The 54,971-nt window shown below is 61.5% G+C and carries 60 protein-coding genes, 1 tRNA gene and 1 pseudogene (2 of these 62 only partly in view); 45 read left to right on the forward strand and 17 right to left on the reverse strand.

What is annotated here, in order from left to right; translation table 11 throughout:
* Positions 1–426, reverse strand: partial view of a LytTR family DNA-binding domain-containing protein gene (locus FHX10_RS02115; protein WP_063474551.1) — the 5' portion only. The gene continues 351 nt to the left of window position 1, outside the view; only the first 426 of its 777 coding nucleotides appear in the window; the start codon lies at positions 424–426; the stop codon falls past the left edge of the window.
* 47 nt (positions 427–473) lie between these two features.
* Between FHX10_RS02115 and FHX10_RS02120 the strand changes: the two genes are divergently transcribed.
* Entirely contained in the window at positions 474–1,004 is a 531-nt protein-coding gene (locus FHX10_RS02120) for a DUF2306 domain-containing protein (RefSeq protein ID WP_063474552.1), read from the forward strand.
* A gap of 78 nt (positions 1,005–1,082) precedes the next feature.
* On the forward strand, positions 1,083–2,003 hold the full coding sequence (locus FHX10_RS02125; RefSeq protein WP_028759077.1) for a neutral zinc metallopeptidase: 921 nt from the start codon (positions 1,083–1,085) through the stop codon (positions 2,001–2,003).
* A 58-nt stretch (positions 2,004–2,061) separates the two neighbouring features.
* On the opposite strand, the gene FHX10_RS02130 is transcribed toward FHX10_RS02125, so the two are convergent.
* Positions 2,062–3,057, reverse strand: a complete 996-nt coding sequence (locus tag FHX10_RS02130) for an aldo/keto reductase (protein ID WP_063474553.1) — start codon at positions 3,055–3,057, stop codon at positions 2,062–2,064.
* Positions 3,058–3,463: 406 nt separating this feature from the next.
* On the opposite strand from FHX10_RS02130, the gene FHX10_RS02135 reads away from it, so the two are divergent.
* Together FHX10_RS02135 and FHX10_RS02140 are read left to right on the forward strand one after the other, a co-directional pair.
* A complete protein-coding gene (locus FHX10_RS02135) occupies positions 3,464–4,708 on the forward strand; it encodes a TCR/Tet family MFS transporter (protein WP_063474554.1) in 1,245 nt (414 codons plus the stop codon).
* A 142-nt stretch (positions 4,709–4,850) separates the two neighbouring features.
* Positions 4,851–6,254: an MATE family efflux transporter gene (locus FHX10_RS02140; protein WP_047611097.1), complete on the forward strand. Its 1,404-nt coding sequence runs from the start codon at positions 4,851–4,853 to the stop codon at positions 6,252–6,254.
* 17 nt (positions 6,255–6,271) lie between these two features.
* Here the strand turns inward: FHX10_RS02140 and FHX10_RS02145 are convergent, their stop codons facing one another.
* Positions 6,272–6,592 carry an antibiotic biosynthesis monooxygenase family protein gene (locus FHX10_RS02145; protein ID WP_184389055.1) on the reverse strand — a complete coding sequence of 107 codons (321 nt, stop codon included), beginning with the start codon at positions 6,590–6,592 and terminating at the stop codon, positions 6,272–6,274.
* A gap of 129 nt (positions 6,593–6,721) precedes the next feature.
* The gene (gene carA, locus FHX10_RS02150; protein ID WP_063474696.1) at positions 6,722–7,927 is read right to left on the reverse strand and encodes a glutamine-hydrolyzing carbamoyl-phosphate synthase small subunit; all 1,206 of its coding nucleotides are present in this window, start codon (positions 7,925–7,927) and stop codon (positions 6,722–6,724) included.
* A gap of 269 nt (positions 7,928–8,196) precedes the next feature.
* On the opposite strand from carA, the gene FHX10_RS02155 reads away from it, so the two are divergent.
* On the forward strand, positions 8,197–8,652 hold the full coding sequence (locus FHX10_RS02155; RefSeq protein WP_028758328.1) for a GatB/YqeY domain-containing protein: 456 nt from the start codon (positions 8,197–8,199) through the stop codon (positions 8,650–8,652).
* A 3-nt stretch (positions 8,653–8,655) separates the two neighbouring features.
* Here FHX10_RS02155 and FHX10_RS02160 read toward each other — a convergent pair whose 3' ends face one another.
* Positions 8,656–9,543, reverse strand: coding sequence for a hypothetical protein (locus tag FHX10_RS02160; RefSeq protein ID WP_063474556.1), 888 nt, complete (start codon positions 9,541–9,543; stop codon positions 8,656–8,658).
* Between the two features lie 668 nt (positions 9,544–10,211).
* On the opposite strand from FHX10_RS02160, the gene dnaG reads away from it, so the two are divergent.
* From dnaG to FHX10_RS02240, 16 genes are all read left to right on the forward strand, one after another.
* On the forward strand, positions 10,212–12,221 hold the full coding sequence (dnaG, locus tag FHX10_RS02165; RefSeq protein ID WP_063474557.1) for a DNA primase: 2,010 nt from the start codon (positions 10,212–10,214) through the stop codon (positions 12,219–12,221).
* Positions 12,221–14,089: a DNA helicase RecQ gene (gene recQ, locus FHX10_RS02170; protein ID WP_047611089.1), complete on the forward strand. Its 1,869-nt coding sequence runs from the start codon at positions 12,221–12,223 to the stop codon at positions 14,087–14,089. The genes dnaG and recQ overlap by 1 nt, the downstream gene beginning before the upstream one ends.
* A 96-nt stretch (positions 14,090–14,185) precedes the next feature.
* Positions 14,186–15,373 carry a glycine C-acetyltransferase gene (locus FHX10_RS02175; RefSeq protein ID WP_028758332.1) on the forward strand — a complete coding sequence of 396 codons (1,188 nt, stop codon included), beginning with the start codon at positions 14,186–14,188 and terminating at the stop codon, positions 15,371–15,373.
* A 181-nt stretch (positions 15,374–15,554) separates the two neighbouring features.
* Positions 15,555–16,592 carry an L-threonine 3-dehydrogenase gene (tdh, locus tag FHX10_RS02180; RefSeq protein ID WP_028758333.1) on the forward strand — a complete coding sequence of 346 codons (1,038 nt, stop codon included), beginning with the start codon at positions 15,555–15,557 and terminating at the stop codon, positions 16,590–16,592.
* A 10-nt stretch (positions 16,593–16,602) separates the two neighbouring features.
* Positions 16,603–16,950 carry a GFA family protein gene (locus FHX10_RS02185; RefSeq protein ID WP_063474559.1) on the forward strand — a complete coding sequence of 116 codons (348 nt, stop codon included), beginning with the start codon at positions 16,603–16,605 and terminating at the stop codon, positions 16,948–16,950.
* A 464-nt stretch (positions 16,951–17,414) separates the two neighbouring features.
* Positions 17,415–19,472 (forward strand): RNA polymerase sigma factor RpoD, encoded by a 2,058-nt coding sequence (gene rpoD / locus FHX10_RS02190; RefSeq protein ID WP_047611085.1) that lies wholly within the window; start codon positions 17,415–17,417, stop codon positions 19,470–19,472.
* Between the two features lie 421 nt (positions 19,473–19,893).
* Positions 19,894–20,187: a GYD domain-containing protein gene (locus FHX10_RS02195; RefSeq protein WP_018242976.1), complete on the forward strand. Its 294-nt coding sequence runs from the start codon at positions 19,894–19,896 to the stop codon at positions 20,185–20,187.
* A 167-nt stretch (positions 20,188–20,354) separates the two neighbouring features.
* Positions 20,355–21,095, forward strand: a complete 741-nt coding sequence (locus FHX10_RS02200; RefSeq protein WP_047611083.1) for a DUF930 domain-containing protein — start codon at positions 20,355–20,357, stop codon at positions 21,093–21,095.
* Positions 21,096–21,180: 85 nt separating this feature from the next.
* On the forward strand, positions 21,181–22,287 hold the full coding sequence (locus FHX10_RS02205; protein WP_184389058.1) for a DUF930 domain-containing protein: 1,107 nt from the start codon (positions 21,181–21,183) through the stop codon (positions 22,285–22,287).
* 108 nt (positions 22,288–22,395) lie between these two features.
* Entirely contained in the window at positions 22,396–22,557 is a 162-nt protein-coding gene (locus FHX10_RS02210; protein WP_165932205.1) for a hypothetical protein, read from the forward strand.
* Positions 22,558–22,659: 102 nt separating this feature from the next.
* Complete coding sequence (locus FHX10_RS02215; RefSeq protein ID WP_127430200.1) at positions 22,660–23,457, forward strand: APH(3')-II family aminoglycoside O-phosphotransferase; 798 nt, start codon at positions 22,660–22,662, stop codon at positions 23,455–23,457.
* 60 nt (positions 23,458–23,517) lie between these two features.
* Positions 23,518–24,321 (forward strand): helix-turn-helix transcriptional regulator, encoded by an 804-nt coding sequence (locus tag FHX10_RS02220; RefSeq protein ID WP_132572662.1) that lies wholly within the window; start codon positions 23,518–23,520, stop codon positions 24,319–24,321.
* 83 nt (positions 24,322–24,404) lie between these two features.
* Entirely contained in the window at positions 24,405–25,304 is a 900-nt protein-coding gene (locus FHX10_RS02225) for a DMT family transporter (protein ID WP_028758341.1), read from the forward strand.
* A 3-nt stretch (positions 25,305–25,307) separates the two neighbouring features.
* Positions 25,308–26,000, forward strand: coding sequence for a B3/4 domain-containing protein (locus tag FHX10_RS02230; protein WP_097542117.1), 693 nt, complete (start codon positions 25,308–25,310; stop codon positions 25,998–26,000).
* Positions 26,001–26,098: 98 nt separating this feature from the next.
* A complete protein-coding gene (locus FHX10_RS02235; protein WP_063474565.1) occupies positions 26,099–26,497 on the forward strand; it encodes a DUF427 domain-containing protein in 399 nt (132 codons plus the stop codon).
* A gap of 75 nt (positions 26,498–26,572) precedes the next feature.
* Positions 26,573–26,830, forward strand: a complete 258-nt coding sequence (locus FHX10_RS02240; RefSeq protein ID WP_184389061.1) for a DUF6894 family protein — start codon at positions 26,573–26,575, stop codon at positions 26,828–26,830.
* A 145-nt stretch (positions 26,831–26,975) separates the two neighbouring features.
* On the opposite strand, the gene FHX10_RS02245 is transcribed toward FHX10_RS02240, so the two are convergent.
* Entirely contained in the window at positions 26,976–27,221 is a 246-nt protein-coding gene (locus FHX10_RS02245) for a DUF6894 family protein (protein ID WP_028756014.1), read from the reverse strand.
* A gap of 133 nt (positions 27,222–27,354) precedes the next feature.
* On the opposite strand from FHX10_RS02245, the pseudogene FHX10_RS02250 reads away from it, so the two are divergent.
* The 7 genes and pseudogenes from FHX10_RS02250 (at position 27,355) to FHX10_RS02280 (ending at position 32,111) form a co-directional block, all read left to right on the forward strand.
* Positions 27,355–28,073, forward strand: a pseudogene (locus tag FHX10_RS02250) (Crp/Fnr family transcriptional regulator).
* Between the two features lie 142 nt (positions 28,074–28,215).
* Positions 28,216–29,436, forward strand: coding sequence for an MFS transporter (locus FHX10_RS02255; protein WP_028756012.1), 1,221 nt, complete (start codon positions 28,216–28,218; stop codon positions 29,434–29,436).
* An 83-nt stretch (positions 29,437–29,519) separates the two neighbouring features.
* A complete protein-coding gene (locus tag FHX10_RS02260) occupies positions 29,520–30,119 on the forward strand; it encodes a DUF922 domain-containing Zn-dependent protease (protein ID WP_184389064.1) in 600 nt (199 codons plus the stop codon).
* 111 nt (positions 30,120–30,230) lie between these two features.
* The gene (locus FHX10_RS02265) at positions 30,231–30,584 is read left to right on the forward strand and encodes a DUF1428 domain-containing protein (protein ID WP_028756010.1); all 354 of its coding nucleotides are present in this window, start codon (positions 30,231–30,233) and stop codon (positions 30,582–30,584) included.
* Positions 30,585–30,681: 97 nt separating this feature from the next.
* On the forward strand, positions 30,682–31,104 hold the full coding sequence (locus FHX10_RS02270; protein WP_063474569.1) for a secondary thiamine-phosphate synthase enzyme YjbQ: 423 nt from the start codon (positions 30,682–30,684) through the stop codon (positions 31,102–31,104).
* Between the two features lie 166 nt (positions 31,105–31,270).
* Positions 31,271–31,576: a hypothetical protein gene (locus FHX10_RS02275; RefSeq protein WP_097542121.1), complete on the forward strand. Its 306-nt coding sequence runs from the start codon at positions 31,271–31,273 to the stop codon at positions 31,574–31,576.
* Between the two features lie 175 nt (positions 31,577–31,751).
* Positions 31,752–32,111: a hypothetical protein gene (locus FHX10_RS02280; RefSeq protein ID WP_018242957.1), complete on the forward strand. Its 360-nt coding sequence runs from the start codon at positions 31,752–31,754 to the stop codon at positions 32,109–32,111.
* Positions 32,112–32,440: 329 nt separating this feature from the next.
* Here the strand turns inward: FHX10_RS02280 and FHX10_RS02285 are convergent, their stop codons facing one another.
* Positions 32,441–33,181, reverse strand: coding sequence for an SIMPL domain-containing protein (locus FHX10_RS02285; RefSeq protein WP_028756007.1), 741 nt, complete (start codon positions 33,179–33,181; stop codon positions 32,441–32,443).
* Between the two features lie 328 nt (positions 33,182–33,509).
* On the opposite strand from FHX10_RS02285, the gene FHX10_RS02290 reads away from it, so the two are divergent.
* A complete protein-coding gene (locus FHX10_RS02290) occupies positions 33,510–34,082 on the forward strand; it encodes a hypothetical protein (RefSeq protein WP_184389067.1) in 573 nt (190 codons plus the stop codon).
* Between the two features lie 41 nt (positions 34,083–34,123).
* Here the strand turns inward: FHX10_RS02290 and FHX10_RS02295 are convergent, their stop codons facing one another.
* Positions 34,124–34,270, reverse strand: a complete 147-nt coding sequence (locus FHX10_RS02295) for a hypothetical protein (protein ID WP_164735911.1) — start codon at positions 34,268–34,270, stop codon at positions 34,124–34,126.
* 253 nt (positions 34,271–34,523) lie between these two features.
* On the opposite strand from FHX10_RS02295, the gene FHX10_RS02300 reads away from it, so the two are divergent.
* Positions 34,524–34,712, forward strand: coding sequence for a hypothetical protein (locus FHX10_RS02300; RefSeq protein ID WP_028756005.1), 189 nt, complete (start codon positions 34,524–34,526; stop codon positions 34,710–34,712).
* Between the two features lie 102 nt (positions 34,713–34,814).
* On the opposite strand, the gene FHX10_RS34900 is transcribed toward FHX10_RS02300, so the two are convergent.
* On the reverse strand, positions 34,815–35,009 hold the full coding sequence (locus FHX10_RS34900; protein WP_080759842.1) for a hypothetical protein: 195 nt from the start codon (positions 35,007–35,009) through the stop codon (positions 34,815–34,817).
* A gap of 337 nt (positions 35,010–35,346) precedes the next feature.
* Here FHX10_RS34900 and FHX10_RS02305 point away from each other — a divergent pair, with 337 nt between their 5' ends.
* Positions 35,347–36,051, forward strand: coding sequence for an FkbM family methyltransferase (locus tag FHX10_RS02305; RefSeq protein ID WP_028756004.1), 705 nt, complete (start codon positions 35,347–35,349; stop codon positions 36,049–36,051).
* A 329-nt stretch (positions 36,052–36,380) separates the two neighbouring features.
* Positions 36,381–36,692 carry a hypothetical protein gene (locus tag FHX10_RS02310; protein WP_082849686.1) on the forward strand — a complete coding sequence of 104 codons (312 nt, stop codon included), beginning with the start codon at positions 36,381–36,383 and terminating at the stop codon, positions 36,690–36,692.
* Positions 36,693–37,368: 676 nt separating this feature from the next.
* Here FHX10_RS02310 and FHX10_RS02315 read toward each other — a convergent pair.
* Positions 37,369–37,444, reverse strand: a tRNA-Ile gene (locus FHX10_RS02315).
* A gap of 201 nt (positions 37,445–37,645) precedes the next feature.
* On the opposite strand from FHX10_RS02315, the gene FHX10_RS02320 reads away from it, so the two are divergent.
* Entirely contained in the window at positions 37,646–38,014 is a 369-nt protein-coding gene (locus tag FHX10_RS02320) for a response regulator (RefSeq protein WP_028756002.1), read from the forward strand.
* Positions 38,015–38,115: 101 nt separating this feature from the next.
* Here the strand turns inward: FHX10_RS02320 and FHX10_RS02325 are convergent, their stop codons facing one another.
* From FHX10_RS02325 to FHX10_RS02335, 3 genes are all read right to left on the reverse strand, one after another.
* Entirely contained in the window at positions 38,116–38,307 is a 192-nt protein-coding gene (locus FHX10_RS02325; RefSeq protein WP_028756001.1) for a hypothetical protein, read from the reverse strand.
* Complete coding sequence (locus tag FHX10_RS02330) at positions 38,304–38,969, reverse strand: acyl-homoserine-lactone synthase (protein ID WP_063474578.1); 666 nt, start codon at positions 38,967–38,969, stop codon at positions 38,304–38,306. The genes FHX10_RS02325 and FHX10_RS02330 overlap by 4 nt, the downstream gene beginning before the upstream one ends.
* A gap of 506 nt (positions 38,970–39,475) precedes the next feature.
* Positions 39,476–40,201, reverse strand: coding sequence for a LuxR family transcriptional regulator (locus tag FHX10_RS02335; RefSeq protein WP_063474579.1), 726 nt, complete (start codon positions 40,199–40,201; stop codon positions 39,476–39,478).
* A gap of 123 nt (positions 40,202–40,324) precedes the next feature.
* Here FHX10_RS02335 and FHX10_RS02340 point away from each other — a divergent pair, with 123 nt between their 5' ends.
* Positions 40,325–40,519 carry a hypothetical protein gene (locus tag FHX10_RS02340; protein ID WP_018242928.1) on the forward strand — a complete coding sequence of 65 codons (195 nt, stop codon included), beginning with the start codon at positions 40,325–40,327 and terminating at the stop codon, positions 40,517–40,519.
* 711 nt (positions 40,520–41,230) lie between these two features.
* On the opposite strand, the gene FHX10_RS02345 is transcribed toward FHX10_RS02340, so the two are convergent.
* Positions 41,231–41,470, reverse strand: a complete 240-nt coding sequence (locus FHX10_RS02345) for a DUF2934 domain-containing protein (protein ID WP_028755998.1) — start codon at positions 41,468–41,470, stop codon at positions 41,231–41,233.
* Between the two features lie 24 nt (positions 41,471–41,494).
* Entirely contained in the window at positions 41,495–41,701 is a 207-nt protein-coding gene (locus FHX10_RS02350) for a hypothetical protein (protein ID WP_028756342.1), read from the reverse strand.
* 357 nt (positions 41,702–42,058) lie between these two features.
* On the opposite strand from FHX10_RS02350, the gene FHX10_RS02355 reads away from it, so the two are divergent.
* Together FHX10_RS02355 and FHX10_RS02360 are read left to right on the forward strand one after the other, a co-directional pair.
* The gene (locus FHX10_RS02355; RefSeq protein WP_028756343.1) at positions 42,059–42,442 is read left to right on the forward strand and encodes a hypothetical protein; all 384 of its coding nucleotides are present in this window, start codon (positions 42,059–42,061) and stop codon (positions 42,440–42,442) included.
* Positions 42,443–42,611: 169 nt separating this feature from the next.
* Entirely contained in the window at positions 42,612–43,025 is a 414-nt protein-coding gene (locus tag FHX10_RS02360; RefSeq protein ID WP_028756344.1) for a DUF4174 domain-containing protein, read from the forward strand.
* A gap of 64 nt (positions 43,026–43,089) precedes the next feature.
* Here the strand turns inward: FHX10_RS02360 and FHX10_RS02365 are convergent, their stop codons facing one another.
* Positions 43,090–43,800, reverse strand: coding sequence for a GntR family transcriptional regulator (locus tag FHX10_RS02365; RefSeq protein ID WP_047611771.1), 711 nt, complete (start codon positions 43,798–43,800; stop codon positions 43,090–43,092).
* Between the two features lie 267 nt (positions 43,801–44,067).
* Here FHX10_RS02365 and FHX10_RS02370 point away from each other — a divergent pair, with 267 nt between their 5' ends.
* From FHX10_RS02370 to FHX10_RS02405, 8 genes are all read left to right on the forward strand, one after another.
* Positions 44,068–45,156: an ABC transporter ATP-binding protein gene (locus FHX10_RS02370; RefSeq protein WP_028756346.1), complete on the forward strand. Its 1,089-nt coding sequence runs from the start codon at positions 44,068–44,070 to the stop codon at positions 45,154–45,156.
* A 53-nt stretch (positions 45,157–45,209) separates the two neighbouring features.
* Positions 45,210–46,508 (forward strand): PotD/PotF family extracellular solute-binding protein, encoded by a 1,299-nt coding sequence (locus FHX10_RS02375; protein ID WP_047611023.1) that lies wholly within the window; start codon positions 45,210–45,212, stop codon positions 46,506–46,508.
* 256 nt (positions 46,509–46,764) lie between these two features.
* Complete coding sequence (locus FHX10_RS02380) at positions 46,765–47,679, forward strand: ABC transporter permease (RefSeq protein ID WP_028756356.1); 915 nt, start codon at positions 46,765–46,767, stop codon at positions 47,677–47,679.
* Between the two features lies 1 nt (position 47,680).
* Positions 47,681–48,502, forward strand: a complete 822-nt coding sequence (locus FHX10_RS02385; RefSeq protein ID WP_047614207.1) for an ABC transporter permease — start codon at positions 47,681–47,683, stop codon at positions 48,500–48,502.
* Position 48,503: 1 nt separating this feature from the next.
* Positions 48,504–49,247, forward strand: a complete 744-nt coding sequence (locus FHX10_RS02390; RefSeq protein WP_047611020.1) for an aspartate/glutamate racemase family protein — start codon at positions 48,504–48,506, stop codon at positions 49,245–49,247.
* Positions 49,248–49,250: 3 nt separating this feature from the next.
* Positions 49,251–49,862: a flavin reductase family protein gene (locus FHX10_RS02395; protein ID WP_184389070.1), complete on the forward strand. Its 612-nt coding sequence runs from the start codon at positions 49,251–49,253 to the stop codon at positions 49,860–49,862.
* 96 nt (positions 49,863–49,958) lie between these two features.
* Positions 49,959–50,456 (forward strand): heme-degrading domain-containing protein, encoded by a 498-nt coding sequence (locus tag FHX10_RS02400; protein WP_028756352.1) that lies wholly within the window; start codon positions 49,959–49,961, stop codon positions 50,454–50,456.
* Between the two features lie 132 nt (positions 50,457–50,588).
* Entirely contained in the window at positions 50,589–51,212 is a 624-nt protein-coding gene (locus FHX10_RS02405) for a DUF2799 domain-containing protein (RefSeq protein WP_028756351.1), read from the forward strand.
* 3 nt (positions 51,213–51,215) lie between these two features.
* On the opposite strand, the gene FHX10_RS02410 is transcribed toward FHX10_RS02405, so the two are convergent.
* Complete coding sequence (locus tag FHX10_RS02410; RefSeq protein ID WP_184389073.1) at positions 51,216–52,475, reverse strand: AGE family epimerase/isomerase; 1,260 nt, start codon at positions 52,473–52,475, stop codon at positions 51,216–51,218.
* Positions 52,476–52,690: 215 nt separating this feature from the next.
* Between FHX10_RS02410 and metH the strand changes: the two genes are divergently transcribed.
* Positions 52,691–54,971: the 5' portion of a methionine synthase gene (gene metH / locus FHX10_RS02415; protein WP_184389085.1), read on the forward strand. Its footprint extends 1,493 nt past the window's final position; 2,281 of the gene's 3,774 nt are visible here — the first part of the coding sequence; its start codon is at positions 52,691–52,693; the stop codon falls past the right edge of the window.

The raw sequence follows: 54,971 nt of genomic DNA on the forward strand, positions 1-54,971 counted from the left end.
GCTCATCGCCATGTAAGTCAGAAGGCAGAAAAGAGCGCAGAGAGGGATGGCGAAGAGCGCGCGGTAGAGGCCGCTTTCCAGCGTAGTCGCTTCACCGGTGAAGGCGTAGTCGACGAGGCCGATGGCAAAACCGATCGGCAGGGCGGCTATGAGCGAACCGGCCATCATGCGGGCAAACATCGAAGCGACCACCTCCCGCAACAGTCTTTCGGCGATGACCGCGCAGAGAATGGCGATCGCCCAGGCAAGGGCATGCAGGGTCAGCCAGTAGGCGAGGCGTTCGCCGAAGGCCATGCTTTCCATCGTGCCGTAGGGGCCGGTGACGGCAAAGAGCAGGACGATCGCGGCAAAGGTTCCCCAGAAGCGCCGGGAATGGAGAAAGACCTGCAATTCGCGAAGCGTGGATTGCAAGAAGGGGTGAATCACGAAGTTTTCCTGCCGTTCGCGCGGTTCGGATTGAGGCAGATGCAGTCTTGGCGGAAAGACGGATCGAATTCAACCGGATGCCGCCCATGACCCTCGAACCGCTCCTCGACGCCCCGCTTGCCGTCCAGATCCATGTCGCCGTCGTTACGCCGGCAGCACTTCTCGGCGCCTATATCCTCCTGCGCCCCAAAGGCACGCCGCGCCACCGGCTGTTCGGCAGGATCTGGATGGCGCTGATGGTCGTGACGGCGATATCGAGCTTCTTCATTCATGAGCTCGATCTTTTCTACGGGTTCAGCCCGATCCATCTTCTGTCCATCGCAACATTGTTCGGCAGCTGGAATGCGATCGCGGCGGCTCGTCGCGGCGATATCCGTCTTCACAGGCGCATCGTCGCCGGTCTTTATTTCGGCGGCATCGTTCTTGCCGGCCTGTTTACTTTCGTGCCCGGCCGGATCATGCATGCGGTCGTCTTCACCGGCGGGCAATGGCCGGCGGCCCTTGCCGCGGCGGTGATCGGCTCGATCCTGGCCGCAATCGCGCATCGTCGCCGGCGCGGGCGCCTGATGGCCCGATGAAGCCGCTGGAATTCCGGCCGCTGACGGATATATAGATTCCTTGAGTGCAAGCACGGGGCATTGCCGGGGAGAGCGAAGATGGAATGGAGAGGCCGGCGTCAGTCCGACAATGTCGAGGATCGCCGCGGTGATCCGGGCGGCGGAGGTTTCGGCCGCGGGGGCGGCTTCAATTTTCCGTCCGGCGGGGGCGTTCGCCGTGCCGGCGGCGGCCTCAGTATCGGCACGATCATCTTCCTCGTCGTCATCTATTTCATCTTCAAGATGATGGGCATCGACCTGTTGCAGGTGCTCGACACCGGCGGCGTGACGACCGGCCCCGGCTACGAGCAGAGCCAGTCGGGCGGAACGCGCACGCCTGCCAATGACGAGATGACCGCTTTCATGCGCACCGTTCTTGCCGAGACCGAGGATACCTGGCAGGGCATCTTCCAGGCGCAGGGCCAGAATTACGAGGAGCCGCGCCTCGTGCTGTTCTCGGGTTCGACCGCATCGGCCTGCGGCTCCGCATCATCGGCTACCGGGCCGTTCTACTGCCCTGGCGATCACAAGGTCTATCTCGACACCGAATTCTTCCAGGAGCTTTCCGACCGGTTCGGCGCGTCGGGCGATTTTGCCGAGGCCTATGTCGTTGCCCACGAGGTGGGCCATCATGTGCAGAACCTGCTCGGCATCCTGCCGAAATTCAATCAGGCCCGCCAGCGCATGAGCGAGGAGGAAGCCAACAAGATGTCGGTGCGCGTCGAGTTGCAGGCCGATTGCTTTGCCGGCATCTGGGGCAAATATACCCAGCAGAAGGGCCTCTTGGAGTCCGGCGACCTGGAGGAAGCGCTGAACGCTGCCCAGCAGATCGGCGACGACACGCTGCAGAAACGGTCGCAGGGCTACGTCGTCCCCGAAAGCTTCAACCACGGCACCTCGGCGCAGCGCGTCAAATGGTTCAAGCGCGGTTTCGACAGCGGCCAGCTGTCGGCCTGCGATACGTTTTCCGGGCCGATCTGAGAGGGTGAGAGGTAGAGGCGCGTAGCACGCGCCCACGCAGCCGTTTCAATCCTTTTGCTTACTTCTCGCTGTCCATATCCTGCAGCATATGTTCGGGATAACGCCCACCTGCAGCCGCATCCTTCGGCACGGCGCGTTCGATGGCGGCGAAATCGTCTGGTGACAGGTCGACCGCGCGTGAGCCGAGCGCCTCGCTCAGCCGGTCGCGGCGGCGGGCGCCGATGATCGGGACGATATCCTTGCCCTTGGCGGCGACCCAGGCGATGGCGATCTGGGCGACCGAGACGCTCTTTGCCTCGGCGATCTCGCGCAGCTTCTCCACCAGAGCGAGGTTTTGTTCGATATTGCCTTCCTGGAAGCGCGGGCTGTAGGCACGGAAATCGCCGGCCGTCGCACCCTGGCCCTTCTGCCAGTGGCCGCTGATCAGGCCGCGCGAGAGCACGCCGTAGGCGGTGATCGAGATGCCGAGTTCGCGTGTCGTCGGCAGGATCTTCTCCTCGATGCCGCGCGAGATCAGCGAATATTCGATCTGCAGGTCGACGATCGGGGCAACAGTGGCGGCGCGGCGGATCGTATCGGCACCGACCTCCGACAGGCCGATATGCCTGACATAACCTGCCTTGACCATGTCGGCGATGGCGCCGACCGTGTCCTCGATCGGCACCTTCGGATCGAGGCGGGCCGGGCGGTAGATGTCGATATAGTCGACACCGAGGCGCTGCAGCGTGTAGCTGAGGAAGTTCTTCACCGCGACCGGGCGGGCATCGATGCCGTTCCAGCCGCCGACGGGATCGCGCAGGCCGCCGAACTTGACGCTGATGACGGCGCTCTCGCGCCTGCGGCCTTTCAATGCCTCGCCGATCAGCATTTCATTGTGGCCCATGCCGTAGAAATCGCCGGTGTCGAGCAGGTTGATGCCGGCATCGAGCGCGGCATGGATCGTCGCGATGCTTTCTGCGCGATCCGAGGGGCCGTACATGCCCGACATGCCCATGCAGCCGAGACCGATGGCCGAGACATCGGGTCCGGTCTTTCCTAAACGATAAGTCTGCATTTGTCTTCTCCATCAGTTTGCGCCACGCGGCGCAATCGGGTATCCGCGCCGGGGGCGTCCTCGATGCCGTTCTACCGCTTTCGCATGCGGGCGATAATCGGGCGGCACAGGACGGGCTGTACGGCGAAATGCACAATGACCAGTCTTTTTACCGGTGTTCTCTGGTGATCTGGAAGCCGTCGCAGCGATTGCAAGGGAACGCCCGGCGATCGGCTGGGCGGCTCTCGATCTCCTGAAGCTGGAACGGCAGCGCGCGCCCTCCGGTTGAGGCATCTCATGAACTTCCCGCCTGGCATTATCAAAAACTTTGAAATGTTCACGGATTGTTTCGGTTTCCTTTCTGAGCTATGTCACTTTCTCGGCGATGAGATCGTCTTTTCAGAACCAACCGCTGTAGAGATGCCTCATGCTGGACCCCAAATTCGTTCGCCGCGGCCTTTTCCTGGTCTTCATCATCCTCTTCCTCGACATTATCGGCATCGCCATCATCATGCCGGTGCTGCCCGCCTATCTGGAGCAGTTGACCGGCGGCAGCGTCAGCGATGCGGCGATCGACGGCGGCTGGCTGATGCTCGTCTATGCCGGCATGCAATTCCTGTTCGCGCCGCTGCTCGGAAACCTGTCCGACCGTTTCGGCCGTCGTCCGATCCTTTTGCTTTCGGTGCTGACCTTTGCGATCGACAATTTCATCTGCGGCATCGCTACCAGCTTCTGGATGCTGTTCGTCGGCCGCGTGCTTGCCGGCATCAGCGGCGGCAGCTTCGCCACCTGCTCGGCCTATATCGCCGATATCAGCACCGAGGAGAACCGGGCGAAGAATTTCGGGCTGATCGGCATTGCGTTCGGCGTCGGCTTCACCATCGGCCCCGTCGTCGGCGGCTTCCTCGGCGAATTCGGCCCGCGTGTGCCGTTCCTCGGCGCGGCCGCGCTATCGCTCATCAATTTCATCGCCGCCTGCTTCCTGCTGCCGGAAACGCTGGCGGCGAAGAACCGCCGCCGGTTCGAATGGAAACGCGCCAATCCGCTCGGCGCGTTGCGCCAGATGCGCCATTATCCCGGCATCGGCTGGGTCAGCCTCGTCATGTTCCTGTTTTTCCTGGCGCATGCCGTCTATCCCTCGGTCTGGTCGTTCGTCTCGACCTATCGTTACGGCTGGAGCGAGGGACAGATCGGCCTGTCGCTCGGCATTTATGGCATCGGCGCGGTGATCGTCATGGGGCTGGTTCTGCCGCGGATCGTGCCGGTACTCGGCGAGTGGAAGACCGCTCTTCTCGGCCTCTGCTTCTCGGCCGTCGGGCTCACCGGCTATGCCTTCGCCTGGGAGGGCTGGGTCGTCTATGTCATCATCGTTGCGACCGTCATGGAAAACGTCGCCGATCCGCCGCTGCGCAGCATCGCCGCCGGCAAGGTGCCGCCCTCGGCGCAAGGCGAGTTGCAAGGCGCGCTGACCAGCCTCAGCAGCATCACGACCATCCTTGGGCCGCTGATCTTCACGCAGATGTTCGGTTATTTCACGCGGCCCGAGGCGCCGGTCACCTTCGCCGGGGCGCCCTATTTGACCGCTGCCCTGTTCATCCTGGTGGCCGCCGGCGTGTTCCTCATGCGGGTTCGGGTCCGTGAACCGGCCGAGGCACTGGAAGCGGCAGGTTGATCGATCAGAAACGCTGATGCGATGATGAATTTTTCATCATCTGCCTCATCTGGGGTAGTTCTTTGCGGGGCTTTGCTCTAAGTCCGGATGTTATTTCGCCGCAAGCTGCGGCGACGCATATTTCAATCACAGGACTGGTGTCATGGACACGCCGATCGACGCGCGCAGACTTGCGCCGACAACCGATAATCGTTGGGGCGCACATTTCCGTGCAACGCTGGCGCTCGGCATTCCGCTGATCGGCGCGCAGCTTGCCCAGCTCGGCATCAACACCACCGACGTGATGATCGTCGGCCGGCTCGGCGCCGAGCATCTGGCGGCGATGGTGCTTGCGGCGCAGTTCCTGTTCACGATCCTGATCTTCGGCTCGGGCTTTGCCATCGCCGTCATTCCGATGGTGGCGCAGGCCTACGGCCGCGGCGACGTTGTCTCGGTGCGCCGGTCGCTGCGCATGGGTCTGTGGGTGGTGATCGGGTACTGGGTAATCATGCAGCCGGCCTTCTTCAATTCGGAGCAGGTCCTTCTCTTCGCACAGCAGAAGCCCGAGGTGGCCAAACTCGCCCACGGCTACATCATGATCGGCCAGTTCGGCGTGCTGCCGGCGCTGCTCTTCAACGTCATGCGGGCGCTGGTCAGCGCCATCGGCAAGGCGGGCATCATCCTCAACGTCACCATCGCCACGCTGGTGATGAATGCGATCTTCGCCTATATGCTCGTGCTCGGCCATTTCGGCTTTCCGGCAATGGGGCTCGAGGGCGCTGCGATCGTTTCGGTCGTCGTGCAGACGGCAGGCTTCCTCTTCATCCTGGCTTTCGTGCAGCGGCGGGAAGAGACCCGGCGCTACGAGATCTTCGTGCGGTTCTGGAAACCCGACTGGCATGCGCTGCTGGAGGTCATCCGGCTTGGTTTCCCGATCAGCGTCACCATCCTTGCCGAAGTCAGCCTGTTCACGGTGGCCTCGCTGCTGATGGGCTATATCGGCACCATCGAGCTTGCGGCTCACGGCATTGCCCTGCAATGGGCGTCGATCGCATTCATGATCCCGCTCGGCCTCAGCCAGGCGGCGACGGTGCGCGTCGGCGTCGCGCACGGGCAGGGCGACCATCAGGGGCTGGTGCGGGCTTCGATCATGGTGCTCATCCTCGCCTGCGCCATTTCGGCGGTGGGCTCGGTACTCTTTGCCACCATGCCGCAATTCCTCGGCAGCTGGTTCCTCGACGTGAACTCGCCCGAAGCGCCGGAGGTGCTTGCCTATGCCGGGCCGCTGATCGTCGTTGCCGGGCTTTTCCAGCTCGTCGACGGGCTGCAGGTGATCGCCAATGGATTGCTGCGCGGTCTCAAGGACGCGCGCGTACCGATGATCATGGCGTTGATCGCTTACTGGCCGATCGGCTTCTTCCTGGCCTGGGCCTTTGCCTTCCCGCTGGGTTTCGGCGGTATCGGCATCTGGTTCGGCTTCCTCGTCGGGCTGGCAGCCGCCGCCGTCATGCTCTGTGCGCGCTTCTACCTTCTCCTTCGCCGGGAGGCGGAGCTGGCCCACGCCTGAGCCGTCCGCCTCTGCCGTCAGGCCGCGACGGGCTTGTAACTGGCGATATCGGCGCGAATGCCGAGACGTGCAAACATTTCCTGCGGATCGAAATGGGCGACCCTATGGGCCGCTGCAACGGCCGCCCCCGCGCGCTCGACGACCTCCGTATTTTCCCATTCGGCGATCGTGACGAAATTGAATTCGCCTGGGCCGGCGACCTGTTTCAGCACCCTGTGATCGATGAAACCGTCCTGCGCCTCCAACAGCTTGTGGGTCATCATCACTTTGACGAGAAATTCCTCTCGCGCCGCTGCCGGCACGACGAACTTGTCTATCCTGTAGAAAGCTCCGCTCATCCAGTTTTCTCCTGCATCAGATGTTTGCAGGCAGATCTGTAATTCCTCAACTTAAGCTGAGGTCAAGGGGCGGATAAAGAAAAAGGCCCGCCTGGGCGAGCCTTCATCGGAAATCGCTGTGGCTTGAAATCAGCGTTCGGCGAGTGCCGATTCGCCCTTCTTTTCGCGCACCATGTTGATGAAGCGGCGGAAGAGATAGTGGCTGTCCTGCGGGCCGGGAGAAGCTTCCGGATGATGCTGGACGGAAAAGACCTGCTTGCCGAGCACGCGCAGGCCGCAATTGGTGCCGTCAAAAAGCGAAATGTGAGTCTCTTCAACGCCATCAGGCAGCGACTTCGAGTCGACCGCGAAGCCATGGTTCATCGAGACGATCTCGACCTTGCCCGTCGTGTGGTCCTTGACGGGGTGGTTGGCGCCGTGATGGCCCTGATGCATCTTCTCGGTCTTTGCGCCGAGTGCGAGACCCAGCATCTGGTGGCCGAGGCAGATGCCGAAAACCGGGATGTCGGTCTTGATCAGCGTCTTGATGACAGGCACGGCATATTCGCCGGTTGCCGCCGGATCGCCCGGGCCGTTCGACAGGAAGATGCCGTCCGGCTGCATGGCGAGGACGTCTTCGGCGCTCGTTGTGGCCGGCATGACGGTCACCTTGCAGTCGAGGCCGGCAAACAGGCGCAGGATGTTGCGCTTGACGCCGTAATCGAGGCAGACGACGTGGAATTTGGCGTCCGCAGCCTTGAGTTCACCGTAACCTTCGTTCCAGACCCACGGCGTTTCGGTCCACTGCGAGGACTGGCCCGACGAGGCGATCTTGGCAAGGTCGAGACCTTCGAGGCCGCTCCAGGCTTTGGCTTCGGCCTTCAGCGTCTCGATGTCGAAGACGCCGTTAGGATCGTGGGCGATCACCGCGTTCGGGGCGCCGTTCTCGCGGATCCAGGCTGTCAGCGCGCGCGTGTCGATGCCGCAGAGGCCGATGACGCCGCGTGCCTTCAGCCATTGGTCGAGGTGCTTGGCGGCGCGGTAGTTCGAAGGGTCGGTGATGTCGGCCTTGAAGATGACGCCGACGGCGCCGTGCCGGGCGGCCGGCGTCAGATCCTCGATGTCTTCCTCGTTGGTGCCGATATTGCCGATATGCGGGAAGGTGAAGGTGACGATCTGGCCGAGATAGGAGGGGTCCGTCAGGATCTCCTCATAGCCGGTCAGCGCCGTGTTGAAGACCACTTCGGCCGGCACTTTGCCGGTGGCGCCGATGCCCTTGCCTTCGATGACCGTGCCGTCGGCAAGAACGAGCAGGGCGGTCGGCTTTTCGATTGTCCAGGGTGCTGTCGCGGTCATCTTCATCCCGTTTCCGGCAGGTGGGCGCGTTGCCGCGCTCGTCGCCATTTGATCTCGCAGGCGTGTGGACACGGCAATGCCGCGCGCTTCAGGCCTGATCACGAATTTTGGTGCAGGTGGCGGTAAATAGCCACGCAATCGCTTAGCGTCAATCTTTGTAGCCGAGATTGCCGCCGTTTTCCTGCGCTTTATCTCCCTGATCGCGCAATTTATTTGATCCGCCGCATCAGCGTGGTTTATGAAGCGGCATCAAAACAGGAGTGAAGACCATGCTGCGCGATCAACTCGCCACCCAGCTGAAAGAGGCGATGAAGGCCAAGAATGCGGAGCGGCTTTCCACCGTCCGGCTGATTCAGGCCGCGGTCAAGGACCGCGATATCGCCAATCGCGGCACCGGCAAGGAGCAGGCGAGCGACGACGAGATCCTGCAGATTCTCGCCAAGATGGTGAAGCAGCGCGACGAATCGGCAAAGATCTACGAGGAGAATTCCCGGCCGGAGCTTGCCGCCAAGGAGCGCGCCGAAATCACCGTCATTCAGGATTTCATGCCGAAGCAGCTTTCCGACAGTGAAGTGCGCGCCAACGTCTCGGCGATCATCGCCGAGACGGGTGCCGCGGGCGCCAAGGATATGGGCAAGGTGATGGCAGCGCTGAAGGAGCGTTATGCCGGCCAGATGGATTTCGCCAAGGCCTCGGCGACCGTCAAGGAATTGTTGAACGGATAAGTTTCAGATAACGCGTCGTGCCTGCGGCTCGTCACGGACCGCAGGCCCGAGCACCGCTTCGGCGGCGGCATCGACGATGGCGAATTTCGCCGCCTGATAATTCCAATATTCGCGGATGAAGTGGCCCGACAGCCAGAAGTCGCCCTTGCGGGAGAGTTCTGTCCAGCCGACGCTTTCCATGGTCGCCGCCTGCGTCAGTAGCCGCTTCAGATGGGTGTTGGAGATCATGAACTGTTCGCGCAGTTCCCTGAGCGACAGAGGGCCGAGAACGACGCGGTCGGCCGTCCGGGGAAATTCCGGAAGGCGCGAGATCAGGTAGTCCATCACCAGTCCGCCGGAATTTGCCCAGTTGAAGAGGTTGAAGGTCGGGCCTGGATTGCGCACCGCTTCACTCCCGATGATCGCCTTGGCGATCAGCGGCTGGATCGCTGCCATCATCGCCGAGGGATCGGCAGTGATCTTGTCGGCGCGCTCACCGCCGTCGAGGCTATCGAGGATCATCATATGGGTGACGAGCCAACGGGTGAAATGCTGCTCGGCGATTTCGGTCGGCTCCAGGTAGCGTGTGCGCTTGTCGGGGCCGGGAACCGGTCGCAGGAAGCGATAGGCCAGCATTTCCTGCATGAAGGCTGCGGCCGTGTTGCGGCTGGCGATATCGTTCTTGACCGCGAAATCGATGAAGCGGCCGGAATAGAGGCCGCTCTTGCCGCCGTCGGGATGACCGTAGTGAAGGGCGAAACCGGCATGGGCCATCAGCCAGCGCTGCTGCGCGGCGAAGATCGAGGCGATGCGCGGGCTCTCGCGATAGATGGCGAGCATCTGATCGGCGCACTGCAGGATCGCAGCGAAAAATCGATCGTCTGCTGCAAGATTTTCCGCGGTAAAAGCCATTGGAGAGGTCCAGGAGTTCGGCGCATACATCTTTCATGCCAGCACCGCCTGTCAACGGTTTTGTCAATAAGCGGTTAATTTCAAAGGGAGAGTTGTCGCAAGGCGAGCCAAAATTTAAGAAGGCAGGAGCTGGGGGCGCTCCTGCCTTCTTGCTCTTTGCTTCCGCCGGCAACGCAGGACCGAGGCCCAAACCGGAGGGTATTTGCAAAGGCACCCTTGCGAAGCGGCGCCGGGGGTAGGGATGGTGCTTCGCTCGGGGATCGCTTTGTTGAGATCGAACCTATTGCGGGCTGGCTGCTTATTCAAATTACAAAAAAATAATGATTGGCGAAAACGGCGGTTTGGGGGGCATCAAAGCGGAGGCCGGGCAGTAGGCTGTAAGACGGGGGTGTCCGAGCGGCGGAATTGATATGTCACTGTTTTTAAAGGATTTAATATGGGAATTCGGCAGGCTTTGGCTCTTTGTGGAGCACTCACGACGGTGCCGTTCCCGATCTGCGAGGACAATAATGTCGCACCCCTGTCGCAGGGGCGATAACGTGTTGTTGATTGGAAAACCGACATCGCAAGCAACCGGTGCACTTGCCTGTGAATAGCGGGTTTTCATGACAAGTTTCGTGGCATGGAGCGGCAAAGCAGCTTATATGGAGCTTGGCCAAGAGGTATAGATGCGCTTTTCCAACACCTTTCTCGATGAGATCCGCGACCGCGTTCCGATTTCGAACGTGATTGCGCGCCGCGTCAGCTGGGACAAGCGCAAGACCAACGTATCGCGCGGCGATTATTGGGCCTGCTGCCCGTTCCACGGCGAGAAATCGCCGAGCTTCCACTGCGAGGACCGAAAGGGCCGCTATCACTGCTTCGGCTGTGGGGTCACCGGCGACCATTTCCGCTTCCTGACCGAACTCGAGGGCCTGAGTTTTCCCGAGGCGGTGCAGCAGATCGCCGATATGGCCGGCATGCCGATGCCGCTGGCCGATCCTGTGATGGAGAAGCGTGAGAAGGAGCGCGGTTCGCTGATCGACGTCATGGAAATGGCGACGCAATTTTTCCAGGACCAGTTGCAGACGGCGAATGGGGCGAGGGCACGGGCCTATCTGCGCGACCGCGGGCTGACGGGACGCACCATCGAGACCTTCCGTCTCGGCTATGCGCCCGACAGCCGCAATGCGCTGAAGGAATTTCTTGCCGGCAAGGGCGTGCTCAAGGAGCAGATCGAGGCCTGTGGCCTGGTCGTCCATGAAAACGTGCCGGTTTCCTACGATCGCTTCCGCGACCGCATTATGTTCCCGATCCTTTCGTCGCGAGAGAAGGTCATCGCTTTCGGCGGCCGTGCCATGTCTGCGGATGCGCCGGCGAAATATCTGAACTCGAACGAGACGGAGCTCTTCCACAAGGGCAATGTTCTTTATAATTTCGCCCGTGCGCGGCGCGCGATCCAGGGACCGGGCCGCGGCGACCCTCAGGATGACAATGCGACAGGCACCATCATCGCCGTCGAAGGTTATATGGACGTGATCGCGCTCTATCAGGCCGGCGTGGAGAGTGCCGTTGCGCCGCTTGGCACGGCGCTTACCGAAAACCAGCTCGAACTGCTCTGGAAGATGGTACCGCAACCGGTGCTCTGCTTCGACGGCGACGGGGCCGGTATCCGCGCCGCCAATCGCGCCGCCGAACTGGCGCTGCCGCATCTGAAGCCCGGCCGTTCCGTCCGCTTCGCGCTTCTGCCCGACGGCAAGGACCCCGACGATCTGGTGCGCGACGAGGGCCGCGCGCCCTTCGACAAGGTGATGAGCCAGGCAAAGCCGCTTTCCGAGATGCTGTGGAGCCGGGAGATCAATACCGGCAAGTTCGATACGCCCGAGGCGCGCGCCGAACTCGAGGCGCGGCTGAAACAGCTCGTCGCCGTCATCGCCGACGAGAATGTGCGCCGCCACTACCAGCAGGATATTCGCGACCGGCTGAACGCCTTCTTCCAGCCGCAGTTCCAGAACCGCAACAATGGCGAGCGCCGCGGCGGCTTCGCGGGCAATGGCAATTACCGCCCGGGCCGCGACAATGCCGGCAAGGCGGGGCCGAAAAGCCCCAGCATCATTTCCGACCGGCTCGCCCGCTCGGGCCCCGTGCGCGGCCACCGGGACAATACGGCGTTGCGCGAAAGCGTGTTGGCGCTGACCGTCATCAATCATCCTTCGCTGATGATCGACGATTATGACGAAATCGCCGCGATCGACTATGACAGCCGCGAGCTGCAGCGGCTCTGGTCGGCGATGCTCGGGGCTGCCGCTGCCGTCGCCGGCCCGCATCTGACACGCGAATATCTGACCGAACGGCTGGAATTCGAGGGTTTCGGTCCGCTCATCAAGAGCCTCGATCAGCAGGTGCGCAATGCCCGGCTCTGGACGGCGACCGAGGAGGCGGCGATGGAGGATGCGCGCGAAGGCTATCGCCAGGCGCTGGCCTTCCACAAGCGGGCGAAGGCGCTGCGCCGGCAGAAGATCGAACTCGAGCGAGAGATCGCGCTGGCGACCGAAGCCGGCGACGGCGAGGCGATCGTTCAACTGATGCGCGCGCAGCAGGAAGTGCATTTCGAAGGGGTGCGCCTTGAGAACCAGGAGGCGATCATCGATGGCTTCGGGGTGCTTTCCGGCCGCGTTAAAGGGGCGGCGAACCACTGATGTCGCTGACCGAACGCAATGAACCGGGCTTTTCCGCTTCCGGCGCGCTGTTTTCTTCCGGCCGCTCGCCACTCGCTATCCTCAAGCAGGTCTATGGCTATTCCTCCTTCCGCGGCAAGCAGCAGCAGGTGGTCGAACATGTGGTTTCCGGCGGCGACGCCGTCGTGCTCTTTCCCACAGGTGCCGGCAAATCGCTGTGTTTTCAGATCCCGGCGCTTTGCCGCGATGGCGTCGGCATCGTCGTTTCGCCGCTGATTGCGCTGATGCGCGATCAGGTGGAGGCGATGAAGCAGCTCGGCATCCGTGCCGCAGCGCTCAATTCGTCGCTGTCGCGCGAGGAATTCGTCGAGGTTCGTCGCGCGCTCTCGGCAGGCCAGCTCGACCTTCTCTACGTGACGCCCGAGCGCATTCTGACCGACGGGTTCCGCGAGCTGATCGCCAACGAGAAGATCGCGCTCTTTGCCATCGACGAGGCCCACTGCGTCTCGCAATGGGGCCATGATTTCCGGCCGGAATATCGTGCCCTCGGCCGGCTCGGCGAACAATATCCCGGCGTGCCGCGCGTGGCGCTGACGGCGACGGCCGATCCGCATACGCGCGACGACATCATCGAGCGGTTGGGGCTCGATGCCGCGGAGATCTTCACCACCAGTTTCGACCGGCCGAACATTGCCTACGAGATCGTCGAGCGTGACCAGCCGCGCCAGCAGCTCTTGCGGTTCCTCTCCGGCCATAAGGGCGACAGCGGCATCGTCTATTGCCTGTCGCGCGCCAAGGTCGAGGATACGGCCGACTGGCTGAACGGGCAGGGCATCCGCGCGCTCGCCTATCATGCCGGCATGGACAGGGCGGTTCGCGACGCCAATCAGGATGCCTTCCTGAAAGAAGAGAATCTTTGCCTGGTCGCCACCGTCGCCTTCGGCATGGGCATCGATAAGCCGAATGTGCGGTATGTCGCCCATCTCGACCTGCCGGGCTCGGTGGAAGCCTATTATCAGGAGACCGGGCGCGCCGGGCGCGACGGCCTGCCGTCGGACGTCTGGATGGCCTATGGCATGGCCGACGTCATCCAGCGCGGCCGGATGATCGACGAGGGCAGTGCCGCCGCCGAGATCAAGCGGGTCGAACGCGCCAAACTCAACGCATTGCTGGCCATCTGCGAGACGGCTTCCTGCCGGCGCCAGGCGATCCTTGCCCATTTCGGCGAAGCGCATGCCGGCCATTGCGGCAATTGCGACACCTGCCTGAAGCCGGTCGAAACCTGGGAGGGCACGGAGGCGGCGATCAAGGCGCTGGCCGCCATCTATCGCACCGGCGAGCGTTTCGGCGCCGGCCATGTCGTCGACGTGCTCCTCGGCAACGTCAACGAAAAGACCGAGCGTTTCGGTCACGCCGAGATGCCGGTCTTCGGTGCCGGCAAGGATATTCCGGCGCGTGTCTGGCAATCCGTGTTCCGTCAGCTGCTTGCCATGGGTCTGATCCGCGTCGATCACGAAGCTTTCGGCGCGCTGAAGCTGGAGCCGGAGGCGCGGGCCGTCTTCAAGCACGAGCGGCAGGTGTTCTTTCGCAAGGACCGCCCGGCCTCGGAGCGGCGTACGAAGAAGGCGGAGCGCGGCGAGCGCAAATCCGGCTTGTCAGGCGCCGATGGCGCTCTCTTCGAGGCGCTGCGGGCCGAGCGCATGGCGATCGCGAAATCGCTCGGCGTGCCGCCCTATGTCGTCTTTCCCGATACGACACTCATCGCCTTCGCCACGGAGAAGCCGCGAAGCCGCAAGGAATTGCTCGCCATATCGGGCGTCGGGCAGGCGAAGCTCGAACGCTACGGCGATGCCTTCCTCGAGATCATTCTCTCGCACGACAAGGGCTGAAGGCTCACGGCTGATCTCGGTCCAGCGCTGAAGAAGACAAGCCGGCGGCGATATGCTAACCCGGCTGGCACGGAAATCTTCACGAAGGGCCGCCCCATGACCTCGCAATTTCTCTCCCATCTCCGCAACGAGATTTCGGTGCTGAAGGATGCCGGCCTCTATAAATCCGAGCGGGTCATCACTTCCAAGCAGGCGGGCGAGATCGGCATTTCCACCGGCGAGCGGGTGCTGAATTTCTGCGCCAACAACTATCTCGGCCTTGCCGACAACGAGGAACTGGCCGAGGCCGGCAAGCAGGCGCTCGACCGCTACGGTTATGGCATGGCTTCGGTGCGCTTCATCTGCGGCACGCAGGAGGAGCATAAGCAACTCGAGGCGCGCATCTCCGCCTTCCTCGGCATGGAAGACACGATCCTCTATTCCTCCTGCTTCGATGCCAATGGCGGCCTGTTCGAAACGCTGCTGTCCGAAGAGGACGCGATCATCTCGGACGCGCTGAACCACGCCTCGATCATCGACGGCGTCAGGCTTTCGAAGGCCAAGCGTTTCCGCTACGCCAACAACGACATGGCAGCACTCGAAGAGGAATTGAAAAAGGCCGAAGGCAGCCGCTTCAAGCTGGTCGCCACCGACGGCGTCTTCTCGATGGATGGCATCATCGCCAATCTCGGCGGTGTCTGCGATCTCGCCGAAAAATACGGCGCGATGGTCATGGTCGATGACAGCCACGCCGTCGGCTTCGTCGGCAAGAACGGCCGCGGTTCGGCCGAACATTGCGGTGTCGAGGGCCGGATCGACATCATCACCGGCACGCTTGGCAAAGCGCTCGGCGGCGCCTCGGGCGGTTACACTTCGGCCAAGGCTGAAGTCGTCGAATGGCTGCGGCAGCGCTCGCGGCCCTATCTGTTCTCGAACACGCTGGCGCCTGTCATCGCTGCGGCCTCGCTCAAGGTGTTCGATCTCATCGAAAACGGCGATGCCTTGCGCAAGCGCCTTTCCGACAATGCGGATCTCTTCCGCACAGAGATGACCAAGCTCGGTTTCACGCTTGCCGGCGAAGGCCATCCGATCATCCCCGTCATGCTGGGTGACGCCAAGCTCGCCCAGGACATGGCGGGCCTGATGCTGAAGAAGGGGATCTATGTGATCGGCTTCTCCTTCCCCGTGGTGCCGAAAGGCCAGGCCCGCATTCGCACGCAGATGTCGGCGGCGCATTCGCGGGCGGATGTGGAGCGGGCGATCGCGGCTTTTGCCGAGGCAGGGCGGGAATTGGGTGTGATTTGAGAATAGGCGATGCTGCCCCTCACCCTAACCCTCTCCCCGCTCGCGGGGAGAGGGGACGTGCCCAACGGACCGCTTGAGAATGCGGAAACGGTGCGGCATATCCCTTCGCCCCGCTTGCGGGGAGAAGGGGCCGGCAGGCGGATGAGGGGCTGCGACAGATACGGGGCCAAGGAATACAGATATGTCGAACATGATGAAGGCACTGGTCAAAGCGAAACCGGAAGTCGGGCTCTGGATGGAGAATGTGCCGGTGCCCGAGGTCGGGCCGAACGATGTGCTGATCCGGGTGAAGAAATCGGCGATCTGCGGCACCGACGTCCATATCTGGAACTGGGACCAGTGGGCGCAGAAGACCATTCCGGTGCCGATGGTGGTCGGCCATGAATTTTCCGGCGAGATCGCCGAGATCGGTTCGGCGGTCACCCGCTATCATGTCGGCGAGCGCGTCTCCGGCGAGGGGCATATCGTCTGCGGCAAGTGCCGCAACTGCCGGGCGGGCAGGGGGCACCTCTGCCGCAACACGCTTGGCGTCGGCGTCAACCGCCCGGGTTCCTTCGGCGAATTCGTCTGCATCCCCGAAAGCAATGTCGTGCCGATCCCGGACGATATATCAGACGAGATCGCGGCAATCTTCGACCCGTTCGGCAATGCCGTGCATACCGCACTCTCCTTCGATCTTGTCGGCGAGGACGTGCTCGTCACCGGCGCCGGCCCGATCGGCATCATGGGCGCGCTCGTCGCCAAGCGATCCGGCGCCCGCAAGGTCGTCATCACCGATATCAATCCGCACCGGCTGGATCTCGCCCGCAAACTCGGCATTGACCACGTCGTCGATGCTTCCAAGGAAAACCTCGCCGATGTGATGAAGGCGATCGGCATGACGGAGGGTTTCGACGTCGGGCTTGAAATGTCGGGAGCGGCCCCCGCCTTCCGCGACATGATCGACAAGATGAACAATGGCGGCAAGATCGCCATTCTCGGCATCGCGCCTGCTGGTTTCGAGATCGACTGGAACAAGGTGATCTTCAAGATGCTCAATCTCAAGGGCATCTATGGCCGCGAGATGTTCGAGACCTGGTACAAGATGATCGCCTTCGTCCAGGGCGGCCTCGACCTTGCGCCCATCATCACCCATCGGATCGGCATCGACGATTTCCGCGATGGCTTCGAGGCGATGCGGTCGGGCAACTCCGGCAAGGTCGTCATGGATTGGATGTGAGGAGGACGACATGATTTATGAAGGAAGCTGCCATTGCGGCAACGTTGCTTTCGAGGTCGAAGGCGAATTCACCGAGGCGCTGGATTGCAACTGCTCGCTCTGCCGCAGGCGGGGCGGGCTTCTCGCCTTCGTGCCGCGTGACAAGCTGGTGCTGAAGACGCCCGAGGCCAATCTCTCGACCTATACTTTCAACAGCCATGTCATCCGGCATCACTTCTGCGCCAATTGCGGCATCGCGCCGTTTGGTGAAGCCGTGACCCCGGATGGCGCGGCGATGGCCTCGATCAATCTGCGCTGCATTCCCGCGGTCGATCTCGGGGCGCTGACGGTGAAGGCCTATGACGGCGCGGCGCGTTAGATTCTTCAGGCTGAAGGCGCATATATCATCGGTACAACTGCAAAAATGGTGGAAATAACGGGTATGGCGGGCAAAATATTTGCTGCCCTTGTCTTTTGTTCGCCGCATCTTAAATAAGGCTTCGCAATCGCTGCCGCGGTTCAAAGCCTGTGGATAAGGCTTTTTCCGATATTTCGTGAGCTTTTTTTCTGGAAAAGCTTGACGAGAACAAAAAATGTGGGAATCACCGTTCGACTTGTTGAAACGGTGAACTGGGTCAAGGCGGATCGCGCAACCATGGCCGGAAATCCAAAAGCAAGAAAGCTTTGCTGTCCGGTGCCGGCGATCGTGGTTAATCAGGCTTTAAATGTCATCCCGTTAGGTGGGCAAAGGTGATTCGAGGGCGGCGCGAGCGACGCGTCAGGCCCTGAGACGGCCCATTCACCGTAGCGAGATTGGATAGCGTCAGGAAGGCGACGATATAAATGGCAACCAAGGTCAAAGAGAACGAAGACGCGGAAGTCGAACGCGACGGCGCAAGCGACGGCCCTCTTCTCGATCTTTCCGACGACGCGGTCAAGAAGATGATCAAGGCCGCCAAGAAGCGCGGCTATGTGACGATGGACGAGCTCAACGCTGTCCTGCCGTCCGAAGAAGTGACGTCCGAGCAGATCGAAGACACGATGTCGATGCTGTCGGATATGGGCATCAACGTCATCGAGGACGAAGAAGCCGAGGAAGCCGGTGCTTCCGGCGGCGGCGATGACGACGACGCCGGCGGTGACGAGGACAGCGAAGGCGGCGAGCTCGCACCTTCGAGCGGCACGGCGCTTGCGACCGCCAAGAAGAAAGAACCGACAGACCGGACAGACGATCCTGTTCGTATGTACCTGCGCGAGATGGGCTCGGTGGAGCTTCTCTCCCGCGAGGGCGAAATCGCGATCGCCAAGCGCATCGAGGCCGGCCGCGAAACGATGATCGCAGGCCTCTGCGAGAGCCCGCTGACCTTCCAGGCGCTGATCATCTGGCGTGACGAACTCAACGAAGGCACGACGCTGCTGCGCGAGATCATCGATCTCGAAACGACCTATTCAGGTCCTGAAGCCAAGGCTGCGCCGCAGTTCCAGAGCCCGGAGAAGATCGAGGCCGACCGCAAGCTCGCCGAGGAAAAGGAAAAGACCCGCCGCGCCCGCTCCGGCGACGACGACATTACCGATGTCGGCGGCGAAGGCCTGCCTCCCGAAGAGGAGGAAGAGGACGAGGACGAATCCAACCTTTCGCTGGCGGCGATGGAAGCAGAGCTTCGTCCGCAGGTGATGGAGACGCTGGATACGATCGCCGAGACCTACAAGAAGCTGCGCAAGCTGCAGGACCAGCAGGTCGAGCAGCGGCTGTCGGCTTCCGGCACGCTGTCTACCGCCCAGGAGCGCCGCTACAAGGAACTCAAGGATGAGCTCATCAAGGCCGTCAAGTCTCTGTCCCTGAACCAGAACCGCATCGATGCTCTGGTCGAGCAGCTCTACGACATCAACAAGCGCCTCGTTTCCAACGAAGGCCGCCTGCTGCGTCTGGCCGAATCCTATGGCGTCAAGCGCGACTCCTTCCTGGAGCAGTACCAGGGCGCCGAGCTCGACCCGAACTGGATGAAGTCGATCGGCAATCTGGCTGCTCGCGGCTGGAAGGAATTCGCCAGGGGCGAAAACACGACGATCCGCGACATCCGCCAGGAAATCCAGAATCTGGCGACCGAGACCGGGATCTCGATCTCGGAATTCCGCCGCATCGTGCATATGGTGCAGAAGGGCGAGCGCGAAGCGCGCATCGCCAAGAAGGAAATGGTCGAAGCAAACCTTCGCCTCGTCATCTCCATCGCCAAGAAGTACACGAACCGCGGCCTGCAGTTCCTCGACCTCATTCAGGAAGGCAATATCGGCCTGATGAAGGCGGTCGACAAGTTCGAATACCGCCGCGGCTACAAGTTCTCGACCTATGCGACATGGTGGATCCGTCAGGCGATCACCCGTTCGATCGCCGACCAGGCCCGCACGATCCGCATTCCGGTGCACATGATCGAGACGATCAACAAGATCGTCCGCACGTCGCGCCAGATGCTGCACGAGATCGGCCGCGAGCCGACGCCGGAAGAACTGGCCGAAAAGCTTGCGATGCCGCTCGAAAAGGTCCGCAAGGTCCTGAAGATCGCCAAGGAGCCGATCTCGCTCGAAACCCCGGTGGGCGACGAAGAAGATTCGCATCTCGGCGATTTCATCGAGGACAAGAACGCGCTGCTGCCGATCGACGCCGCCATCCAGGCGAACCTGCGCGAAACGACGACCCGCGTTTTGGCCTCGCTGACGCCGCGCGAGGAACGCGTCCTGCGCATGCGCTTCGGCATCGGCATGAACACCGACCACACGCTCGAAGAAGTCGGCCAGCAGTTCTCGGTCACCCGAGAACGTATCCGCCAGATCGAGGCTAAGGCGCTGCGCAAGCTGAAGCATCCGAGCCGCTCCAGAAAGCTGCGCTCGTTCCTCGACAGCTGAGCGACGACAAGATCTCTACGATTGCGAAAGCCGGGCTTCATGTCCGGCTTTTTGCTTTCCGTCTTTGTGTCATCCAGTCGTTATCTCGCAACCGGTGTTTCGGTCCCACATTGCTCGCCTCGTCTCAATCTGTGATCTGCTGCCATGTCGAACGTTTAGAGGTCCGCTTTTAGGTGCCACGCGAGCGCGCACTGACGCTCTGTGTACGAAGAAATTTTGTACGCATTCCCAGACGCGGGGTTATCTCGACTTTCTGCACACTTTTGGGCGACATGCCTAATACCAATGATCCCGGCGGCTTTCTTGTCGCTGGGTGGTGACAAGATTATAGTCCGGCCACGGGGGAAGAAATCGATCGCGATGCGCGAGCGAGGACCGGTGCATGCCCGCGTCGGGCGAATCCTCCGTTGGGAGGTGCGAAATGACCACTTACATTGTGTTGATCAACTGGACGGACCAAGGTGTGCGCAACGTTCGCGACTCGTCAAAACGGCTGGATGCGGCGAAGAAATTGCTCGGCGACATGGGCGGCTCCTTCAATCAGTTCTTTCTGACGATGGGCGGCCACGACATGGTGGCTGTCTGCGAAGCGCCTGACGATGCCGTGATGGCGCGGTTTGGCCTCTCGCTCGCGATGGGCGGCAATGTCCGCACCCAGACACTGAAGGCATTCCCGGAGGCCGCCTATCGAGAGATCATCGGCTCACTTGGTTGATCGGGACAAAGGACCGCTATCGGCGGTCATAAGCGTTGCGCAACTCGCGTCAGACTGGCACTGTCGCCCTGTCCTTAATTCCTCGTGGCGTATCGGCAGGGCTCTTGATGAAAGCGTTCCCAGGTTTTATGGCCGCCTTCGATTGTCCGACAGCTGCTTCCTGAGCGATGGCACTGGTGTGGGAAAATCGGGGCGAAGGCATCGAGTGGGGCGCTTTCGCCTCGTTCGCTCTGCATGCCGTCATGCTTGCACTGCTGCTCCTGCTGCTTCCGAGACCTGAGCCGCCGGCACCGTTGCCGGACGACGGCATTACGGTTGATATCGTTCCCGAAGTCGCCAAACCTTCTGCGATAGCGCAGCGGGTCGCGACGCCTGCACCCGCTACGGCAAAGCCGGATGCGAGTGCGCCGGTCCAGGAGATCGCTCCGCCGCATCAGGAGGAGGCGCCGGCGGCCGCGAGGTCGCCTGAAGTGGCTTCCGCCCCTCCGGTGCCGCCGAAGCCTGGTGTATTCGTCCAGGCGGGCCAGCTGTTTTCGGAGACGGTGTTGTCAGATCCGCGCAGCCGCGGCGCCCGCGAGGCGTTGCGCGGCCTTGCCGGCAGCGAGCGCAATCTGCAGCTCTGTGACCTGGAGGCGATGGAGCAGGTCCGCCGCGCGCAGCCGGCGATGGCGCCGGATGCGCTCGCGCCGTATGCGATGGCGGCGGAAAAGGTCAGCGGCAACAGCGTCGAGGTGAAGGGCGGCGCCTTCCGCAGCAAACGGAAGTGGTACAATATTCAGTTCAAATGCGAGCTCAATGCCGCCTCCGGCAAGGTCGCGTCCTTCGCCTTTCTCATCGGCGATGCCATTCCGCAAAGCGAATGGCAGGCGCATGATCTGGTGGCCGACGATGGAGCCGCCGACCAATGACACTATAGCGCCGCGCGTCTTTTCGGACGCGCAAAGGACGCTGTAGCACGTTAGATGGCTGCTGCGATCACGCGGTTTTTTTCTTTTGTGGCTTGATGCTGCCGGCTTTAGAGGCCACATCGCTGCTGTGACAGAAGAAGACGTGGAACCAGCGGAAACGCAGCATGAAACGGGAAAACAGCGGCCTGAAATCCGCTGGGGCATCGTCGCGTCCGTTGTCGCGCATATTCCCATCATTGCTCTTCTGATTTTCGGGCTGCCGAAGATCGATCCGAAGCCCGCGGAAGACGAGAGCGTGAAGGTGGAACTCGTTCCGCCACCGGAGGAAAAGAAGCCGGAGCCCAAGCCCGAGGAAAAACCACCGGAGCCGAAGCCGCCGGAAGAGGCCAAGAAGCAGCCACCACCGCCACCACCACCACCACCACCACCGCCACCGCCACCGGCGACTAAGAAAGTGCCTCAGCAAGGGAGGCCGATGCCGACCCTGAACCCTGTCATCGAGTTTGGTGATAAGAACAGCGGCCCTGAAAAATCGTTGGAGGGAAAATCTTCTCAAGGCGAAGCCAAACCGGCATCAATTCCACCGGAGCGTGATGCGGAACCGGAGCAGAGGCCGGCACAGGCTGCTGCGGAAAAACCTGAAACCGAGACGCCTGCTTCAAAGCCCGTCCCGGATGATGTGAAGCTTCCAGAGGTTGCGACAACGGAGGTTTCTCCGAAGCCCAATGGGCCGCCGACAGATGTGTCTGGCGAAGCCACGACGAGTATCGAGCAGGCCAAACCACCGGAGCAGACGACCGCTGAAAAGTCGAAAACGGTCGCTAAAAACAACGATCTGCCCAAGGCAAAAACGCTGTTTTCGCGCATGGGAGATGGCAATTTGCTTGCTCAGACTGCGATCGATGGCCTCCCGCGCAAAGAGCGGGTGGCCACGCTCTGCACTACCGAGCTTCAGGCCCAACTCGTTCATGGTTCGCCGAGTTACTTCCCGTCCGCATTGCCCAGTTTCGGGTTGCGAAGCGGGACCGTCCTTGATGTGCCGGATGCAGCCTTTGGCACAGCTAGAGGCTGGTACCATGTTCGCTTCCGTTGCGAGTTGGATGAGGGAGCGACGAAAATCGTGTCGTTTGCCCACGAAGTTGGCGGATTGATCCCCCGCAGTCAGTATGCGAAATATGAAATTCGTGACTAGTCCTCGCGATCCTGGATTGCGGTCTTATCAGGAACAAGCCACGCGCAAGGAACCGCACCTAGCCTCTTCTCATGGCCGTGATGGTTACGGTGAAGAAGGGACAATGATATGTCGAACGAGATCGAGCGTTTTCTTGAGCGTCAGGACGAAGCCGTGAGCGCGCTGTTCCTGGAAAACAAAGGCGACGAGCTGACCGATATTCTGGTGGCTGCTCTGGAAGAGGCTTTTGAAATCCTTCTCGAAGCCGCGCCCCCCGAAACTGTTCATTGAGGTCGCAGAGGGCGTCCAGCGCCGATATGCGCTGACCGATCGTGCCGCTTGCAGTGCATCGCCCTGTCGGGATAATGCGGCAGTGTCAATGGCACGGATATCATGTCGAATTCCCAAGACGATCAACCGCTGGCAGCGGGCGCGCTTGATGCCCGCCTGGCCGGATACCGGTTCGAGCGCGATGCGCTCGGACGTTCTGCGGCGAGCGTCTTCCGGCTCGAAGCTCCCGGATTGCCGACGCTTTATCTGAAGGTCGAACAGGCCGCTCCTTTCGGCGAGTTCGCCGCCGAGGCAGCCAGGCTTCGTTGGCTCAAGGCGTCCGGTCTGCCCTGTCCCGATGTCATAACAGAGGATAGCGACGGTGCGCACAACCGGCTGCTGATCAGCGCGCTGCCGGGTCGTGACCTCGCCAGCGCGTCGGCGCTGACGCCGTTTGCGCGGGTCGAACTGCTGGCGGTAGCCCTTCTCGACCTGCATCGGCTGCCGATCGCATCCTGCCCTTTCGACCATCGGCTGGAGAGACGCATTGCGGCGGCGAAAGCGCGGATGCAGGCCGGCATCGTCGACGAGACCGATTTCGATGAGACGCGGCTTGGAAAGAGTGCCGAAGCCCTGTTTGCCGAACTCGAAAGCAGAAGGCCGGGCCGCGAGGATCTCGTCGTCACCCATGGCGATGCCTGCCTGCCGAATTTCATCGCCTCCGAAAAGGGATTTTCCGGCTATATCGACTGCAGTCGCCTTGGCGTCGCCGACCGCTATCAGGATATCGCGCTTGCCTGCCGCAGCATCGCCTATAATTTCGGCGAGGCGCTGGTGCGGCCCTTCCTCGACCGCTACGGCCTGCCGGCCACGGATCCGGCGAGGCTCGGCTACTATCAACTGCTCGACGAGTTCTTCTAGGCGTTGCCTCCTCTCCCTCCGACTGGCAGAGTGGCCCGTGATCGGACCTGCGGACAGACGATGGCGAAAAACCAGTTCAGGATGTTGCGCTCGGCGCTGATAGGCGTCGAAGCGGTAGAAGCGGAAACGCATCACAGCTTCGCGCGCCACACGCATGAGCAGTTCGGCATCGGCCTGATGTCCGCCGGGGCACAGTCGTCGCTGAGCGGCCGCGGCATGGTGGAGGCTGAGGCCGGCGACATCATCACCGTCAATCCCAATGAAGTGCATGACGGCGCGCCGATCGGCCAGCGACGATCCTGGCGCATCCTCTATTTTGATCCCGCCATCGTCACCGGTCTGGCGCAAGAGATCGGCCAAGACGGGGCAGGGCGATCGGAAATCCCGCATCCCGTCATCCGTAACCGCGCGATCGCCGGCCGCTTCGAAACGCTGTTCCGTGCGGCAACCGACGCCGCGGCGGACGGGCTGCTCTGCGAGCAACTGCTTCTGCAACTCGTCGCCGACGTCATGCGCGAGCGCGGCGGTGCCGAACAGAGGCCGCCGGTGCCGGCGTCGATCCGTGCGGCGCGAGAGCTGATCGATGACGATCCGGTTGCCGCCGTCTCGCTTGCCGATCTCTCCCGGGAAAGTGGGCTCAGCCGCTTCCAGGTGCTGCGTGGTTTTGCCAAGGCGACCGGACTGACACCGCATGCCTATCTCGTCCAGGCCCGCATCCATATCGCGCGGCGGCTGATTGCTCAGGGCATGCCGCTGGCGGAAGCGGCTTTTGCCAGCGGCTTTGCCGATCAGAGCCATATGACGCGCGTCTTCGTGCGCAAATACGGCCTGTCGCCGCGCCTCTATGCCGGCGGCTTTCTCTGAACCTCAGGCTAGGCCTGCAATTTCGTTCAAGACCTTTGACGGGCTCCTGCTGTTTTCTCGGCGCGTCCAACAGGAGACGCTGAATGTCGAGACAGGTTCAAGGTTATCTCTATCTGGCGCTGGCCATGCTGACTGTGGGAAGCACGGTTGTATCAAGCAAACTCATCGCATCAGGCCTGCCGCCGTTCAGCGCCACCGCGTTGCGTTTCGCCATCGCCTTTCCCATCTTTCTCGTGCTGATGCGGGCGACCGGCGCGCGGCTGCCGAAGCTCTCCGGAAAAGACCGCCTCATCCTCGTCATTCAAGCCGGGGCCGGTAGCGTCGGCTATACGACGCTGCTAATTTCTGGCCTCAGCCTGACCTCGGCGGCCGATGCCGGTGTCATCATCGGCACGCTGCCGGTGGTGTCGGCCGCAATCTCCATCCTGCTGCTTGGCGAACGGCCGCAGCGTGGCCTGCTTCTCGCCGTGGCGCTGGCGACGGCAGGCGTGCTGTCGATCGCCGCCACGCCGGAGGCCGCAGGAGGCTCGCTTGCCGGCAATGCGCTGATCTTCCTGGCGGTGGTCTGCGAAGGAGTGTTCATCCTGCTGAACAAAAAACTGAAAACGGAAATCGCGCCGCTTGCCCAGTCGGCGCTGATGACCGGTATTGGCTTCATCGTCGCCGTCATCCCGGCTGTTTTCGAAGCGCCTCTCGCAGAAGGCATGTCGGGAAGCGCGGTCGCCGCCGTCGTCTATTATGCGCTGGTGCCGACCGTCGGCGGATTTCTATTGTGGTATGCGGGGGCGGAGAGGGTGAGCGGCACGGAAGCTGCGCTCTTCACCGCGCTTGCTCCGGTTTCCGCCGTCATGCTTGCCTTCATCATTCTTGGCGAGCCGGTCGGGCTTGGCCAGATCGCCGGCATCGCCTGCGTGCTGGCCGCTGTGCTCGGGCTGGCCTTTGCCGGGAGCCGTGTCGCGGTGAAGCGCGTCGAGGGGAGATAGACCATGCAGTTCAGCCATTCCGATACCATATGGCAGGTCTTTCCGGAGCTTCTCGCCGGTGCGCTCCATGCGGGAGGCATCGATGCGGATGCCAATGTCGAGGAGGCGATCGCAGGTTTCAGTGCGATCGCAGAGGCCCGGCTGGCCGAAACGCAGGAAGGCGAATTCCCCGAAATCCAGGCCTGGCGGCGTGGCTTTTCCCGTATGGGGTTGAAGCCGACGCAATATCGCTGCGCTTCCGAGGCGCTGCTGCGCCGCTTCCGTCAGGACCATGCGCTGCCGCGCCTGCATCCGCTCATCGATCTCTGCAATGCGATTTCGCTCGCTTTTGCCATCCCGATCGCCGTCTTCGACGCCGAAATGATCGTCGGCGATCTCGAGGTTCGGCGGGCTGGGGGTGACGAGACCTATTTGACCTTCGGCGGCGTGAGCGAACATCCGGAGCCGAATGAGGTGATCTTCGCAGACGGGGCGGGGAACGCGCATGCGCGGCGCTGGACGAACCGGCAGAGTGGGCTTTCGGCCGTGCGGCCGGCGACGCGCTCGGTGCTGATCGTTGCCGAGGCCTTGCATGCTTCGGCCGGTGAGGACTTGGAGAGGTTGGTCGCCACGGTGGCCGATGCGCTCGCGCACCATTGGCCGGCGGCGCCGAAAACGGCGATGCTGAGCGTAGAATCGCGGCATTTTGAATTCTAAGGGAGCGACACTTCAGCAAAGGCGGCATTCCAGGCCTTGGGCCGGCAGCGTGCCCGCCCTATCTCCAAGGGGCCGATATCTCCTGGAGACGAACCACCATGTCAGACAAGACGATCAAGATCCCGGGGCCGGACCACCCGATCACCGTCGAGCACAATCCCTCCCGCGTCGTCGTCACGCTCGGCGGCAAGATCATCGCCGATACACACGATGCGCTGACGCTGCGCGAGGCCTCCTATCCGCCGGTGCAGTATATTCCGCGGAGGGATGTGGACATGTCGCTGCTGCAGCGCACCGACCACACCAGCCATTGCCCCTATAAGGGCGATGCCTCCTATTACAGCATCATTGCAGGCGGCGAGCGGTCGAAGAATGCCGTCTGGACCTATGAGGCGCCGAATGCCGCGGTCAGCAATATCAAGGACCATCTCGCCTTCTACCCCGACCGTGTCGACGGTATCGAGGAAATGGCCTCTCCGGAAGCCGGCACCTTCTGACGACGCCCATTGCAGCCGTTCCGGCGGAACATGTTTGCCGCCGGCCCGTTAGGCTCATCTAGCGGGGGATGTGTCGTGCCGAAATTCTACTTTCAGCTTTTCGATCGGGATGGCGTCGGGGCGACCGAGACGGGATATGATTTCGACTCCATCGAGGCTGCCAAAGCGGAGGCGCGGCGCGTGCTCGCGGAGATGGCGGCCGAAGGCCTGCCGGCTGCGCCTTTGAATATGCTGTCGGTGGAACTCTTCGATGAAAGCCGGCGGCCGCTGGCGGAAATCCGGCTGGTTCTCGAAGAAATTTCGAAAGAGCCGCGATCGGCGCGCCGGCCTTGAATAGCTGTCGATCGAGCCGAAGCAATCGAAAGACTATGTCAAATTTAATTGTCGGCTATGAAGACGGGTCTTAGCGTCGCGTCACAATCGACCGAGTCGGATTGATGCGTATGTGTGACCGGCGGCAGCCCTTGAACGGCGGCCGCTATCGCAAGATGTCGAGCCATTCATTGTTGAAGACGAGGCTGGCAACCGTGACCGGATCGCCTTTCTCGTTGCGAACGGTGACGGCGATCGTCATGCGGTCACCCGCAGGCAGTTCGTCCCGGGCCACATCCAGCAGGATGCGGGTCACTTCCTTCGGAATGTCTTCACGAGATCTGAGCTCGGTGCCGTGCTCATCGCGCGTGGGACCTTCCCCGTTGTGTAGATCGAAATAGTAGCGAGCCATGGTTTTTCCCTACGCGTTAGAGGGGAAATCACAGATGAAGACAATTGTTCCCGAGGCTAGGCATTGATTCTTATAGAAAAACTGGGTTGCATCGAAATCGGTCGGGCCCCTCGCGATATCGGGGGGCAGGCCCTTGATTGAATCCCTGCTGCTCAACCTTGGAGCCGCGATGTGCTGTCGGATGAAGAGGAAAGCCATCTCAGGGCGATCATCGTCAAAGACAGGTATTTTGCTGCCGGGGAGGATCTCGTCTCCGAAGGAAGCAGGCCTGGCTACAGCACGCTACTGCTCGACGGTTTTGCGGCGCGCTACAAGGTGATGGCCGACGGCAGCCGCCAGATCACGGCGCTGCATGTCGCCGGCGATTTCGTCGATCTGCACGCTTTCCCGATCAAGAAGATGGATCACGGCATCGTTGCGCTGTCGTCCTGCCATGTCGCCTTTGCCGATCACGCCGACCTCAGGGCGATCACCGAGCGCATGCCGCACCTGACCCGGCTGCTCTGGCTCGACACGCTGGTCGATGGCGCCATTCACCGGGAATGGATCGTCGCCATGGGCCGGCGCTCCAAACGCGCCCATATCGCTCACCTCGTCTGCGAACTCTTCGTGCGGCTGCAGGTGGTGAAGCGGACGCGCGGCGCAAGCTTCCAGTTTCCGTTGACGCAGATCGAGATGGCCGACGTACTCGGCGTTTCCGTCGTCCATCTGAACAAGACGCTGCAGGCGTTGAGGCGCGAGGGGGTGTTCACCTGGGAGAACCGGACGATCACCATCGTCGACTGGGAACGCCTGCAGGAAATCGCCGAATTCGACCCCGGCTATCTCAGCATCTCCAGGGAACCGCGCTAACTTTGTGAGGCCGAGCATTGCACAATCCGGTGACAACAGCTCATTGCAATTGACAAACCATTTATTGGGGCAGAACACGTGCCAATATTTTTGAAAACCCCATGAAGGCCACGGCTTCGCCGCGTCGGCCGGTGATATCGCAATGGACATATCCCAAAGCCCGGGGAGCGTTCTTCGCCACCCCGGCTATCTGAACTTCGCCGCCTCCCGCGTCTTTTCCTCGCTTTCCTTCCAATCCATCGGCATCGCCATGGGCTGGATGATTTACGATCAGACGCACAGCGCCTTTGCGCTCGGCCTCGTCGGCTTCTGCCAGTTCCTGCCGATGGCGGTGCTGACCTTTGTCGTCGGCCATGTCGCCGACCGGTTCGACCGGCGGCGCATCGGGCTTGTCTGCCAGTTGATCGAGGCGGTGACGGCGCTGGTGCTGGCGATCGCCACCTGGCAGCAATGGCTGACGCCGGCCGGCATCCTTGCCGCCGTCACCGTGCTTGGCGCCGTCGTCGCCTTCGAGCGGCCGACCATGGCGGCGCTGCTGCCGAATATCGTGCCGGCCTCGATGCTGCAGAAGGCGGTCGCCACCTCCACCTCGATGATGCAGACGGCGCTGATCATCGGCCCCTCGCTCGGCGGCCTGCTCTATGGCCTTCATCCCGTGGCGCCCTTTGCCATCGCGGCGCTGCTGTTTGCCGTTGCGAGCTTCAATGTCATTTCGATCCGCATGCAATGGAGCCCTGCCAGGCGCGAGCCGGTGACGCTTGCTTCCGTCTTTGCCGGCGTCTCCTTCATCCGCAGCCGGCCTGTCATGCTCGGCACGATCTCGCTCGATCTCTTCGCGGTGCTGCTCGGCGGCGCCACCGCGCTGTTGCCGATGTTTGCCCGCGATATCCTGCATGCCGGCCCCTGGGGCCTCGGCCTGCTGCGCGCAGCGCCGGCAATCGGCGCGCTCGCCATGTCGATCGTGCTTGCCCGCCGGCCGCTCGAAAGCAATGTCGGGCGCAAGATGCTGGCCGCCGTCGCGGTGTTCGGCGTCGCCACCATCGTCTTCTCGCTCTCCACCAATATTGCGCTTTCCGTCGCGGCGCTGCTTGTCGTCGGCGCCTCCGATACGGTGAGCGTTGTCGTGCGCAGCTCGCTGGTACAGCTTCTGACGCCGGACGAGATGCGTGGCCGTGTCAGCGCCGTCAACTCGCTGTTCATCGGTACCTCCAACCAGCTCGGCGAATTCGAATCCGGCATGATGGCTGCAGCCCTCGGGCCGGTCGCCACCGGCGTCGTCGGCGGGCTCGGCACGATCGTCGTCGTCGTCCTGTGGATGCGGCTCTTCCCCGATCTCACCAGGGTCAAGACGCTGCAGGGCTGATGCTTGCGCCTCGTTTAACCGCGTTGAAAGACGGGAGCGGTCCCATTAGGTTCGGCGGCGGGAATCATTTGGCGGGGCGGCGCGTGACGAGACATTTCCTATCTTCTGCGCTGACGGCGTTTTTCGCGTTGGCGCCGGCGGCAGCGCTGGCCGAATGGCAGGCGGTCGAGGAGGTGCGGCCCTATTCGATATCGGGCAAGACCGGGGCCGAACTCTACGAATCGATCGGGGCGCGGGGACCGAAGGCCGGGGTCACGGGCCGGGTGATCGCGCATACGACATTCAAGCTGACCTGGACGAGGAAATACGAACCGCAGGGCAATGCGTGTGTGATCGTGACCAACCGGCCGAAGCTCATCATCACCTACACGCTGCCGAAGCCGGCGAGCGAGCTGCCGGCGGCCGTCGACAGCAGCTGGCAGGCCTTCATATCGGGTGTTGCGGCCCATGAACGGGTGCATGGCGTGACCATCAAGGAAATGGTCAAGGAAATCGAGGCGACGAGCATCGGCCTCACCGTTGCCGATGACCCCGATTGCAAGAAGATCCGGGTCGAGCTGACCCGGCGCCTCGGCGAGATCTCGATGCGCCAGCGCCAGCGCGGCCGCGACTTCGACAAGATCGAAATGGGTGACGGCGGCAATATCCAGCAACTGATCTTGACGCTGGTGAATGGTCCCTGATCGGGCCGAAGCTGATAGCGCGGCGCGGTCAACCACTCGCCACCGGGCTGGACCCGCTCGGCAAGGCTCCTATCTCCCCCGCAATAACAGACACATGAGAGGAGGAGTGCAATGTCCTATGTCGATGGTTTCATCGTCGCGGTGCCGAAGGAGAATGTCGGGGCCTACAAGAAGTTCTCGACCTTTGCCGGCACGATCTGGAAGGAATATGGCGCCCTCGAATATGTCGAGTGTATCGGCGACGACGTGCCCTATGGCGAACTGACCTCCTTTCCCCGCGCCGTGCAGGCGAAGGCGGATGAGGTGGTGGTGTTTTCCTGGATCGTCTACGGCTCGCGCCGGGAGCGCGACGATATCAATGCCAAGGTGATGGAGGATCCGAGGCTCAAGGGCGACCAATGGCAGATGCCGTTCGACGGCAAGCGGATGATCTATGGCGGCTTCGAGATGCTGCTCAAGCTCTGATGGCGCCAGGCAACCTTTGACTTCCCCCGGCAAGCTTGACTCGCCGCCAGCGGTGCGCCAACTCGCGGGGAATGTCATTGCGAGATGGGAGAGCGCCTTGCCCCAGACGATCCTTAGCCTGTCCACACGCGGACAGGGCCTTTACGAATTCACCGACCAGGCGAGCGCTTTCGTCAACGCCTCGGGGCGGGAGGAGGGGCTTCTGACCGTCTTCGTGCGCCACACATCCTGTTCGCTGCTGATCCAGGAAAATGCCGATCCCGATGTGCGCACCGATCTTCTCTCCTTCTTCCGCCGCCTCGTGCCGCCGGCCTCCGATCCTCAGATGAGCTGGATCGTGCACAGGGCCGAGGGGCCGGATGATATGCCGGCGCATATCAAGGCGGCGCTGACGCAGGTCTCCATCGGCATTCCCGTCGCCAGGGGGCGGCTGATGCTCGGCACCTGGCAGGGGCTCTATCTCTTCGAACATCGAGACCGGCCGCACCGGCGCGAGATCGTGCTGCATCTCAGCCCCTGAACATCGAAAGAGAGAGTCGATAGTGCCGGAAACCGCCGACGTTTTCGGCATCATGCTGTTGTGAATGCAAACTGAATGCCCGGTTCGAACACCATTCATTTTGCAACGTTTACTGTCGACACAATCCCTGAAGGGAGAGCCTGGAATTCAATCGACGGAGACATCCATGACGCATTTCCTCACCAAGGCTTCGCTTGCCGCTCTGCTCGCCCTCTGCACCATTCCGGCCACTGTTTCCACGGCCGCCGCCGCGGGGCCGCAGACGAGCTTCGTCGTCGAGGCACAATACCATCGGCCGATCCGCGGCTGCTCGCCGATACACGCCGTGAATAAGGCGCGCGATTTCGGCCTGCGGAGAGCCCATGTCACCCGCCTGTCGCCGCGCGTCGTCGTCGTCGCAGGGCGCGACCGTCGCGGCTGGGACAGAATGGTCTTCGCGAATGTCCGCGGCTGCCCGCTGATCCGGCGCTGAGGACTGCGGTCGGAGGCGCCGAAGCGGCGCTTCCGGTCCGTTTTGCCTTGACGGCGACACTTTCAGCCGTCTCTTCTCTGATCTGTATGAGTGATTCTCAAATGACGCTTCGGCGTAATGTGGAGAGTGGGGAGGGCGGCTCGACCGCTCCGACTTTCAAACGAAAGGTTTTTCGATGATGCAGTTTTTGGCAAAGGCGGGTCTTGCCGTCATGCTGACAGCCGGCACTCTTGCCGGCACGGTGGCCCCGGCCGCCGCCCAGTTGAATATCATTATCGGCGAGCCGGACCGTGGTCCGCCACAGGATTACCGCCGTCCGCCTCCGGGCTATGACCGTCCGCCTCCGGGCTACGGCCGCCCGTCGCGCGGCTGCAATCCGCAGCTCGCCGAAAATCTCGCCCGGGATTACGGCTTCCGCCGCGCCCGCGTCGTCGACATCACCCCGCGCCGCGTGATCGTCCAGGGCTGGACGCGTCGTGGTCCCGATGAAATGAGCTTCGGCAACGTGCGCGGCTGCCCCGCCCTGCGCCGCTGATATCAAGTAGAATACCGCCTCGTCTCCCCGATGCGGCGGCCAGAACCGCCTTTGCCAGTCTTCCCGGATCGGCAAGGGCGGTTTTCTTTTTGAAAGACTTTTTACAGCGCTGCGGGTCTCAAAAGACGCCGAGCGCTCCGTTTAATGACAAATCTCGCTCGCCCCGCCTCATCCTCGGAATTGTGCCACTGCTGTCCGGTTTACGCGGATAGAGGGCTGCCTCTCGTCGATCTCCAAGCGGTGGGAGGTCGTGTCACGCTGAACCCTTGCTCGTGTATTGTCGGCAGCCTGAGCACCGCACGTTTCTTCAAACGCGCGGTGCTCTCCTTTTACTGCTCGATGGCGAAAGTCACGGTGACGCTGACATTGTAATTATTCTCGCCGCCCTGGACGGGAACGGCAGTGTCGGAGGTCTCTTTCATCATCGTGGCGCGATAGACCGGCTGCGGCATGGCGCGCGGCACATTCTCGTTGATCTCGAGGATGCGGCCGAGCTTGACGCCGGCGGCTTCGCTCAGCGTCTTCGCCTTCTTGACGGCATCGGCGACGGCATCCTTGCGTGCCTCTTCGAGAGTGGCTTCCGGTTTGTCGTTGGTGAACTGGATGTCACCGCCTTGGTTGATGCCGAGGGTGACGGCCTGATCGATCACCTGGCCGAGCTTGGCGAGATCGCGCAGCCTGACGGTGACCGAATTGATGGTCTGGTAGCCGACCAGTTGCGGCTGTTGCTGCTGGCCGTCGACGGGCTGCGGATAATTGTATTGTGGTTGGATGGAAAAGCCGGAGGTCTGCAGATCGCGCTCGGCGATGCCGCCGCTCTTCAGCGCGGTCAGCACGTCGTTCATCGCCTTGTTGTTCTCGTCGAGCGCTTCGCGGGCGGTTTTCGCCTGTTTGACGACGGCAAGATTGAGGACGGCCATATCGGGCGCTGCGGACGATTCGCCGTCGCCCGTCACCGAGATCACCGGCTCGCGCGGCTTTACCTCCTGCGCGAATGCCGGCGCTGCGGCGGTCAGCGGCAGGGCCAGAAGGGCAGTCATCAGAACAGTTCTGGTGTAGATCGGCGCCATGTTTTCATTCCTTGGTTGTCGTTTCCCTGAACAGCTTTCTGTCGGTTGATTGTGAAGCTATTGCGGCGGAAAAGACAGGCGCATGCGCATCGCGAGAAAAATGTGGAGTAACGAGGAGAGGATATGCCGCGGTCACCCTCTCTGCCCTGCCGGGCAGAGGGGCTCACGCGGCACACCGGTAAAGCGCAGGCAAACGATACTTCGCCTCGCATCAACCGACGTGACGACGCCACCGCTTCCCAAATTCCGCAAACCTGATAGCAAATATGGCGGGTTAAGGAACAAGCGGCGGCCGCACAGCACATCGTGCGGCCGGCAAGGGGGCAGCATGCGATTCTTGGCAATTCTTTCGATCAGCCTCGCCGTCGATCTGGCGGGCTGCTCTCAGGTGGCGGAAAAGGCGGAGAATGCCGCCAACCGCTCTTACACCAGCTATGCGCTGGGCAAGCCCTATGCGGAGGTCGCCAATCTCGGCCAGTCGCCGATGGCGCGGCTTTCCGGCTCGGAAGCGACCTTCGGGCCGATGATCGGTGCGACGTCATTGACGAACGGCATGACGATCTACCGGCACATGGCGCCCGGCGCCAAGACCGAAACCGGCACGAATTTCGTCGGTCTGGTCGGCAGCTCCACCGTTTCGCAGAACAACCGACTTTCCTATTTCCTGGTGGGCGCCGACGGGGTCGTCAAGGATTGGGCGACTGGCTCGGTACAGGGCAACGCCAGCGACTGCGTGCAATATATCGGAGGCATCATCAACCGCTGCACCGACATGCGGCAGCTCCAGGCTTCGCTGGCCCTCTACGACATGCGCGTGGCGACCAAGGCCGGCCAAGCCATTTCCAGCTGGGGTGAACCGGCTGCACCCGCAGGAACTAAGGACGCGCGCCGGCGAGGGTAGGGGCGTTTCCCTACCCGTTGGCCGGGGAATGTATTGGACGCTTAGGCGCCGAAATCGTCCATGAAGGATGGATGGATGGCGGGCTGGCGCTCTTCGCGTGCGGCGCGAATGCGCTGGGGAACCGCACCGAGACCGGAGACGAAGCGGGTCAGGAGATTGCGGTGGAAAAGTCTCTGTATGGCACTCATGGCAATTCACTCATTCTTTTTTTTGTTAGCCGACAGCATATATTTTGCCCAGACTGCCGGAACAATGGGCAATTTCACATGACAGTTATGCGACAGTGCATGGCTTGAGGAGATGGCCTGCACGCTGATCACATTGGCGTTAGATCGGGCCGCTAAGGCCGGTCGGCCACGATAAATCCTCGTCTGTCGTCGCCGTGGCGTGGTAGATTGCCCGCTTGGGGTAAAACGATACCCCTCCGAAGGAGAAGCTCAGATGAACCGATTTTTCGCATTTATCGCGACCGGAACGCTGATCAGCCTTGCCTCGATCATCTCGGCCTGCACTTCGTCCGGAAGCGTCGACCAAACCTCCTCGATCGGCTACTACCACGAGGATCTGCCGCTCAACCCAGCCTGCGGTGGTGGGTTCAGGCCGAGCGATGGGCGTTCTTGCAGCTATTAGAAATCTGCGCCGATCGGGCATGATGCCGCCGGATGAAGTCGTCTGACTGGCAATCGCTGGAGGCGAACTATCGCTGCAATCAGACTTCCAATTTTTCCCGCGCTAATAGCTGCACGGACGATCATTGCCGAATCCATCGCGGCAGGCAGGCCGGAGGTCAAAGTCAGCGCTCCGGGCGGTATACCCGACCGAGCCCGTTTGCATCGAGTCGTTTGGGCTCGTGGTGCAGGCCGATGCCGACATGGCAATGACGAAGACGGCTGTCATGGCCCCCGATAGTTTGCGAGTTTGAAGCATCTCCCCACCCTTCACTGTCCAACGTGTCCGTATACTCGTGGCAAGTAGGGCCGAAGAGGCGTCCTGATAACTGTCGTTGCCGATCAAGATTTTGTTATTTGTTGAAAACCCCTTCGCAAGCGCTTGCTGCCACGATCAAGGTTGTTTGGCCATGCCTGCAGAAGGGATCCACGGCTACGTCGGCTTCACCTAAAGAACTAGGCTTGGCGAAACGGCCACGCAAGGCATCAACTATCGATGATCTAGCCACTGGTTGCCAATTCACGGAAGGTGAAGAAACAGGGGCACGCCGCTCGACGAGTGGATAGCACATGCTTTCGAGTTACCGGGAGCCTACATGCTTCATATTGCTAAGATTGCGCCACCTCGGTTCAGGCTATGGACGCGCGCTTCACGAGAATGGCGCCATGGTGAGCCCGAGCTTCGGATCCTCGATCGATTATGCCGTCGGAGCCAGACTGCCATCGATATAGGTGCGAACTACGGTGTCTATTCTTGGTTCTTGACCAAGTATGCGCGCAATGTCGTCGCCTTCGAGCCTCAACCTAACATGGTAGCTTTTCTGAAGGCCGCGCTTGGTTCGTCGGTTCGGGTGGAGCAGGTCGCACTTTCCGACAGCGCTGGCGTTGCAACGATGCGGATCCCCAGTGATCAGCGCATGGATGGCTGCGCCACGATTGAGGAGCAGAATAGGCTTTCGACGCAAAATGTCGAAGAAATTTCCGTTCCAACCCGGCGCCTGGATAGCTATCAGTTCGACACTGTAGGCTTCATCAAGATCGACGTTGAAGGGCACGAACTAAAAGTACTCGAAGGCGCGGAGGCTATATTGCACCGGGATCGCCCAAATCTGCTTATCGAAGCGGAAGACCGACATCGACCCAACGCTGTCGGCAGTGTGATCGACTATCTTAAGCCGTTTGGATATTCTGTATATTGCCTGAAAGATCGAAAATTTCGTTCCCTGTCGATCGACGAGGTCCGGAAAGGCTCTTCCGGAACGCCTTACAACTACGTTTTTTCTATCCGCGACGATCTATAAGCGCACTTAGTGTGCCCACCCCCCGCCGGCCGACCTTCAGCGGCAATGACCGCTGGCGCGTCGCGGCAAAGCGCTCGGAAATCGGACGGGATTGGACCTCGGGCGGGAGGATATTTTGCCGGCCCTTTGAGAACGGTTTAAACGCTCCTTGAGCCGTCCTTAAGACCTGATTGGGCTTTTCAAAAATTCGGGAACCTCGTGTCAAAATTCCAAAAAATCACGTCCGCCGAGCCGAAGGAAGTTCAACGGCCGGTGTTTTTCTGAGAAGCGCGCGTTCATCGGAGGTTAATCCTTGTTAACCCAGAATCGAAGCCTGAAAGGATGATCCGATGAAGATGCTTTTTTCGTCACTTGCAGCCATTGTCTTGTCTGCATCGTTCGCCCTGCCGCTAAACGCCACGCCGATTGTCGTGCCGAACGCAGCACAACTGCACACCCCAGACGTCGAGCAGGTCAAACACCGGAAACATGGGAAATGGCATGCAAATCGCCACTGGAAACAGCGATACGCCCACCGCGACTGCAGGTATTATGGCTCGTGCTACCGTCCGCGGTATTACGGTCATCGCGACTATTACGGCTATCGCGACGATTACTCCTATCGTCGTCGGTCAGGAGTGACTGTGTATTTCGATTTTTAGTCGGCACTGCCACGGGCGCCAACCTATAAAAAGAAAGGTCGGGCGAATGCTCGCGCCGACCTTTCTTTGATTGCATCGCACGGTGCCAGTACATCCGTGGTCACCAGCAAAAGCTATCCGATAGATTGAATTTATGCGCCTCGTGAATTTTCGCAAGGATTAGGGGGCTGCTGATTTAGAGCTAGGCAGGGGGCGCAATAACCGCGGTACGACGAGAAGTACGACACGCGCTCTGAAGTGCGCTAGTTGCTCGGCCGATCCGTCCAGTCGATCATCGCGGCGGCAGCAAAACGGAAGCCCTACCATAGCGCGCCGTCAGCCTTACCAACCGGCGGCTATTGACCAACATGCCCTGTTTGCGTGGCCGCCGCGGCTTGTGTCGGCATAGGCGCCACTCTGCTCGATCATATGGTTGGACAAGGTGCTATGCCCTGTCCGCGAAAGGCCGGAGCCTCGATCGCCGCAAAAAAACGGTGCGACTAGCGATCAGCTCAAGGCAATATTCAGATGGTTACACCCGCGCAGCACGTCGCAAGAAGCTAGCCGGAGACGGCGCCAAGCTCCTCTTGCCGGATCGGAACGAGAACTAAAATGTCTAACTCGGTGGGTCTAAGCTTGAAAGCTGGGACCTTGAACGCAAATATATGCAGGAAAAATAGGATCTTAGAGAGTTGAATGGTGGGCCCGGAGGGACTCGAACCCCCAACCAAGCGGTTATGAGCCGCCGGCTCTAACCATTGAGCTACAGGCCCTTGGCGCCGGGTGTCCGGCGCTTGGGTGCCGGGGCAATGGTTCCCGCGGCACGGGTTCCGCTCTAACGCAAATCGGGAAGAGCCACAAGCGGAGAGCGCACGCATCTGTGGACGATGCATATTTCGTGGGCAGCCACTGGAAGCTTCCCGCGCGGACCACAGTTATTCAAGTGACCTTCCGCATGAAAAGGGCGATCGCAGATGGTGGCTTTGAACAGTGCCGTGGTGCTCATCGTGGAGGATGAGCCGATGATCCGGTTCAATATCCTCGATGTGCTGGAGGATGTCGGCCACGTGGCGCTGGAGGCGGCGAATGCCGATGAGGCGCTGGTGGTGCTGAAGGGCAGGCAGGATGTCGATATCCTGTTCACCGACGTCAACATGGCCGGCTCGATGGACGGTCTCCAGCTTGCCAATCGGGTGAGGGCGATGCGGCCGAACATCGGCATCATCATCACCTCGGGCATGGTGCGGCTCGATCCGATGGCGCTACCCGCCAATACCGCTTTCCTGCCGAAGCCCTATATGCACGACACGTTGATTTCGACGATCAATTCCCTGATGACGTAGTAACACCGCGCAGCCGCAAAACGGGGACTGGTTTTGCGGCTGCGCGCGAGGCGCCGGGAGACATGGCTCGTCTTCAGGCACGGCGGAGGGGAACAGCGCCCTCAACTGAAGCTGCTCTTCAGCGCCTCGTTCTCGTGATGGGCTTTCTTCTCGTAGATCGTGAACAGCGCCATCGAGAGGAGATAGGAGAGGAAGGGATCCCCTATCTGCGTAGCGAGGTCGCGGGATGCGAGAACATGGCGTTCCAGCGCGCCGATATCCTTCTGCGTGGCGGTTTCAGCGAGGCGGTTCATGCTGCCATCTCCAGGAATTGGGTCACGACCGAGCGAGCCGGCACGTGCCTGACATAAAGGGGTAGGGTGAGGCCGAGGGCGGCGCGCATCTTGCGCAGCACGCGGTCCGATACTTCGAAGGCGCCGCAGCAGACGGGATATTTGCCGTAGCCGTCGGCGCGGCCGAGTTCGTCCACTTCGGCGCCGGCGCGCTTGTAAACGCGCTTGAGGTAGGGCTCGTAGTTGGAAATCATCGTATGGATGCCGTGATCGAGCGCGCACTCGCAAAGCGCAAGCAGCATCATGGAGAAGGCGCGGCCGGCATCGATGCCGGGGAAATCCCGGGCGATCGCCTCTTCATCGATGCACATCCGCGTGCCTTCCCAGATGCCGGGGGCGATGAGATCGGCGGCATCGGGAAAGGTCTCGCGGAACACGTCGTAGAGAAGAGTCGGGCCCGTCGTCGGCATCAGGCGCATGCCGCCATAAAGACGGGTGCGGTTGTCGTTGCACCAGACGAGATAGGCGGGAGCCAGCGAATCGTAGCTGTCGCGTTCGTAAGGGCCGATGACGGGCACGTCCCAGCCGAGCGTATCGGCGAACACCTTCTTGCGCAGGCGAAACATCTGGTCGAGTACGGCAGCGTATTTCTGATACTCATGTGCCTGAATGATAACGAACATTTTGCCCTCCAGCGTTTTCAAGTTCGTGGAAGGCAGAATGGTTCAGGCGGGCCGGATCGGAAATTCCCTCAGATGGGCCCCCTCAGATGAGGGGGGCAGAGCCTGCCGCGCAAAATTGAGATCTTGCGATCACGACATGCGACGACAAACGAGCTTGAGCTTTTCCTGGTCAGCTTGAAGCATTCTGCCGGAGCAGGTTTTCGTGAGGGCAAAGGCGATTGGCGACGGGCATACCTCAAGATACGTCCGAGCCTATCGCCTCTGCCCCGGCGTAGAGATGCCCGGCCCACCGGCCGCACTGCTTCGCCATGCGAAGCAACAGGTGCGTCCGGCGATTCTAAACTCTTGCAGATTTGCCTAGCAAATCTGCAGGAGGGTTGGCTGAAACGGGCCGGCTGATCGACCGGTCGGCTTGGCCGTAGAGCCGGGCTACGCCGCGCGCCGGCGGGTCGACCATCCGACTCCGTTTGAGCCAACAGAATGCTTCAATCTGACCAGGAAAGGCTCTAGGGATTGATGATGCGCAATTGCACGGCCCGCGAGGCGGCGGCCGAGATCGTCGCGCAGCCGAGCTTGAAGCGGGCGGTCTTCAGATAATCGCGCGTGGTGTGCTCGGATATGCCCAGGATGACCGAAATATCCTTGTAGTCCTTGCCGAGCGCCGTCCAGTGCAGGCATTCGATTTCGCGCGGCGACAGTGCCGGCACCGGATCGTTCTCGCCATGCAGCTCGTAGACGGCCTTGCGGTGGATCAGGTGAGCGATCTCGAGCCATTCGTTGCGGCAAAGGCGGACGAGTTCGGCCCATTGGTCAGCCGGTATGCGGGCATTCATCGACAGGAGGGCGCGGCGCTGCGCCTTGTCGGCGACGGGAATGGAGTAGCCGTTGCCGCCGATGCCGTGCTTCTGGGCGTCGACCAGCATGGCATAGGCCTCCGGCGTCGGCTCGACCTCGCTCCAGTCGAAGGGCAGCTGGCGTTCGAAGCCCTCTTTGACGATCGGATCGACCTTCACATAGCTGTTCAGGAGGTAGCGGGAGACCCAGGCATCCGGATAGGTGGTGCGCACGAAGGGCGAATCGATCTTGCTGGCGATCGTCTGGGCGAGATGGTATGTGACGAAATCGAGGCCATATTCCGCCTGCAGAATGCGGATGGCGGCATCCACATTGGCCGCGGCCTTGATCTGTTCGAAAGCGGACTCGAACTTTTCGCTATAGGTATTCTCAATCATTTCCACTGCCCCAATTCCCTCAATCCTACCGCGAGGGCCGTCATAAATACAAGGCATCCCCACATATGCGGGGAATGACAATTCGGGTCCCATCTGCTAGCGCCTGTCATGAGGAGACCTCATATGGACAGCAAGAGACCATTCGAGATTGCCGAATGCCAACAGGCCGCCAAGGGCCTGAAATCCAGCTGGCAGGACATGGCAGGCTCCGAAGCGCTGATCCGCGCCCTCGTTGCCGAACGCAACGGCGACAGGCCACTGGCACTGTTCTGGACCGAGGTTCACCGGGCGCTCTGCCAGGAAACCAACGCTTTCTGACGATCGGCCTTCCCGAACGGCTCAGCCTTTTCTCCGCAATTCAGGCAGGACACCCACGCCGGTCGGCAGGCAAATCCCACAGCCTTTCTGCTCTGCAAAACTGCCGATGAATACGTCTTCATTCATGTCGTGATTCGATTTGGCGGTGAAAGGATCGGACTCTGCGTTCTGGATCTATGGTTAAGAAATCCGCATTATTTCATCGACTTGTTCCGAAACGAGTGATGGAGACTTTGCGGCGGGAGCGATGATGTTTGTGGAAACGGTTACGCCGTGCGGTCGCTGACGCTCTCTTGCGAAAGGCAAGCCGAGCCCTCTTTCCATCCTGAAGTGCCAGGGCTCCGAAGAGCAAGGCCGGCCACCGGGGTCCGCTCCGGCTATACATGCGGCCGCAGCACCCATCACCCGCCTCCGTCCTTCGAGGCTCCGGCCTTCGGCCTGCGCATCTCAGGATGAGGGTTGATTGGTGTGTGGCGTGGCAGCGGCTGATCGGCGGCCGTGTGGCAGGCGGGCGATCGGTATGCCGTGTGGTACTGAGTGGTGCCGTGCAGAGTCTGGCTTGCCGTTCTGCTCTCCGGGGAGGCAAGCGGCGACGCCGCTCCCCCTCATCCCGATGCGCCCCGCAGGGGCCTCTAAGGACGAGGCCGCCACGGGGGGCTCCGGCAATGGACGAGCACTGCCGAACGGCTGAAGCCGGCTTGGGATAGGGGGTCAGCCGACCATTGTGGAAGGATTGACCCAGTCTTGCCGCGGCATTTCGGGCTGCTGCGATCTCGGGCGAAACTTCACCAGCACCTCGCGGCCATCGGAAGAGGCCTTCGTGCGCTCAAGCGCATCGCGTTCGGCAACCGCCTGGCGCCAGTGTTCGTCGTCGCGGCCAATGGGCCGGCCCTGTTCTTCCCAGATCGCGTAAGCTCTTTTGCTGATCCATTCGTGGCGTCTGTCGCTCATCTATCCATTCCACTCGTCAAAGTGTTATTCGGCAATTCTGTCCGGCAGAACCGGCGACCGGCGTTTGGCTGCCATCAGCAGGTCGAGTTCGATAGAGGAGGGCCCGAAACGGGTGAACAGGCTTTCGGCCTGATCGCTCAGCAGGCCATATTTGGAAGCGAATTCATCAAGGCTATAGGGGCGGCCGCGCAGGATTCTGCTTCGGCGCTCCGGCTCACGGATTTGCGTCATTGGTGATAACCCCAGACTGTTTTGCGAATTATGAGAACAAAACAAATTACAACGACAAAGGTTCCGTGATTTTTCAGGGTTTTTTCGCCTCGTCGTACCGTTTTGGGGCGCCTGAATGCGGGTGGCATGAATTTTCCAAAAGGGTGCTGCCTGAGAAAATTTCGCCTAAAAAATGCAGGAATTTCAGCCGGTTATGAAATTGGCTTTCGCGGCGGCCGATAAATGGCTTTATCCCCGGCACGTTACTCTATAGAATCAATCGTGTTATTCGGTCCGCAGGGGCAATATTTTCCGTTCCCGCGTTGATGCCGACCGATACCGGAGGACTTGGCTTCAATCCAACAAGAGGAGACAGACATGATGAATGCACTGCCGCCACTTCATAACGGCCACGCGCCGTTTACCCTCCAGCAATTGTTCCGCGAAGCGCTCTATGCCTTCGAGGAATGGGATAGCGAATTGACCGAGCCGATCGTGACCCACGAAGGACGGATCATCCCCATCAGCTTCGTTTTCGAAGCCATGCGCGAATGCACCGACATCGTGCCGATGAATATCGTCGGCGCCGTCACCGAACGGCTGACCAAGCCGTGGGAGGGCGAAGGCCCGCTCGACCAGATGACCTTCTCGACGGCGGCACGCGTCATGCGCGTGCTGGTGCGCAAGCGCCTTCTCGCCAACGGCACGGCGGATCTCGTCGCCGTTTCGGCCCACGCGGCCGAAGACCAGAGCCGCGACTGACAGGACGAGGATCGCGGCCATGGCTGCGATCCTTTTCCGCTTTTCGGCGGAACCTCGCTCATCCCCAGCCGTTTAGTCCGCACAGCCCGCCACTACGGCGCCTCGCGTCTTCGGACGCGCAATTCTGTACGCGCAATTCTGTAGTGATGACGGCCGAGGAACGAGCATCATGCTGAAATCCATCGTTCATGAAATCATCGGCGCATCCAGGCATGAGCCGGAGCTTCCGCAATCGCTGGAGCAGTTTCGCGACAGGAAGCGGGTATTGATCATCTTCGCCGACGCGCAAGACGACCGTCCAATCATTCAGGACGAATGGCTGCGCAAGGCGCAAATGCGCCTCATCGAGGAAGACGTCGAGGTATTCACCATTGCCGGCGGCGGCGCGTTCGCGCTGTTCGACGATGACTGGGAGCTCGATGCCGACGATATTCGCGCGCGGCTGCAGGGACCGCCGGCCGGTGAGTTCGGCCTGATCCTGATTGGGCGCGACGGAACCGTCCGACTGCGGTCGAGCGAGCCGCAAACCGCGGAGGAAATTTTCGCGGCCTTCGAGACGCTGCCGAAGGAGACACCCTGGTAAGGCTTCAGCCTTCGGTCTGAAACGAAAGCGGGGGTGGCGAAAGCTGCGCTCCCCCTTTGCGTGTTCAGAGCTCGAAGGCTTCCTTGAGGCCGAGGCTCTTGCGTTCGCGCAGATCGAGGTCGGCCTCGATATGGGCGATATGATGCAGCATCAGCTGGCAGGCGCGGTCGAGTTCCTTGACTTCGATCGCCGAAATGATGTCGCCATGTTCGGAGTGGCCGCAGCTCGATGCGGTCGACTGGCCATAGAGCGCAATGACGAGGGATGAGCGGGCAACGAGTTCCTCCATGAAGCGCTGCATGATGGCATTGCCGGATATCGCCGCCAGCGTCAGGTGAAAATCGCCCGATGCCTTGATCTCGGCTCGGCGCGCCGTCTGGCCGCGCTCGCTCATCAGGCGGCCTTCTTCCAGCAGCAGCTGTCTCAGATGGGCGATGTCATCCGGCGTGATCCGGGCGGCTGCCTCGCGCAATATGCCGGGTTCGACGAGCCGGCGGGCGGAAAAGATCTGGCGCGCCTCATCAGGCGAGGGATAAGCGACGAAAGCGCCGCGGTTCTTCTCGACGCTGACGAGGCCTTCATAGGAGAGTGCCTGCAGGGCGGCGCGGGCAAGCGTGCGGCTGACATTGAAGAGATTGCCGACATCGCTTTCCGAAAGCTTGGTACCGGGCGAGAGCCTGCGCTCGACGATCGCTTCGCGAATGGCATCGCGGATCTGTTGCGCGCCGGTCTCGGCGGAGTCGTCGGCCTGCTGAGCCTTGGCAGCGGATTTCATGAAATCGATTTCCTGATGGTCGGCAAACCATATCCGTGTTCGCGGCAAAAGTTAAATAGAATTTGTGCCCGAAGTGACGCTGAAATTGTATACGATCTTTTGCACAAATCGCGCACGATAGCCTAAATCGTGAGCAGATGCGGTTCTGCCTATAATTCGCCCTTGAAACTTCTGTTGATATAAAATCCTTATTTCGCAACGGTTTGATGCAGAAAACTGCATTTGGCACGGCAGATGCATCGTCTTTTTCGAACAGGGGAAGGCATGATGTCGAAAGCGGCAGAGATCGATATAGTATCCGTTTCGAAGGTCTATGGCGCGACGACGGCCGTCCATGCGATCAGCCTGAAAATTCCGGCCGGCTCCTATTGCTGCTTCCTCGGCCCGTCGGGCTGCGGCAAGACCTCGACGCTGCGCATGATCGCCGGCCACGAGAGCATTTCGTCGGGCGATATTCGGCTCGGCAATGTCGTGGTCACCGACTTTCCGCCGGCCAGGCGTGGCACGGCGATGATGTTCCAGTCCTACGCGCTGTTCCCGCATCTCGACCTGATCGACAACGTCGCCTTCAGCCTGAAGATGAAAGGCGTCGACAAGCAGGAGCGGCGGGCGAAGGCGCGCGAGATGCTCAAACTGATGCAGATGGAGGCCTATGCCAGCAGGCGTCCGGCCCAGCTTTCCGGCGGCCAGCAACAGCGCGTGGCGCTGGCGCGCGCGCTGATCACCGATCCGGAAGCGCTGCTGCTCGATGAGCCGTTGTCGGCGCTCGATCCGTTCCTGAAGATCCGCATGCGCGCCGAACTGAAGAAGCTGCAGAAGTCGCTCGGCATCACCTTCGTGCACGTCACCCACAGCCAGGAAGAGGCGATGGCGCTCGCCGATGTCATCGTCATCATGAATGACGGCCGGATCGAGCAGGCCGCAGCACCCCGCGAGGTCTTCGAACGGCCGGCGACGGCCTTCGTCGCGCGCTTCATGGGCGATCACAATGTGCTGTCCGGCCAGGTGACATCGAGCGAAAACGGGGTGCTGGTCATGACGGTGCCGGAGGGGCAGAGCTTTTCCGTGCGCGGGACGGGCAGGGAGGTCGGCGAGCGCGTCGATATCGGCATCCGCACCGATCGCGTGCGCCTGCAGGTGGCGACCGAATGGACGCTCGGCTTCAACGGCATCGTCTCCAACATCGAATATCGCGGCTCTTCCGTGAAGATCACCGTTATCGGCGCCGGCAGCGACGATTTCACCGTCATATCAGACGACGGCGACTATTTCGCCCGGCCGGTCGCCGTCGGCGACACCGTCGCGCTCAGCTGGGCGCTCGAGGATGCCGTGCTTCTCGGCCGCTCCTCGGCGTGAGCCATCACCATCAAGAACCATGAACCTTCCATATCAAGAAAAGGGGAACTGACATGACGACTGAAACGACATCGACCAAGGCGGAGAAGGGTCTGTCCCGCCGCACACTGCTGAAGACCGGCGCTGCCGCCGTCGGCGCCATCGCCGGCTCCGGCGCTATCACCGGCTTTCCGACAATCTGGGCGCAGACGAACATCACGCTTCGCCAGTTCGGCACCGGTGTTTCCAACATCAACGCCATCGCCGAGAAGTGCAAAGCCGATCTCGGCATCACGCTGGAGATGACGGCGACCGATTCCGACGCCGCCGCCCAGCGCGCCGTCACCCAGCCCGACAGCTACGACATTGCCGATATCGAATACTGGATCGCCAAGAAGGTGTTCCCGACAGGCGTCCTGCAGCCGATGGACGTCAAGAAGCTGAAATATTACGACAAGATCGTGCCGCTGTTCATCAACGGCAAGCTGAAGCCGGAAAGCGTCATCGCCCAGGGCACGGCGCCGCACACGGTCGGCTTCGTCGAGGCTCCGGGCGCCAAGACCTTTGCCAAGGAACCGACGCAGTGGATGACGATGGTTCCGACCATCTACAATGCCGATACGCTCGGCATCCGCCCCGATCTCGTCGGCCGCGATATTTCGAGCTGGGCCGACATCATGGATCCGAAGTTCAAGGGCAAGACTTCGATCCTCAACATCCCGTCGATCGGCATCATGGATGCTGCGATGATCATGGAGGCTATGGGCAACATCAAGTATGCCGACAAGGGCAACATGACCAAGGAAGAGATCGACAAGACGATCGAATTCCTCATCAAGGCTAAGGGCGACGGCCAGTTCCGCGCCTTCTGGAAGAGCTTCGACGAATCGGTCAACCTGATGGCATCGGGTGAAGTGGTCATCCAGTCCATGTGGTCGCCGGCCGTCGCCGCCGTCCGCTCCAAGGGTATCGCCTGCAAGTATCAGCCGCTCAAGGAAGGCTACCGCGCATGGGGCGGCGGCCTCGGCCTTGCCTCGCACCTCAAGGGCGCGCAGCTCGATGCGGCTTACGAATATATCAACTGGTACACGTCGGGCTGGGTCGGCGGCTACCTCAACCGCCAGGGCTACTATTCCGCCTGCATGGAAACGGCCAAGAACTTCATGACAGCCGACGAATGGGGCTACTGGATCGAGGGCAAGCCGGCACAGGGCGATATCCTGTCGCCTGAAGGCAAGGTCATGGAAAAGGCCGGCGCCGTTCGCGACGGCGGAGCCTTCGAAGCCCGCATGGGCGCGGTCGCCTGCTGGAACTCCGTCATGGACGAGGACCGCTACATGGTCCGCCGCTGGAACGAGTTCATCGCTGCGTAATGCGATTGCCGTTTTCCCCTCCCCAACCCTCGCCACAAGGGCGAGGGAGTCCGGAGGCGGTGCGGCAGAGAACTCCCTCCCCCTTGTGGGGAGGGTTGGGGAGGGGTCTTTTTTGAGCCCTCCCTGTCGGAAAGCCGGTGGCCCGGACGCCACCGCGATTCTCTTCTCCCCAGCGGGGAGAAGGTGCCGGCAGGCGGATGGAGGGGGCGGCACGCACCTTCGTTCCACTTGACGTAATCAGAACGGAGAACCGGATATGGCGACCATCGCAGCGGAAACGGAGGAGGACGGCCAGGGCGCGCGCGGCGGGCGTGGACTGAGGCTCTCCCCATCGGCGATATCCTATCTCCAGGCGACGCCGCTGTTCGCCATTCTCGGCTTCTTCTTCCTGCTGCCGATCGCCATGATCGCGGTCGTCAGCTTCTGGGACTACGATTTCGCCGGTCTCTACCCCGATTTCCTCACCATGAACTATACCGACACGCTCGGTTCGTGGGTGACGTGGAAGACCTATCTCAACACGTTGAAATTCACCGCGATCGTCTGGTCGCTGACGCTCGTCATCGGCTTCTGGGTCGCCTATTTCCTGGCCTTCCACATCCGCAAGACCTCAACGCAGATGATCCTCTTCCTCGTCTGCACCGTGCCGTTCATGACGTCGAACATCATCCGGATGATCTCGTGGATCCCGGTGCTCGGGCGCAACGGCCTGGTCAATTCGGCGCTGATCAAAATGGGCATCATTCCGCAGCCGATCGAATGGCTGCTCTATTCCGATTTCGCCGTCGTGCTCGCCATGGTGCATCTCTATACGCTGTTCATGGTGACGCCGATCTTCAACACGCTGATGCGCATCGACCGGTCGCTGTTCGAGGCGGCGCGCGATGCCGGTGCGTCGGGCTGGCAGATATTATGGAACGTCGTCATTCCGCTCGCCAAGCCCGGCATGGCGATCGGCACGATCTTCGTCGTGACGCTCGTCATGGCCGACTTTTCGACGGTGCAGGTGATGTCCGGCGGCCAGAGCGCCTCGGTGGCGCTGATGATGAAGAACCAGATGTCGCTGCTGCAATATCCGGCAGCGGCCGCCAATGCCGTGGTGCTGCTCGCCGTCGTGCTCCTGATGGTCGCGGCCATCCTGCGCGTCGTCGACATCCGCAAGGAGCTTTGAGATGAACCACGAAAAACGCGGCCTGGAATTCTATCTGCTGGCGATCTTCTTCATCATCTTCGTACTGTTTCTCTACGGCCCGCTTTCGGCGATCCTGATCCTTTCCTTCCAGGGACCGGACGGCGGCCTGACCTTCCCGATGAACGGCGTTTCCACCCATTGGTTCTTCAACCTGTTCGAGAAGCAGGCGGTCGGCGATTTCGGCGCCTCGTTCCGCCGTTCCTTCACCCTCGGGCTGATGGTGATGGCGGTGACGGTCGTCGTGTCGCTGCTTGCCGGGCTTGCCTTCCGCCGCCGCTTCCGCGGTTCGACCGCGCTGTTTTACGCCACGGTCGCAAGCCTCGTCGTGCCGTCGATCATCATCTCGCTCGGCATCGGCGTGGTCTTCCAGCAGGGAGGGCTGAAGCCCGCCTGGTATTCGTCGGCCTTCGGCGCGCATCTCACCTGGACGCTGCCCTTCGGCGTGCTGATCATGTTTGCCGTCTTCAACCGTTTCTCGCCGGCTTACGAAGAGGCGGCGCGCGATCTCGGCGCCAGCTCCTGGCAGACGTTCCGCCATGTCGTGCTGCCGATGATCGCGCCAAGCCTGATCGGCGTCGGCTTGTTCGGCTTCACGCTCTCCTATGACGAATTTGCCCGCACGCTGATGACCTCAGGCAGCTACAACACCTTGCCGCTCGAAATCTACGGCATGACGACCAACGTCACGACGCCGGTGCTCTATGCGCTCGGCACGGTGACGACGCTGTTTTCCTTCACCATCATTCTCATCGCCCTCGGTATCATGATGATGCTCAGCCGGCGGCAGGCAAAGATAAACTGATATGCGCATCCTCATCGTCAATCCGAACACAACGGCCTCCATGACCGAGAAGGCCGCGACCGCCGCGCGTGCGGTGGCAGCCTCCGGCACTGACATCATCGCCGCGACGTCGCGCATGGGGCCGGTTTCCATCGAGGGACATTACGACGGCGCGCTGGCGATCCCCGGTCTGCTCTCTGAACTCCAGGAGCGGCAGGCGGTCGGCTATGACGCGGCTGTGATCGCCTGCTTCGACGATACCGGGCTCGAAGCGGCACGGAGCTTTGCCGATGTGCCGATCCTCGGGCTTTGCGAATCCGCCGTGGTGACGGCGGGCTTCCTGGCGCAGCGCTTCACCGTGGTGACGACGCTGGAGCGCTCGCGGGTGCTGATCGACAATCTCGTGCGCCGCTACGGCATGGGCGAGCGCGCCAAGGTGCGGGCCTCCGACATCCCGGTGCTGGAGCTGGAAGATGCGGCCTCGGGCGCAATCGGCAAGCTCAGGGCCGAGATCGAGCGGGCGCTTTCAGAGGACGGCGCCGAGGCGATCGTGCTCGGCTGTGCCGGCATGACCGATCTGGCGCGCGAGCTGCAGGAGATCTACGGCGTGCCGGTCGTCGACGGCGTTGCGGCCGCCGTCAAGCAGGCCGAGGCGCTGGTGTCGCTCGGGCTTTCCACCAGCAAGCGCGGCTCCTATGCCTCGCCGCTGCCGAAACCCTTCAGCGGGGCGATGAGCGGTTTTGCGCCAGTCCGGAAAGCCGGCTGAGCCATGTCCGTTTCCTTCGATTTCAAACAGCTCACCGAGCGCGAACGCTACAAGCTGATGATCGGCACGATCATCCCGCGGCCGATCGCGCTGGTGACGACGGTGGATGAGGACGGCCGGATCAACGCCGCGCCCTTCAGCTTCTTCAACTGCCTTTCTGCCGATCCGCCGATCCTTGCGATCGGGGTCGAGAACAATGCCGACATGTCGTTCAAGGACACCGGCCACAATATCCGCATGACCGAGGTGTTCACGGTCAATATCGTCTCCTTCGCCATCGCCGAGGCGATGCATGTCTGCGGCGCCAAATATCCGCGCGGCGTCGACGAGCTGAAGGAAGCGGGGTTGACGGCGATGCCGGGCGAGAAGGTGGCATCGCCCTTCATCGCCGAAGCGCCGGCCGCCTTCGAATGCCGGCGGCATGTGACGCTGGAACTCGGCCGCTCGCGGCAGATCGTCATGGGTGAGATCGTCTATGCGCATTACCGCGACGGGGTCGTCGATCCGCAAAGGCTGCATGTCGATCCGGCAGCGGTCGATGCGATTGCAAGGCTCGGCGGCGATACCTGCGCCACCATCCGCGACCGTTTCGAGATGCTGACGCCGAAGCTCTGACGGGTGCGATAGGCCATAGGCCCAAGTTTTGCTTTACTTTTTCGGCTCCCGCGCGAATGGTCTGCACGGATTATCGCGGCAGAGGAGCGCTTACCCATGACAATCGAGAACGATCTCAGCCGGATCGCGGAGCAGGAGAAAGCGCTGAGCTTCGACGCTTTCGACCTGACGACGGCATGGCAGCTCGGCAAGCTCCTGCAGGAACTCGCCACCGAGCGCGGCCTCGGCATCGCGATCGATGTGACCTTGCATTCGATGCCGGTGTTTTACGCGGCACTCCCTGGCGTGACGCCCGATAACGTCAATTGGGTCCGCCGCAAGCGCAACATGGTGTTGCGCTATTTCCGCAGCAGCTATGCCTCCGGCCTGAAGTTGCAGAAGGACGGCAAGACGGTCGAAGACAATGGGCTTGATGGCGCCGACTATGCGCCGCATGGCGGCAGTTTTCCGATCAACGTCAAGGGCACCGGTTGCATCGGCGCCGTCACTGTCTCCGGCCTGCCGCAGCGCGACGACCACAATCTCGCGGTCGAGGCACTGGCGCTGATGCTGGCGAAGGATCTGGATACGTTGCGGCTTGCCCCGCCGCTCTGATGCGACCTTTCCTGCCGTGATTTTGACAGAAAAAAGCCATGAAAACTGCAAAATCGTGTCGCCGCTCCGGTGACGCGGCCCTATCCTGCGGCTAAGCTGCGGCATCGCACTCCTATTTTACCCCGGGACGCCATGATCCGCTTGTTTCTTGCGCTTGCCGCCATTGTCGGCTTCGGCCTTTTCCTTGCCTCCTGCAACACGCTGTCCAAGGAGGAATGCGTCGCCGCCGACTGGCGGGTGATCGGTGAGAGTGACGGGGCGGCGGGCTACGAGCCGCAGCAGCGTTTCGCCGCCCATGCGAAATCCTGCGAACGGGTCAAGATCATCCCCGATCAGTCGATCTGGTTCCAGGGCTATCAAGCGGGCCTGGTGCGCTACTGCACGCCGCTCAGCGGGCTTTCACGCGGCCAGGCGGGCAGCGGCTATGCCAATGTCTGCCCACCGGAAACCGCGCCGGGGTTCCTGCGCGGCTTCAACCTCGGCAGCAAGCAGCACGGGCTGCAGGAACGCCTCAACTCGATGCAGAACGACTATAGCTCCAAGGAGATGAGCATTGACGAGCTTTCCGACAAGCTGAGGGATGCCAAGGATGGCGACCGGTCGGAACTGCGCCGGCGGATCGAGGATCTGGAAGACGACATGCACGACATCCGCCGCGACCAGCGCGACGTGCAGGACGATCTCGACCGCGTCAACGAGGATGTCGAATGGTTCCAGCGCAACCCGAGCGCCGAACTGCCGGCGCCGGGTTACTGAAGCTCAGAGCTTGCCATTGGCCTCGGCGATGCCCTTCGTCAGGCTGCCGGTTGCCGGGAAGAGCGGAATGAGGCAGGCCTGCAGCGCGTGGTAGATATCGCCCTTGCCGGGGAAGAGCGAGTGCGAGGGCACGAGATCTTCCGTCAGTTCCTCATGCCAGCCGCCGTTCTTGTGGTCAATGAAGGCGCGCTCGATCACGTTCCAGATCTTGCGGTAGCTCTCCTCGTGGAAATCGCTCGGCAGATGTTCGTTGAGGAAATGGGCGGCAGCCGCACCTTCGCAGGCCGGCCACCAGAGCTTGTTGCGCTTGGCGGGCTTGTCGTCCCAGTCGAGCGTATAAAAGAAGCCGCCCTTGTCGTTGTCCCAGCCGAGCGCCATGGATTGGGCAAACAGCGCCTTGGCCGCATCCGGCATCCATTCGATGCGTTTGCCGCCGAGCGCCCAGAGCTGCAGGATGAGGCGAGCCCATTCCAGCCAATGACCGGGCGTCGTGCCGGCCGGGCGGAACATTTCGTTCGGATGATAATAGGTCTTGTCGAGATTCCATTCGGCGTCGAAATGCTCGGCGACGCGCCAGTCGACCGAACCGGCCGCGCGGCGGATGACGAGATCGGCGATGCTTTCGGCCTTGGTCAGATATTGCCTGTCGCCGGTCGCTTCGAAGGCCGCCATCAGCGCTTCGGTCAGATGCATGTTGGAGTTCTGGCCGCGATAGGCGCCGCCGTCGAGCGGCTGCCAGTCGGCGGTGAATTCCTCCGCGATTGCGCCGTGCTTGGCTTCCCAGAACTTTGTGTTGAGGATCTCGGTGATATCATTGAGCATGCCGTCGGCAAGCGGATGGCCGATGGTCTTTGCGGAGGAGGCGGCGAGCAGCACGAAAGCATGGCCATAGCCCTGCTTGTTGGAATCGACCGGACCGTCATTGTTAAGCGACCAGAAATAGCCGCCGTTTTTCCGGTCGCGATGATGGTTCCAGAGATAGTTCATGCCGTGGTCGGCGACGTCGGCAGCGCCCGGACGGCCGAGCAGGGCGCCGATCGAGAAGCAATGCACGGCGCGCGCGGCAATATGGATGCCGCGAACCTGGCCCTCGGCATCGAGCGGCCGGCCTCGGTCGTCGAGATCGTAGAAGCCGCCCTTGGGGTTGACCGAATTGTGCTGGAAGAAATCGAAGAGGCCGTTCGCCTGCTTGAGCAGCCAGTCGCGATGATAGGCGCGGGTCGTCCAGTTTCCAAGCGCGGCATTGCCGGTTGCGGGTGCCATGATGCTCCTCCGATTTCGTGCACAAGCGTTGCAAACGCCTATATAGAGGTCGGGCAAGCCTGTCATCGGTCTATCGCATCGGCCGTCCATTGCACGTCTGAAAAGGCGCGCGGCGCTGTAGCCTTGCAAAGCACGAAATCGATAGGCATATATTGACATAAAGATATCTTTATGTGATTTGGAAGTCTGGTCTTATGACGTCAAGGAGCCCTCCCGTGTTTGACAATCTCTTTGGTCCGGAAACGGGCAAGCGTGACGGCAGTGAAGTTTTCGCGGCTTTGAAACAAGCCGCGAGCGAACGCATCCTTGTCCTCGACGGCGCCATGGGCACACAGATCCAGGGGCTCGGCTATGACGAAGACCAGTTCCGCGGGACACGCTTCATCGGCTGCGCCTGTCACCAGAAGGGCAATAACGACCTTCTGATCCTGACCCAGCCGGACGCGATCGAAGAGATCCATTACAAATACGCCAAGGCCGGCGCCGACATTCTCGAGACCAACACCTTCTCCTCGACCCGCATCGCGCAGGCCGATTACGAGATGGAAGGTGCGGTCTACGACCTCAACAAGGAAGGTGCCGAGATCGTGCGCCGGGCGGCACAGCGCGCTGAGCGCGAGGACGGCCGCCGCCGCTTCGTCGCCGGCGCCATCGGCCCGACCAACCGCACCGCCTCGATCTCGCCCGATGTCAACAATCCCGGCTTTCGCGCCGTCACCTTCGACGATCTGCGTTCCGCCTATGGCGAGCAGATCGACGGCTTGATCGACGGCGGCGCCGACATCATCCTCATCGAGACGATCTTCGACACGCTGAACGCCAAGGCGGCGATCTTCGCCTGCGAGGAGCGCTTCGCGGCCAAGGGCGTGCGCCTGCCGGTGATGATCTCCGGCACGATCACCGATCTGTCCGGCCGCACCCTGTCCGGCCAGACGCCGTCGGCCTTCTGGAACTCGGTGCGCCATGCCAATCCCTTTACGATCGGTCTCAACTGCGCGCTCGGCGCCAACGCCATGCGCCCGCATCTGCAGGAACTTTCGGGCGTCGCCGACACCTTCATCTGCGCATATCCGAATGCCGGCCTGCCGAACGAATTCGGTCAATATGACGAAACGCCGGAGCTGATGGCCGCGCAGATCGACAGCTTCGCCCGCGAAGGCCTCGTCAATATCGTCGGTGGCTGCTGCGGTTCGACGCCGGAACATATCAGGGCGATCGCCGAGACCGTCGCCAAGTACAAGCCGCGGCCGATCCCCGAGCATCGTCCCTTCATGTCGCTGTCAGGCCTCGAACCTTTCGAGCTGACCAAGGACATTCCCTTCGTCAATGTCGGCGAGCGTACCAACGTCACCGGCTCGGCGAAGTTCCGCAAGCTGATCACCAATGCCGATTATACGGCAGCGCTCGACGTCGCCCGCGACCAGGTCGAGAACGGCGCGCAGGTGATCGACATCAACATGGACGAGGGCCTGATCGATTCCGAAAAGGCGATGGTCGAGTTCCTCAACCTGATCGCCGCCGAGCCTGACATCGCCCGCGTGCCCGTGATGATCGATTCGTCGAAGTTCTCGATCATCGAATCCGGCCTGAAGCGCGTCCAGGGCAAGCCGATCGTCAACTCGATCTCGCTGAAGGAAGGCGAGGAGAATTTCCTCGCCCAGGCGCGGCTGTTGCACAATTACGGGGCGGCCGTCGTCGTCATGGCCTTCGACGAGACCGGACAGGCCGACAGCTATGAGCGCAAGGTGGAAATCTGCACGCGCGCCTACAAGCTGCTGACCGAGAAGATCGGCTTCCCGCCCGAGGATATCATCTTCGATCCGAACATTTTCGCGGTCGCGACCGGCATCGAAGAGCACAATAATTACGGCGTCGATTTCATCGAGGCGACGCGGACGATCCGTGAGCGCATGCCGCTGGTGCATATTTCCGGCGGCGTTTCGAACCTGTCCTTCTCGTTCCGCGGCAACGAGCCGGTGCGCGAGGCGATGCACGCCGTGTTCCTCTACCACGCCATCCAGGCGGGCATGGACATGGGCATCGTCAATGCCGGCCAGCTGGCGGTCTACGACAACATCGATCCCGAGCTGCGCGAGACCTGCGAGGACGTGGTGCTGAACCGCCGCCCCGACGGCACCGAACGGCTGCTCGAAGTGGCCGAGCGCTTCCGCGGCGCCGGCGCCCGGGAAGGCCGGGTCCAGGATCTCTCCTGGCGCGAATGGAGTGTCGAGAAGCGTCTCGAACATGCGCTGGTCAACGGCATTACCGAATATATCGAGGCCGATACCGAGGAGGCGCGCCAGCAGGCCGCCCGGCCGCTGCATGTCATCGAGGGCCCGCTGATGGCCGGCATGAATGTCGTCGGCGATCTCTTCGGTTCGGGCAAGATGTTCCTGCCGCAGGTGGTCAAGTCGGCGCGTGTCATGAAGCAGGCGGTCGCCGTGCTGCTGCCCTACATGGAAGAGGAAAAGCGCCTCAACGGCGGCGAAGAGCGCC

The organism is Rhizobium sp. BK591 (assembly GCF_014195045.1).
GTDB lineage: Bacteria > Pseudomonadota > Alphaproteobacteria > Rhizobiales > Rhizobiaceae > Rhizobium > Rhizobium anhuiense.

Excerpts from the sequence above, each read along its gene's own strand:
- FHX10_RS02310 (WP_082849686.1), top strand. The coding sequence starts at position 36,381 with ATGAAGATGCTTTTTTCGTCACTTGCAGCCATTGTCTTGTCTGCATCG.
- FHX10_RS02235 (WP_063474565.1), top strand. The coding sequence starts at position 26,099 with ATGTCAGACAAGACGATCAAGATCCCGGGGCCGGACCACCCGATCACC.
- FHX10_RS02360 (WP_028756344.1), top strand. The coding sequence starts at position 42,612 with ATGCTGAAATCCATCGTTCATGAAATCATCGGCGCATCCAGGCATGAG.
- FHX10_RS02295 (WP_164735911.1), bottom strand. The coding sequence starts at position 34,270 with ATGAGTGCCATACAGAGACTTTTCCACCGCAATCTCCTGACCCGCTTC.
- FHX10_RS02135 (WP_063474554.1), top strand. The coding sequence starts at position 3,464 with ATGCTGGACCCCAAATTCGTTCGCCGCGGCCTTTTCCTGGTCTTCATC.
- FHX10_RS02215 (WP_127430200.1), top strand. The coding sequence starts at position 22,660 with ATGTCGAATTCCCAAGACGATCAACCGCTGGCAGCGGGCGCGCTTGAT.
- FHX10_RS02200 (WP_047611083.1), top strand. The coding sequence starts at position 20,355 with ATGGCACTGGTGTGGGAAAATCGGGGCGAAGGCATCGAGTGGGGCGCT.
- FHX10_RS02370 (WP_028756346.1), top strand. The coding sequence starts at position 44,068 with ATGTCGAAAGCGGCAGAGATCGATATAGTATCCGTTTCGAAGGTCTAT.
- FHX10_RS02390 (WP_047611020.1), top strand. The coding sequence starts at position 48,504 with ATGCGCATCCTCATCGTCAATCCGAACACAACGGCCTCCATGACCGAG.
- FHX10_RS02245 (WP_028756014.1), bottom strand. The coding sequence starts at position 27,221 with ATGGCTCGCTACTATTTCGATCTACACAACGGGGAAGGTCCCACGCGC.
- FHX10_RS02325 (WP_028756001.1), bottom strand. The coding sequence starts at position 38,307 with ATGAACCGCCTCGCTGAAACCGCCACGCAGAAGGATATCGGCGCGCTG.
- FHX10_RS02405 (WP_028756351.1), top strand. The coding sequence starts at position 50,589 with ATGATCCGCTTGTTTCTTGCGCTTGCCGCCATTGTCGGCTTCGGCCTT.
- FHX10_RS02350 (WP_028756342.1), bottom strand. The coding sequence starts at position 41,701 with ATGACGCAAATCCGTGAGCCGGAGCGCCGAAGCAGAATCCTGCGCGGC.
- carA (WP_063474696.1), bottom strand. The coding sequence starts at position 7,927 with ATGACCGCGACAGCACCCTGGACAATCGAAAAGCCGACCGCCCTGCTC.
- FHX10_RS02195 (WP_018242976.1), top strand. The coding sequence starts at position 19,894 with ATGACCACTTACATTGTGTTGATCAACTGGACGGACCAAGGTGTGCGC.
- FHX10_RS02275 (WP_097542121.1), top strand. The coding sequence starts at position 31,271 with ATGACGCATTTCCTCACCAAGGCTTCGCTTGCCGCTCTGCTCGCCCTC.
- FHX10_RS02380 (WP_028756356.1), top strand. The coding sequence starts at position 46,765 with ATGGCGACCATCGCAGCGGAAACGGAGGAGGACGGCCAGGGCGCGCGC.
- FHX10_RS02410 (WP_184389073.1), bottom strand. The coding sequence starts at position 52,475 with ATGGCACCCGCAACCGGCAATGCCGCGCTTGGAAACTGGACGACCCGC.
- recQ (WP_047611089.1), top strand. The coding sequence starts at position 12,221 with ATGTCGCTGACCGAACGCAATGAACCGGGCTTTTCCGCTTCCGGCGCG.
- FHX10_RS02385 (WP_047614207.1), top strand. The coding sequence starts at position 47,681 with ATGAACCACGAAAAACGCGGCCTGGAATTCTATCTGCTGGCGATCTTC.
- FHX10_RS02160 (WP_063474556.1), bottom strand. The coding sequence starts at position 9,543 with ATGGCTTTTACCGCGGAAAATCTTGCAGCAGACGATCGATTTTTCGCT.
- FHX10_RS02335 (WP_063474579.1), bottom strand. The coding sequence starts at position 40,201 with ATGATTGAGAATACCTATAGCGAAAAGTTCGAGTCCGCTTTCGAACAG.
- FHX10_RS02265 (WP_028756010.1), top strand. The coding sequence starts at position 30,231 with ATGTCCTATGTCGATGGTTTCATCGTCGCGGTGCCGAAGGAGAATGTC.
- FHX10_RS02345 (WP_028755998.1), bottom strand. The coding sequence starts at position 41,470 with ATGAGCGACAGACGCCACGAATGGATCAGCAAAAGAGCTTACGCGATC.
- FHX10_RS02230 (WP_097542117.1), top strand. The coding sequence starts at position 25,308 with ATGCAGTTCAGCCATTCCGATACCATATGGCAGGTCTTTCCGGAGCTT.
- FHX10_RS02305 (WP_028756004.1), top strand. The coding sequence starts at position 35,347 with ATGCTTCATATTGCTAAGATTGCGCCACCTCGGTTCAGGCTATGGACG.
- FHX10_RS02255 (WP_028756012.1), top strand. The coding sequence starts at position 28,216 with ATGGACATATCCCAAAGCCCGGGGAGCGTTCTTCGCCACCCCGGCTAT.
- rpoD (WP_047611085.1), top strand. The coding sequence starts at position 17,415 with ATGGCAACCAAGGTCAAAGAGAACGAAGACGCGGAAGTCGAACGCGAC.
- FHX10_RS02155 (WP_028758328.1), top strand. The coding sequence starts at position 8,197 with ATGCTGCGCGATCAACTCGCCACCCAGCTGAAAGAGGCGATGAAGGCC.
- FHX10_RS02355 (WP_028756343.1), top strand. The coding sequence starts at position 42,059 with ATGATGAATGCACTGCCGCCACTTCATAACGGCCACGCGCCGTTTACC.
- FHX10_RS02320 (WP_028756002.1), top strand. The coding sequence starts at position 37,646 with ATGGTGGCTTTGAACAGTGCCGTGGTGCTCATCGTGGAGGATGAGCCG.
- FHX10_RS02185 (WP_063474559.1), top strand. The coding sequence starts at position 16,603 with ATGATTTATGAAGGAAGCTGCCATTGCGGCAACGTTGCTTTCGAGGTC.
- FHX10_RS02400 (WP_028756352.1), top strand. The coding sequence starts at position 49,959 with ATGACAATCGAGAACGATCTCAGCCGGATCGCGGAGCAGGAGAAAGCG.
- tdh (WP_028758333.1), top strand. The coding sequence starts at position 15,555 with ATGTCGAACATGATGAAGGCACTGGTCAAAGCGAAACCGGAAGTCGGG.
- FHX10_RS02365 (WP_047611771.1), bottom strand. The coding sequence starts at position 43,800 with ATGAAATCCGCTGCCAAGGCTCAGCAGGCCGACGACTCCGCCGAGACC.
- FHX10_RS02175 (WP_028758332.1), top strand. The coding sequence starts at position 14,186 with ATGACCTCGCAATTTCTCTCCCATCTCCGCAACGAGATTTCGGTGCTG.
- FHX10_RS02285 (WP_028756007.1), bottom strand. The coding sequence starts at position 33,181 with ATGGCGCCGATCTACACCAGAACTGTTCTGATGACTGCCCTTCTGGCC.
- FHX10_RS02375 (WP_047611023.1), top strand. The coding sequence starts at position 45,210 with ATGACGACTGAAACGACATCGACCAAGGCGGAGAAGGGTCTGTCCCGC.
- FHX10_RS02130 (WP_063474553.1), bottom strand. The coding sequence starts at position 3,057 with ATGCAGACTTATCGTTTAGGAAAGACCGGACCCGATGTCTCGGCCATC.
- FHX10_RS02220 (WP_132572662.1), top strand. The coding sequence starts at position 23,518 with ATGGCGAAAAACCAGTTCAGGATGTTGCGCTCGGCGCTGATAGGCGTC.
- FHX10_RS02210 (WP_165932205.1), top strand. The coding sequence starts at position 22,396 with ATGTCGAACGAGATCGAGCGTTTTCTTGAGCGTCAGGACGAAGCCGTG.
- dnaG (WP_063474557.1), top strand. The coding sequence starts at position 10,212 with ATGCGCTTTTCCAACACCTTTCTCGATGAGATCCGCGACCGCGTTCCG.
- FHX10_RS02225 (WP_028758341.1), top strand. The coding sequence starts at position 24,405 with ATGTCGAGACAGGTTCAAGGTTATCTCTATCTGGCGCTGGCCATGCTG.
- FHX10_RS02145 (WP_184389055.1), bottom strand. The coding sequence starts at position 6,592 with ATGAGCGGAGCTTTCTACAGGATAGACAAGTTCGTCGTGCCGGCAGCG.
- FHX10_RS02140 (WP_047611097.1), top strand. The coding sequence starts at position 4,851 with ATGGACACGCCGATCGACGCGCGCAGACTTGCGCCGACAACCGATAAT.
- FHX10_RS02330 (WP_063474578.1), bottom strand. The coding sequence starts at position 38,969 with ATGTTCGTTATCATTCAGGCACATGAGTATCAGAAATACGCTGCCGTA.
- FHX10_RS02125 (WP_028759077.1), top strand. The coding sequence starts at position 1,083 with ATGGAATGGAGAGGCCGGCGTCAGTCCGACAATGTCGAGGATCGCCGC.
- FHX10_RS02290 (WP_184389067.1), top strand. The coding sequence starts at position 33,510 with ATGCGATTCTTGGCAATTCTTTCGATCAGCCTCGCCGTCGATCTGGCG.
- FHX10_RS02395 (WP_184389070.1), top strand. The coding sequence starts at position 49,251 with ATGTCCGTTTCCTTCGATTTCAAACAGCTCACCGAGCGCGAACGCTAC.
- FHX10_RS02340 (WP_018242928.1), top strand. The coding sequence starts at position 40,325 with ATGGACAGCAAGAGACCATTCGAGATTGCCGAATGCCAACAGGCCGCC.
- FHX10_RS02280 (WP_018242957.1), top strand. The coding sequence starts at position 31,752 with ATGATGCAGTTTTTGGCAAAGGCGGGTCTTGCCGTCATGCTGACAGCC.
- FHX10_RS02300 (WP_028756005.1), top strand. The coding sequence starts at position 34,524 with ATGAACCGATTTTTCGCATTTATCGCGACCGGAACGCTGATCAGCCTT.
- FHX10_RS34900 (WP_080759842.1), bottom strand. The coding sequence starts at position 35,009 with ATGCTTCAAACTCGCAAACTATCGGGGGCCATGACAGCCGTCTTCGTC.